This window comes from Streptomyces sp. A0642 (assembly GCF_004795105.1).
Lineage (GTDB): Bacteria > Actinomycetota > Actinomycetes > Streptomycetales > Streptomycetaceae > Streptomyces.
In genome coordinates, this window is sequence record NZ_SSBL01000021.1 from 54867 (window position 1) to 112537 (window position 57671).

At 72.2% G+C, this 57671-nt stretch carries 44 protein-coding genes, 2 tRNA genes and 2 pseudogenes (1 of these 48 only partly in view); 12 read left to right on the forward strand and 36 right to left on the reverse strand.

Going from position 1 to position 57671, the window contains the following annotated elements:
• Positions 1–733, reverse strand: the 5' portion of a protein-coding gene (locus tag E6R60_RS27930; protein ID WP_136329453.1) for a catalase. 722 nt of this gene lie to the left of the window's left edge; only the first 733 of its 1455 coding nucleotides appear in the window; the start codon lies at positions 731–733; the stop codon falls past the left edge of the window.
• A 175-nt stretch (positions 734–908) separates the two neighbouring features.
• Between E6R60_RS27930 and E6R60_RS27935 the strand changes: the two genes are divergently transcribed.
• The gene (locus E6R60_RS27935) at positions 909–1328 is read left to right on the forward strand and encodes a Fur family transcriptional regulator (protein ID WP_136329454.1); all 420 of its coding nucleotides are present in this window, start codon (positions 909–911) and stop codon (positions 1326–1328) included.
• Positions 1329–1502: 174 nt separating this feature from the next.
• On the opposite strand, the gene E6R60_RS27940 is transcribed toward E6R60_RS27935, so the two are convergent.
• From E6R60_RS27940 to E6R60_RS27955, 4 genes are all read right to left on the reverse strand, one after another.
• Positions 1503–1576: transfer RNA gene (locus tag E6R60_RS27940), tRNA-Met, on the reverse strand.
• Positions 1577–1699: 123 nt separating this feature from the next.
• Positions 1700–3757, reverse strand: coding sequence for a tetratricopeptide repeat protein (locus E6R60_RS27945; RefSeq protein ID WP_206309536.1), 2058 nt, complete (start codon positions 3755–3757; stop codon positions 1700–1702).
• Between the two features lie 213 nt (positions 3758–3970).
• A tRNA-Met gene (locus tag E6R60_RS27950) sits at positions 3971–4044 on the reverse strand.
• 52 nt (positions 4045–4096) lie between these two features.
• On the reverse strand, positions 4097–7030 hold the full coding sequence (locus tag E6R60_RS27955; RefSeq protein WP_240802705.1) for a UPF0182 family protein: 2934 nt from the start codon (positions 7028–7030) through the stop codon (positions 4097–4099).
• Between the two features lie 127 nt (positions 7031–7157).
• On the opposite strand from E6R60_RS27955, the gene E6R60_RS27960 reads away from it, so the two are divergent.
• On the forward strand, positions 7158–7727 hold the full coding sequence (locus E6R60_RS27960; protein ID WP_240802703.1) for a PPA1309 family protein: 570 nt from the start codon (positions 7158–7160) through the stop codon (positions 7725–7727).
• Positions 7728–7756: 29 nt separating this feature from the next.
• Here the strand turns inward: E6R60_RS27960 and E6R60_RS27965 are convergent, their stop codons facing one another.
• The 4 genes from E6R60_RS27965 to E6R60_RS27980 all read right to left on the reverse strand — a co-directional run bounded on the left by E6R60_RS27965 (position 7757) and on the right by E6R60_RS27980 (position 11110).
• A complete protein-coding gene (locus tag E6R60_RS27965; RefSeq protein ID WP_136329456.1) occupies positions 7757–8845 on the reverse strand; it encodes a PDZ domain-containing protein in 1089 nt (362 codons plus the stop codon).
• Between the two features lie 145 nt (positions 8846–8990).
• Positions 8991–9179, reverse strand: a complete 189-nt coding sequence (locus E6R60_RS27970) for a hypothetical protein (RefSeq protein ID WP_136329457.1) — start codon at positions 9177–9179, stop codon at positions 8991–8993.
• Between the two features lie 128 nt (positions 9180–9307).
• The gene (locus tag E6R60_RS27975) at positions 9308–9769 is read right to left on the reverse strand and encodes a molybdenum cofactor biosynthesis protein MoaE (RefSeq protein WP_136329458.1); all 462 of its coding nucleotides are present in this window, start codon (positions 9767–9769) and stop codon (positions 9308–9310) included.
• A 174-nt stretch (positions 9770–9943) separates the two neighbouring features.
• Complete coding sequence (locus E6R60_RS27980) at positions 9944–11110, reverse strand: SDR family oxidoreductase (RefSeq protein ID WP_136329459.1); 1167 nt, start codon at positions 11108–11110, stop codon at positions 9944–9946.
• Positions 11111–11300: 190 nt separating this feature from the next.
• Between E6R60_RS27980 and E6R60_RS27985 the strand changes: the two genes are divergently transcribed.
• Positions 11301–12755 carry a zinc-dependent metalloprotease gene (locus E6R60_RS27985; RefSeq protein ID WP_136329460.1) on the forward strand — a complete coding sequence of 485 codons (1455 nt, stop codon included), beginning with the start codon at positions 11301–11303 and terminating at the stop codon, positions 12753–12755.
• A complete protein-coding gene (locus tag E6R60_RS27990; protein WP_136329461.1) occupies positions 12752–13300 on the forward strand; it encodes an NUDIX hydrolase in 549 nt (182 codons plus the stop codon). The genes E6R60_RS27985 and E6R60_RS27990 overlap by 4 nt, the downstream gene beginning before the upstream one ends.
• Positions 13301–13400: 100 nt before the next feature.
• Here the strand turns inward: E6R60_RS27990 and E6R60_RS27995 are convergent, their stop codons facing one another.
• From E6R60_RS27995 to E6R60_RS28010, 4 genes are all read right to left on the reverse strand, one after another.
• Positions 13401–14156 carry an AIM24 family protein gene (locus tag E6R60_RS27995; RefSeq protein ID WP_136329462.1) on the reverse strand — a complete coding sequence of 252 codons (756 nt, stop codon included), beginning with the start codon at positions 14154–14156 and terminating at the stop codon, positions 13401–13403.
• A gap of 18 nt (positions 14157–14174) precedes the next feature.
• Entirely contained in the window at positions 14175–14855 is a 681-nt protein-coding gene (locus tag E6R60_RS28000; protein WP_136329463.1) for an AIM24 family protein, read from the reverse strand.
• Between the two features lie 11 nt (positions 14856–14866).
• Positions 14867–16468: a TerD family protein gene (locus tag E6R60_RS28005; protein WP_136329464.1), complete on the reverse strand. Its 1602-nt coding sequence runs from the start codon at positions 16466–16468 to the stop codon at positions 14867–14869.
• 107 nt (positions 16469–16575) lie between these two features.
• Positions 16576–17199: a M48 family metallopeptidase gene (locus E6R60_RS28010; RefSeq protein WP_136329465.1), complete on the reverse strand. Its 624-nt coding sequence runs from the start codon at positions 17197–17199 to the stop codon at positions 16576–16578.
• A 187-nt stretch (positions 17200–17386) separates the two neighbouring features.
• On the opposite strand from E6R60_RS28010, the gene E6R60_RS28015 reads away from it, so the two are divergent.
• Together E6R60_RS28015 and E6R60_RS28020 are read left to right on the forward strand one after the other, a co-directional pair.
• Positions 17387–18532 carry a ThiF family adenylyltransferase gene (locus E6R60_RS28015; RefSeq protein WP_136329466.1) on the forward strand — a complete coding sequence of 382 codons (1146 nt, stop codon included), beginning with the start codon at positions 17387–17389 and terminating at the stop codon, positions 18530–18532.
• Between the two features lie 41 nt (positions 18533–18573).
• A complete protein-coding gene (locus tag E6R60_RS28020) occupies positions 18574–20091 on the forward strand; it encodes an AarF/ABC1/UbiB kinase family protein (RefSeq protein ID WP_136329467.1) in 1518 nt (505 codons plus the stop codon).
• A 167-nt stretch (positions 20092–20258) separates the two neighbouring features.
• Here E6R60_RS28020 and E6R60_RS28025 read toward each other — a convergent pair whose 3' ends face one another.
• The 4 genes from E6R60_RS28025 to E6R60_RS28040 form a co-directional block, all read right to left on the reverse strand.
• Positions 20259–20582: a hypothetical protein gene (locus tag E6R60_RS28025; protein WP_136329520.1), complete on the reverse strand. Its 324-nt coding sequence runs from the start codon at positions 20580–20582 to the stop codon at positions 20259–20261.
• A gap of 32 nt (positions 20583–20614) precedes the next feature.
• Complete coding sequence (locus tag E6R60_RS28030) at positions 20615–20983, reverse strand: WhiB family transcriptional regulator (RefSeq protein ID WP_136329468.1); 369 nt, start codon at positions 20981–20983, stop codon at positions 20615–20617.
• A gap of 172 nt (positions 20984–21155) precedes the next feature.
• Entirely contained in the window at positions 21156–21485 is a 330-nt protein-coding gene (locus E6R60_RS28035; RefSeq protein WP_136329469.1) for a hypothetical protein, read from the reverse strand.
• A 164-nt stretch (positions 21486–21649) separates the two neighbouring features.
• Complete coding sequence (locus tag E6R60_RS28040) at positions 21650–23842, reverse strand: ATP-dependent DNA helicase UvrD2 (protein ID WP_136329470.1); 2193 nt, start codon at positions 23840–23842, stop codon at positions 21650–21652.
• A gap of 289 nt (positions 23843–24131) precedes the next feature.
• Here E6R60_RS28040 and E6R60_RS28045 point away from each other — a divergent pair, with 289 nt between their 5' ends.
• Positions 24132–24389, forward strand: a complete 258-nt coding sequence (locus E6R60_RS28045; RefSeq protein ID WP_136329471.1) for a mycoredoxin — start codon at positions 24132–24134, stop codon at positions 24387–24389.
• A gap of 301 nt (positions 24390–24690) precedes the next feature.
• On the opposite strand, the gene nudC is transcribed toward E6R60_RS28045, so the two are convergent.
• The 3 genes from nudC to E6R60_RS28060 are packed head-to-tail and all read right to left on the reverse strand — an operon-like array spanning position 24691 to position 30591.
• On the reverse strand, positions 24691–25635 hold the full coding sequence (gene nudC / locus E6R60_RS28050) for an NAD(+) diphosphatase (protein ID WP_136329472.1): 945 nt from the start codon (positions 25633–25635) through the stop codon (positions 24691–24693).
• A gap of 44 nt (positions 25636–25679) precedes the next feature.
• Positions 25680–27074 (reverse strand): dipeptidase, encoded by a 1395-nt coding sequence (locus tag E6R60_RS28055; RefSeq protein WP_136329473.1) that lies wholly within the window; start codon positions 27072–27074, stop codon positions 25680–25682.
• A gap of 10 nt (positions 27075–27084) precedes the next feature.
• Positions 27085–30591, reverse strand: a complete 3507-nt coding sequence (locus E6R60_RS28060) for an ATP-dependent DNA helicase (RefSeq protein WP_136329474.1) — start codon at positions 30589–30591, stop codon at positions 27085–27087.
• 274 nt (positions 30592–30865) lie between these two features.
• On the opposite strand from E6R60_RS28060, the gene E6R60_RS28065 reads away from it, so the two are divergent.
• Positions 30866–31771, forward strand: a complete 906-nt coding sequence (locus tag E6R60_RS28065; RefSeq protein ID WP_136329475.1) for an SAM-dependent methyltransferase — start codon at positions 30866–30868, stop codon at positions 31769–31771.
• Between the two features lie 22 nt (positions 31772–31793).
• Here the strand turns inward: E6R60_RS28065 and E6R60_RS28070 are convergent, their stop codons facing one another.
• Together E6R60_RS28070 and E6R60_RS28075 are read right to left on the reverse strand one after the other, a co-directional pair.
• Positions 31794–35129: an ATP-dependent DNA helicase gene (locus E6R60_RS28070; protein ID WP_136329476.1), complete on the reverse strand. Its 3336-nt coding sequence runs from the start codon at positions 35127–35129 to the stop codon at positions 31794–31796.
• Positions 35130–35451: 322 nt separating this feature from the next.
• Positions 35452–35853: an MGMT family protein gene (locus tag E6R60_RS28075; protein ID WP_276614053.1), complete on the reverse strand. Its 402-nt coding sequence runs from the start codon at positions 35851–35853 to the stop codon at positions 35452–35454.
• A gap of 221 nt (positions 35854–36074) precedes the next feature.
• Between E6R60_RS28075 and E6R60_RS28080 the strand changes: the two genes are divergently transcribed.
• From E6R60_RS28080 to E6R60_RS28090, 3 genes are all read left to right on the forward strand, one after another.
• A complete protein-coding gene (locus E6R60_RS28080; protein WP_136329478.1) occupies positions 36075–38807 on the forward strand; it encodes a lysylphosphatidylglycerol synthase domain-containing protein in 2733 nt (910 codons plus the stop codon).
• A 245-nt stretch (positions 38808–39052) separates the two neighbouring features.
• The gene (locus tag E6R60_RS28085) at positions 39053–40672 is read left to right on the forward strand and encodes an alpha/beta hydrolase (RefSeq protein ID WP_136329479.1); all 1620 of its coding nucleotides are present in this window, start codon (positions 39053–39055) and stop codon (positions 40670–40672) included.
• A gap of 69 nt (positions 40673–40741) precedes the next feature.
• Complete coding sequence (locus E6R60_RS28090; RefSeq protein ID WP_136329480.1) at positions 40742–42328, forward strand: alpha/beta hydrolase; 1587 nt, start codon at positions 40742–40744, stop codon at positions 42326–42328.
• Between the two features lie 70 nt (positions 42329–42398).
• Here E6R60_RS28090 and moeZ read toward each other — a convergent pair whose 3' ends face one another.
• The 14 genes and pseudogenes from moeZ to E6R60_RS28145 form a co-directional block, all read right to left on the reverse strand.
• Positions 42399–43577, reverse strand: a complete 1179-nt coding sequence (moeZ, locus tag E6R60_RS28095; RefSeq protein ID WP_136329481.1) for an adenylyltransferase/sulfurtransferase MoeZ — start codon at positions 43575–43577, stop codon at positions 42399–42401.
• Between the two features lie 85 nt (positions 43578–43662).
• Positions 43663–44505, reverse strand: coding sequence for a spherulation-specific family 4 protein (locus E6R60_RS28100; RefSeq protein WP_136329482.1), 843 nt, complete (start codon positions 44503–44505; stop codon positions 43663–43665).
• Positions 44493–45458, reverse strand: coding sequence for an NAD-dependent epimerase/dehydratase family protein (locus tag E6R60_RS28105; RefSeq protein WP_136329483.1), 966 nt, complete (start codon positions 45456–45458; stop codon positions 44493–44495). The genes E6R60_RS28100 and E6R60_RS28105 overlap by 13 nt, the downstream gene beginning before the upstream one ends.
• Positions 45459–45601: 143 nt before the next feature.
• Complete coding sequence (locus E6R60_RS28110; protein ID WP_240802704.1) at positions 45602–46981, reverse strand: hypothetical protein; 1380 nt, start codon at positions 46979–46981, stop codon at positions 45602–45604.
• Positions 46982–47122: 141 nt separating this feature from the next.
• Positions 47123–48940: a glycosyltransferase gene (locus E6R60_RS28115; RefSeq protein WP_136329522.1), complete on the reverse strand. Its 1818-nt coding sequence runs from the start codon at positions 48938–48940 to the stop codon at positions 47123–47125.
• A gap of 190 nt (positions 48941–49130) precedes the next feature.
• A complete protein-coding gene (locus E6R60_RS37555; protein ID WP_240802707.1) occupies positions 49131–49895 on the reverse strand; it encodes an ATP-binding cassette domain-containing protein in 765 nt (254 codons plus the stop codon).
• A 1-nt stretch (position 49896) separates the two neighbouring features.
• A pseudogene (locus E6R60_RS37560) lies at positions 49897–49983 on the reverse strand (hypothetical protein); the annotation flags it as partial.
• A gap of 11 nt (positions 49984–49994) precedes the next feature.
• Positions 49995–50714, reverse strand: a pseudogene (locus E6R60_RS37565) (ABC transporter ATP-binding protein); the annotation flags it as partial.
• The gene (locus E6R60_RS28125; protein WP_136329485.1) at positions 50711–51700 is read right to left on the reverse strand and encodes an ABC transporter permease; all 990 of its coding nucleotides are present in this window, start codon (positions 51698–51700) and stop codon (positions 50711–50713) included. The gene E6R60_RS28125 and the pseudogene E6R60_RS37565, both read right to left, overlap by 4 nt.
• On the reverse strand, positions 51697–52680 hold the full coding sequence (locus tag E6R60_RS28130) for an ABC transporter permease (protein WP_136329486.1): 984 nt from the start codon (positions 52678–52680) through the stop codon (positions 51697–51699). The genes E6R60_RS28125 and E6R60_RS28130 overlap by 4 nt, the downstream gene beginning before the upstream one ends.
• A 2-nt stretch (positions 52681–52682) precedes the next feature.
• Entirely contained in the window at positions 52683–54410 is a 1728-nt protein-coding gene (locus tag E6R60_RS28135) for an ABC transporter substrate-binding protein (RefSeq protein WP_136329487.1), read from the reverse strand.
• Between the two features lie 228 nt (positions 54411–54638).
• Positions 54639–54734, reverse strand: coding sequence for an Ms4533A family Cys-rich leader peptide (locus E6R60_RS37980; protein ID WP_346766091.1), 96 nt, complete (start codon positions 54732–54734; stop codon positions 54639–54641).
• Positions 54735–54890: 156 nt separating this feature from the next.
• The gene (locus tag E6R60_RS28140) at positions 54891–56309 is read right to left on the reverse strand and encodes a DUF3152 domain-containing protein (protein ID WP_136329488.1); all 1419 of its coding nucleotides are present in this window, start codon (positions 56307–56309) and stop codon (positions 54891–54893) included.
• The gene (locus tag E6R60_RS28145) at positions 56294–57259 is read right to left on the reverse strand and encodes an alpha/beta fold hydrolase (protein WP_136329489.1); all 966 of its coding nucleotides are present in this window, start codon (positions 57257–57259) and stop codon (positions 56294–56296) included. Before E6R60_RS28145 ends, E6R60_RS28140 begins: the two co-directional genes overlap by 16 nt.
• A 110-nt stretch (positions 57260–57369) precedes the next feature.
• On the opposite strand from E6R60_RS28145, the gene E6R60_RS28150 reads away from it, so the two are divergent.
• Positions 57370–57585, forward strand: a complete 216-nt coding sequence (locus E6R60_RS28150; protein ID WP_136329490.1) for a hypothetical protein — start codon at positions 57370–57372, stop codon at positions 57583–57585.
• The last annotated feature ends 86 nt before the right edge of the window (positions 57586–57671 follow it).

The window sequence follows — 57671 nt, forward strand, 5'->3', positions numbered from 1 at the left end:
GCAGATCGCGCTGGTGACTGTCCGGGTCCTCACCGGCGAGCTTGTTGGCCTCGGCCTGGGTGAGGTTCTTGATGCCCTGGTCGGTCTTGAAGTGGTACTTGACCCAGAAGACCTCGCCGGCCTCGTTGTTCCACTGGTAGGTGTGCGAGCCGAACCCGTCCATGTGGCGCAGCGTGGCGGGGATTCCCCGGTCGCCGAAGAGCCAGGTCACCTGGTGGGTGGACTCGGGCGACAGCCCCCAGAAGTCCCAGACGTTGTCCGCCTCCTGCGAGCCGGTGTACGGGTCGCGCTTCTGCGTGTGGATGAAGTCGGGGAACTTGATGGCGTCCCTGATGAAGAACACCGGGGTGTTGTTGCCGACGAGGTCGTAGTTGCCGTCCTCGGTGTAGAACTTCAGCGCGAAGCCTCGCGGGTCACGCACCGCGTCGGCGGAGCCGAGGTTGCCCGCGACCGTGGAGAAACGCAGGAAGGTCTCGGTCTGCTTGCCGACCTCGGAGAGGAACCTCGCCCGCGTCCACTGCGATACGTCACGGGTCAGCGTGAAAGTGCCGTAGGCGCCGGCGCCGCGGGCGTGCACGACGCGCTCCGGAATGCGCTCGCGATTGAAGTGCGCGAGCTTCTCCAGCAGCGACTGGTCCTGCACCAGGACGGGACCGCCGACGCCCGCGGTCTGGCTGTTCTGGTTGTCGGCAACCGGTGCGCCGGCCTCCGTCGTGAGCGGTCCCTGTGTCACGTGCGCCTCCTGCGTCGTTCCTGCGTATACGCCACGCCCGTGGCGCCGCGGCGAGCACAGCCTGTCCCTGGCCTATGTCGTGACCTGATCCTACAATGGACTAAGTCCAAGTCAAGCTGCCATCCAAAGCCACACTCGTTCAGGACCTGTCCCCTGCCGCTGCTAGGCTTGAGCCATGAGTGACCTGTTGGAACGACTCCGAGGACGCGGCTGGCGCATGACTGCGCAGCGGCGCGTCGTGGCCGAGGTCCTCGACGGAGACCACGTCCACCTGACGGCCGACGAGGTCCACGCCCGGGCCGTGGCGAAGCTGCCAGAGATCTCCCGGGCGACCGTCTACAACACACTGGGCGAGATGGTGACCCTCGGTGAGGTCATCGAGGTGTCCACCGACCGCCGGGCCAAGCGCTACGACCCGAACGCACACCGCCCCCACCACCACCTGGTATGCGCGAAGTGCGGCGCCATCCGTGACGTGCACCCGGCGGGCGACCCGCTGGCCGACCTGCCGGCGGGCGAGCGCTTCGGTTTCATGATCTCCGGCGTCGAGATGACGTACCGCGGCATCTGCCCGAACTGCTCCGCGAGCGCCTGAGCGGCCTCGGCGACTGCCCGACGGGCACCGTTCGGGCGGCTCTGCCCTCCGCCCTCACCGGCCTTCCGGTGGGGGCGTTCTGCTGGGCTACGACTCAGGAGGAGGACGCGTCAGAGGGGGCACAGCATGCACAGAGGGCCGAATCCTTGAAAGGATCCGGCCCTCTGTCTTCAGTAGCGGGGACAGGATTTGAACCTGCGACCTCTGGGTTATGAGCCCAGCGAGCTACCGAGCTGCTCCACCCCGCGTCGTTGTGATCCCCACAGTACGTCACGCCCTGGACCAGCGCAAATCCCTTCCCACGGGCCCGCCGACCGCCGGGCCGGGCGGCCCCGGAGCGGTCGCCGCCGGGCCCCGCAGGCGTAGCTCCGCTACGCGGTCAGCTCCTGATGCAGCGCCTCGCGCAGCCGCCCCGCCCGCTCCGCGACCTCCGCCGGGCCCAGCTCGACGGCCCGCGCGCACCACCGCTGCCCCTCGGTGAGCTCCCCGCGACGGGCGGCCAGCAGGGCCAGGCGCAGCGCGGCCCGCCCGTGCCCGTCGTTCGCGGCGCGGCTCCACCAGAGCGCGGCCTCGCGCTCGCTGCCCTCGCGGGCGAGCAGCAGCCCGAGGTTGAACGCCCCGTTGCGGCTGCCCGCCTCGGCGGCCTCCCGGTACCAACGGCCGGCGCTCTCCACGTCACCACGGGCCGCGGCGAGCATGCCGACGCGGACCTGGGCGCGGCGGTGCCCCTGCTCGGCGGCGCGCTCGTACCACTCCTCGCACTCGGTCTTGTCCGGCATGGGCTCACCCAGGGCGGGAGGTCCGGGCGGCGGCTGCCGGGCATCCAGCAGCCCCGCCAGCCGGAAGGCCGCCTCCGCGCTGCCGCCGCCCGCCGCGCAGCGCAGATGCCGCTCGGCCTCGCGCTCCTCGCCGTGGTGCAGGAGCGCCATGCCGACCTGGAGCGCGGCCTCGGTGTGCCCGGCCGCCGCCGCACGCTCGTACCAGAGCAGGGCCGTACGGTCCTCGTCCCGGCCTGCGTGCAGGATGCCGAGGTTGAAGGCGGCGTCGACGCTGCCGGCCTCGGCCGCCTTGGAGAACCAGGGTTCCGCACCGGTCGCGTCGCCCGCCTGGAGCAGGAGCACCGCCAGCGCGTTGGCCGCCTCGCGGTGTCCCGCGTAGGCGGCGCGCCGGTACCACTGCTCGGCCTGGGGCGTGCGGTCCTGGGCGGCGCAGAGCAGCCCGAGGTTGTACGCGCCGTTCACATCGCCCGCGTCCATCGCCGCGCGGTACCAGCGCTCCGCGGTCTGCTGCTCGCCCCGGGCGGCGTGCAGCGCGCCGAGGGCGTTGGCGGCGTTTCCGTCTCCGTCCTGGGCGGCCCGCAGCCACCACACGGCAGCGCTCTCCTGATCGCCCGCGTCGCGCAGCAGGAAGCCGAGCGCGCAGGCGGCCCGCGCCTCGCCCGCCTTGGCGGAGATGAGGTACCAGCGGCCGGCCTCCTTGAGCTCGCCGCGCTGCTCGAGGATCGCGCCGAGGTGCAGGGCGGCTCGCCGGTGACCGCGGGCGGCGGACTGCCGGTACCACTGCTCGGCCTCGCCCATGCGGCCCACGTCGGGGCCCGCGACCGGGCCGTCGTCCTTGCGCAGGGCCTCCCCGTGCGGTCCGGCGGCCGCCTCGGACTCGGGTCCCGTGCGCCGCCCCAGGCCGGGACGGCCGAACGCGTCGTGGGCGTCGTCCGCGGCGTTGCGCTCCAGCAGGCGCGCCAGCCGGTACGCCGCCTCGCGGTGCCCCTGCTCGGCCGCGGCGCGCAGCCAGCGCTCGGCGCCCACGTCGCTGCGGTGTTCCAGCAGATCGGCCAGGGCGTACGCGCCCAGCGCATGCCCCTGTTCGGCGGACTGGCGCAGCCAGTACTCGGCCCCGGGCTCGTCGCCGCGCTCGCGGTAGTGGCGTCCGAGGGAGTGCGCGGCCGCGGCGGACCCGGCGACGGCGGCGATCCGCCACCAGCCGGCCGCCTCGTCCGCGTAGCCGCGCTGGTGCAGGAGGACGCCCAGGTTGTTGGCCGCCGCGCGGTCGCCGTCGGCGGTGGCCGCGCGCAGGTAGCGCTCGGCGCCGCTCAGGTCGCCCCGGCGCAGCAGGAGCGCGCCGAGCATGCTCATCGACGCCGTGTCTCCGGCGTCGGCGGCACGGCGGTGGCGTGCCTCGCTCTCGGCGTTGTCCGCACTCGCAGCGGTCTCCGCGCTCTCGGCGTTCTCCACGCCGTCGGCGGTCTCGGCGGTCTCTGCACTCTCGACGGTCGCGGCACACCCCGCAGTCTCGGCGGTCTCGATGTGGTCGTTGTACTGCGCGGCGGCAGCAGCAAATGCCACATCCGCCACTTTTTCCGCCGGATGGACGCGCTGCTGCACAAACCGCCCTGTCTCCAACAGAGTTGCCCTGTCCCCCATAAATACCATCGTCGCACCACCCGCAACCCGCGTACACCTGGTATATCGCGGCCAGTGAGGTCACTTCAGCGTTTTGTCGACATGCCCACAGAGAGACAAGTCAAACACGCTCCTGCCCAACTCGCGGCCCACGAACCGCACTTCACGCAGACTGCACAAAAACGTCGCCGTGACATGGCGAAGGCCCGGATCCTCTGGAGGATCCGGGCCTTCGCTTTTCAGTAGCGGGGACAGGATTTGAACCTGCGACCTCTGGGTTATGAGCCCAGCGAGCTACCGAGCTGCTCCACCCCGCGTCGTTGTGTTCAAACCGTATCACGACGCGGGGGTGAAGCTTTACCGGGTTACTCAGCCGCCGCTGTCGGCACTCGCCGACGCCGCCGGCTTCTTCTTCTCACCCGTCGCGCTCGGACTCCCGGACTTGGGCTGGGCGGCCGCTGCCCGCTCCAGCGCGTCCTGCAAGTCGTCCTGAGCCTTGCCGTAAGCGGTCCAGTCCTGTTCCTTCAGGGCCGTCTCACCTGCCGTGTAGGCCTTCTGCGCATCGGCGATCGCCTTCTTCAGCGCGGCGTCACCGGTGGCCGGCGGTTCCGTGGTGTCACCCGGTGGCCGCGTCGTGTCGGCCGGTGGCTCGGTCGTATCGGAGCCGTCCACCCCGAAGACCGCGTTGAGCGCCTCCCCGAGACTGTTCTCGAAGACGATCTTCGATCCGTACGAAGCGGCGACCTTGCGCAGCAGGGGGTAGTTCTGCGTGCCACCGCGCGTGTACACCGGCTCGATGTAGAGGAACCCGCCTTCGAGCGGCACCGTGAGCAGGTTGCCGTACTCGATGTCGGAGTCGGTGCCCTTGAGGTTCCTCACGAACTCGGCGACGTCGTCGTTGCCGTTGAGCTCACTCTGGACCTGGCCGGGACCCTTCACCGTGGTGGTGACTCTCAGCAGTCTTATCGTGCCGTAGTCCTTGCTGGCCGCATCGGCGTCCACCGCCATGAACGCCCCGAGGTCGGGCCGCCCCTTGGGGGTGAAGGTCGTCGTCAGCGAGAACTTCTGAGCCGTCTGGTCCGGCATCTTTATGCTCAGGTAGTACGGCGGGACGGCGCCGGACTCCTTGTTGGTCGGATCGTCCGGGACCTGCCACGCGTCACTGCCGCTGTAGAACTGCGCGGGGCTGGTGACGTGGTAGCGGGTGAGCAGCTCGCGCTGCACCTTGAACAGGTCCTGCGGGTAGCGCAGGTGGTCCATGAGGTCCTGCGGGATGTCCGCCTTGGACTTCACGGTGCCGGGGAACGCCTTGCGCCAGGTCTTGAGGACCGGGTCCTCGGTGTCCCACTCGTACAGCGTGACCTTGCCGTCGTAGGCGTCGACGGTGGCCTTCACCGAGTTGCGGATGTAGTTGACCTGGTTCTGCTGGGCGACGACCGCGCGCTGGTTGGTGGTCAGCGAGTCGGCCGTGGTGTCACCGAGCGTCGTGCGCGAGGCGTACGGGTAGCCGTTGGTCGTGGTGTACGCGTCGACGACCCACTGGATGCGGTGGTTCACCACGGCCGGGTAGGCGTCGCCGTCGATGGTCAGCCACGGGGCGACCGCCTCGACGCGCTCCTTCGGCGTGCGGTTGTACAGGATCCGCGAACCGTCGCCGATGGCCCCCGAGTACAGGATCTGCGGCTCGCTGAACGCCACCGCGTAGGCGGCGCGGTTGAAGGCGTTGGAGAGGCTGACCCCGCTCTTGCCCCGGTAGCTGGTGGTCTTCTCGCCGTCCTCCTCGTAGTCGAGCTCCTTCTGGGGCCCGCCGACGATGGAGTACTGCTCGGTCTTCTCGCCGTAGTAGATCTCCTGCTTGTACTGGCCCAGCTCGCCGGTGGTCGGCAGGCCGGACTCGGTGAAGTCGGGAGATCCCTTCGGGTTCTTTCCGGTGGTGGTGCCCCGGGCCGCGATCGCGCCGTAGCCGTGGGTGTAGGTGAAGTGGTCGTTGATCCAGTTGCGCTTGGGGATGCCCTGGAGGTTGAGCTCGCGCAGACCGATGACCGTGTCCTGCTCCTTGCCGGCCGCGTCCTCGTAGCGGTCGACGTCCAGCGTCTTGGGGAACTGGTAGTAGTTCCTCTTCTGCTGGAGCTGCTGGAAGGCCGGGGAGACGACGTTGGGGTCCATCACCCGGTAACTGGCCGCGGCGTCCGCGCTCGCGCGGAGCTTCGCTTCGTCGTCCGTGGTGGACTTGCCCGCGTAGTCGGTGACCTGTGCGTCATCGATGTCGTAGGCGTCCCGCGTGGCCTTGATGTTCTTCTGGATGAACGGGGCTTCCTTGGCCTGCTCGTTCGGCTGGACCTGGAACTTCTGCACGATCGCCGGGTAGAGCCCGCCGATCAGGATCGCGGACAGGACCATCAGTCCGAACCCGATCACCGGGAGCTGCCAGGTGCGGCGCCAGAGCGTCGCGAAGAACAGCACGGCGCAGATCGCGGCGATGCAGAAGAGGATGGTCTTCGCCGGCAGGTAGGCGTTGGCGTCGACGTACCGCAGGCCGGTCCAGTTGTCGGTGGCCTTGAAGTCACTCGACTTCACGGCCAGTCCGTAGCGGTCCAGCCAGTACGCCACGGCCTTCAGCGCGACGAAGATGCCGAGCAGCACGGAGAGGTGTCCGGTGGCCGCACCCGTCGCCCGCGCGCCGGGGCTGGTGATGCGCAGCCCGCCGTACAGGTAGTGGGTCAGCGCGGCGGCGATCAGCGCGAGCACCGTCGCCGCGAAGCCGAAGCCCAGCAGGAAGCGGTACCACGGCAGGTCGAAGGCGTAGAAGGACACGTCCAGGTGGAACTGGGGGTCCTTCTGGCCGAACGAGACTCCGTTCACATACATCAGCCAGGTACGCCACTGGCCGGAAGCGGATGCTCCGGCGATCAGACCGACGAGCGCGGTGATCGCGAGCAGCACCCACTTCTTGTACGGGGCGAGACTCATCCGGTAGCGGTCCAGGCTCTGCTGCTCCAGCGACATCGCGCTCAGCGGCGGCCGGAGCCGGTGCGCGAGCCAGATGTTCACACCGATGGCGACGGCCATCAGCAGTCCGAAGACGAGGAACAGTCCGATCTTGGTCCACAGGGTGGTGGTGAAGACGGATGAATACGCGACCGACCTGTACCAGAGCCAGTCCGTCCAGAACCCCGCGAACATGACGAACGCCATGGCGAGGATCGCCAGGACGCCCAGTGTCATGAGCAGGGTTCGGGCGCGCCGGGACGGGCGGCCGACTCTGATCCGTGGCCCTGTCGGGCCTCCGCCGCGGTCCGGCATCTGGAAAGCCAACGTGCGCACCTCGAAGTTCGCGGTCGTGTGGAGCGGGCCCAGCGATCGTAGAGCCCACCTATGCAACTTACTGAGGCTTTACCTAGTTCCCGTTCCCGGGGCGGAAGGAGGCAGGATGTCGTCCATGCCCAACGTTTCCCCCTCAGGCCCCCCGATGGCCGCGAGCCCCCTCACCGTCGCCGTGCTCGAGATCGACGAGTACATCTCCGGCCTCGGCTGGGACCAGCCCGCCCGGCTCTTCGCCCTGGTCGACACCGCGCGGCTGCGGGTCCAGGAGCCCGGACTCGCCGCTCAGCTCGGCCTCGACGACGACGGCTCGAAGGCCGCCGCACTCACCCCTATCGAGCAGGAGGAGCTTCCCGCAGGTACCGCACTGGACGAGTTCCTCGCCACGATCGCCTGGCCCGACGCGGTCGTCGGCTGCGCCATGACCGTCGAGCGGCTCATGCTGCCGCCGTCCGCCGAGGCCTCCGTACCGGAAGGTCTCGATGACGCCCAGCTGACCAAGTGGGTCGCCGGACACCCCGACCGGCAGGAGGTGCGGATGACCGTGGCGGTCCTGCGGGACGGCGCCCGCGAGTCGGCCGTACGCCTGCGGGAGAAGGACTCGCCGAACGAGGTGCTGACCGGCGCCGGCCTGGTGCCGGGGCTGGCCGAGGCACTGGCCGCGACCTTCGAGTCCTGACCCCGCCGTCCCGCCCCTGGGGGACGCGGTCAGCCTGCCGAGCAGCTCGGCAGCGCGGCCGCGTCCCCGGTGCGGATCCTGTCCAGAGACTTCTTGGCGTCGTCGATCGTCTTGACCCGCACCAGCGTGAGCCCGTCCGGGGTGTCGGAAGCGGCCGCCTTGCAGTTCTCGTCGGGGGTCAGGAAGTAGCGTGCGCCGGCGTTGCGCGCGCCGACCAGCTTCATGTTGATCCCGCCGATCGGTCCGACCTTGCCCTTGTCGTCGATCGTCCCGGTGCCGGCGATGAACTTGCCGCCCGTCAGCTGCCCCGGTGTCAGTTTGTCGACGATCCCGAGGGAGAACATCAGGCCGGCGCTCGGGCCGCCCACGTCGGCGAGCTTGATGTCGATCTCGAACGGGAAGGTGTGGTCCGTCCCCGCCTGGATGCCGACGATCGCCCGGTTCTCCTTGGGGGCCTTCTCCGTGGCGATGGTGATCTTCTCGGCGCCCTCGGGCTCCTTGCCCGCCTTCTCGGCCGCTGCCGCGGTCTTGGCGGGGATGATCGTGAAGGTGACGTCCTGGCCCGGCTTGTGCCGGGTGACGAGCTTCGCCACGTCCTCGGGCTGCTTGACCGCGGTGCCGTCGACGGCCTTGATCACGTCGCCCGCGTGCAGCTTGCCCTGGGAGGGGCTGTCCTTGAGGACCGTGGAGACCACGACCCGCGAGGAGACCGGGATGCCCAGCTCGGTGAGGGCCGCGACCTTGGCGCTCTCCTGGGACTGGCTGAATTCCTCGGCGTTCTCCTGCGTCGACTGTTCCTCGGTCTTGCCGTCCGGGTACAGCGTGTCGTGCGGCACGACGACGCTGTCGTGGCCCAGCCAGCCGTAGACGGCCTCGACGAGGTTCATGTGGTAGTCGGCGCCGGTGACCCGGACCGTCGTCATGTTGAGATTGCCGGACGTCTCGTACGTCTTGTGCCCGGTGATCTGCAGGACGGGCGCGCCGTCGACCTTGCCGAGGGTGTTCACCGTCGGCCCGGGGGACATCTCCGAGTACGGCACTTTGATCAGCACGCCTGCGCAGAGCAGCGCGATCAGAATCAGGGTGGAGGCGAGCATCGTCGCGGTGCGGCGTGGCATGGAACGACAGTACGGGAAGGGCCTGTCCGTGCACGGTCGGGGCCGGTCCGTACGAGCGCCGTGGCCTGGCGTGGCGAGGACGCCGGGCGGCGGTTCCGCCGGCTGCCGGGCGGAGTGTTGGCGAGTGCGTACGAGCGGTGGGGCGTCAGACGTTCGATATCTGCTCGACCGGTTCGGAAACGGAGTGCGACCGCTCCATCGCTTCCCGGAACCGGGCGTAGCCGGCGAGTTCCGTGACATCGCCGGTCGTACGATTACGGGCAGCCCAGCTCCCCCATATCGCAGCACCGAGCGCAGCGAAAAGCGGAATCAACAACCAGGCGAGTGCTGCCATGACGACCTCCCTGCCCCATGAGCGACCGCAACCGAATGATCAGCAGATTAACCATCTGCTGAACCAACGCTCATGGCAGGGGTGCGGTTACGCAAATCGGGGTGGATGCCCGCCCGTACGGTTTGCGTTCAGCAGGCGCCGACCCATTCCTCCGTGCCGTCGGAGAAGCGCTGGTGCTTCCAGATCGGAACCTCGTGCTTCAGGTCGTCGATGAGCTTGCGGCAGGCCTCGAAGGCCTCCGCGCGGTGCGGGCAGGAGACCGCCACGACCACCGCCAGATCCCCCACCTCCAGTTCACCCACCCGGTGGACGGCGGCCAGGGCCCGGACCGGGAACCCGGCCACCACCTTCTCCGCCACCCGGCGCATCTCGTCCTGCGCCGAGGGGTGGCAGGAATAGCCCAGCGCCCCGACGTCCTGACCGCTGTCGTGGTTGCGCACGGTGCCGACGAAGAGCGCGGTGCCGCCCGCCGCCGCGTCGCCGACGGCGCGGAAGACCTCGTCGACGGACAGCGGTGTGTCGCGGATCTCCAGCAGCCGGATGGGGTCCTGTGCCGCCTGCTCGCCGGGGTGGTCATACGTGGGTGCCATGCCCACCATCGTGCCGTACCGCAGCTCCCTCGCGGAATGCGGCTTTCACCCGGCGGGCCGCGCGCCGCCTTGGAGCCTCCTACAGCCGCCGGCCCGAGCGCCGGGCACCCCGGCCCTTCCCCGCCCCGGGCGCCCCTGGAACCGGCCGGACACCCCGGAACCGGCCGCGCACCGCTAGAAGCGGCGGCGGGCCTTGCGTGCACGGCGTACCAGGGCCGCGGTGCCGAGCAGCGCCACGGTCGCGCCGGCGGCTCCCGCCGCGGTCGCGTCCTTGCGGCCGAGCCTGCGCCCGGCGACCGTGTGCCGACCCTCGACCTCCTCGAGCAGTGCGGCGAGCACCTCCTCGTTCGTCCACCTCGGGCGCCAGCCCGCGTCGTGCAGCCGGCTCACACTGACCACCCAGGGATGCATCGTGTACGCCAGGTCGCCGGCCGGGGAGGGGGTCAGGCCGATCCGGTGCAGCCGGGCGGCGGCGCCGAGCGCGACCGCCGAGGGAAGCTCCATGCGGCGGACGCCGCTCAGCTCCTCGACCTCCGCCTGTTCGAGCCAGCCGTCGCAGCCGACCGCGAACTCGCCGTCGATCTTCTCCAGCGCGGCGTACTCCAGCGCCGTGACCAGGTCGTCGACGTGGCAGAACTGCCAGGTGGGACGCGACCCGGCGACGACCAGGAGGCGCGGCGACTCGAAGTAGCGGGTCAGCGCCGTGTCCGTACCGCCCACGAGCACGGCGGGACGGACCACGGTCACCTGGAGTCCGGGGTGGGCGCGCGGCGCGCGGCGGCCGAGCCGTTCGATCTCCAGCAGGTCGCCCACGCCGGTCGCCTCGGCCGTGGCGCGCAGCTCGGCGTCCTCGGCGAGCGGGACGTCGTTGTCGGGCAGCGCGCCGTAGACCATCGCCGAGGTGCACAGCACGACCCGGTGGACCCCGACGGCCGCGGCCGCGGTCAGCACGGTCTGGGTGCCGCGCACGTTGTAGGCGGAGCGGGCCGCGGGATCGGTCTCCAGGTCGAGATCGAGCGCCAGGTGGACCACCACGTCGGCGCCGCGCAGCTTCTCCGCGATGGCGGGGTCACGCACGTCGAGGATGTGCCACGTCGCGTCGGAGACCTCCCCGCGGCGCTCGTCGATGGCGATGACCTGCTTGATCTCCTCGGAGGCCGCCAGGCGTGCGGTGAGCAGCTCACCGACACCCGTCGCGGCTCCGGTGACGGCCACGACGGGGCCGCGGTTTCCGAGGCGGCTGCGGACGGGCTTGTTTTCGGGCTCGTTCTCGGGCTCGTTCTCGGAGGAAAGGGCGGCCAGGTTTCGCGCTGCGCGAACCTGAGGATCTGGGGAACTCACCGGGCGTCTCCAGCGGTTGTCTTCAGTACGTACCCGAATGACGCGTACGTACCAGGTGGCGTCCATCCTGCCGCAGGCCGGGAGCAGGCGGAGCACTGAGGCCCCGAGCGGACTTGGTGTCTACGCTGGATGGTGATGTCGGGCAGTCGCCGTCGGTTCGAGCCGGCGGCCCTACGAGCCGAGGAAACCCGTGAGTGACACCCCATTCGGATTCGGCCTTCCGCCGGAGGAGCCGGACGACGGCGACAAGGGCAAGAAGAACGACCCCACCGGAGGTGGGCAGGGTTCGGGCGGTCCGGCGAACCCCTTCGGCTTCGGCCCGGGCGCGGGCGGTGACAACCCCTTCGCCGCCATGTTCGGTTCGATGAATCCGAACGACCTGGGCGCCGCCTTCCAGCAGCTCGGCCAGATGCTGAGCTACGAGGGCGGTCCCGTGAACTGGGACATGGCCAAGCAGATCGCCCGCCAGACGGTCTCGCAGGGCAACGCGGACGGCACGAAGGACGCGAGCGTCGGCCCGTCGGAGCGTGCCGCGGTCGACGAGTCGCTGCGGCTGGCGGACCTCTGGCTGGACGGCGTGACGTCGCTGCCTTCCGGTTCCGTCTCGACCGTGGCGTGGAGCCGGGCCGAGTGGGTCGAGGCCTCCCTCCCCGCCTGGCAGAAGCTGGTCGACCCGGTGGCCGAGCGTGTCGGCCTCGCCATGGGTGAGGTGCTGCCCGAGGAGATGCAGGCGATGGCGGGCCCGCTGATCGGCATGATGCGGTCGATGGGCGGCGCGATGTTCGGTCAGCAGATCGGGCAGGCCGTCGGCGTGCTCGCCGGAGAGGTGGTCGGTTCCACCGACATCGGGCTGCCGCTCGGCCCGGCCGGGAAGGCCGCTCTCCTTCCGCTGAACGTCGAGCGGTTCGGCAAGGACCTGAGCGTGCCGCAGGACGAGGTGCGGCTGTACCTGGCTCTGCGCGAATCCGCCCACCAGCGGCTCTTCGCCCATGTGCCGTGGCTGCGCTCGCACCTGTTCGGTGCGGTCGAGGGCTACGCACGCGGCATCAAGGTCGACACCAGCAAGCTGGAGGACGTGGTCGGCCAGTTCGACCCCTCGCAGCCCGAGCAGCTGCAGGACGCCCTTCAGCAGGGCATGTTCCAGCCGGAGGAGACCCCGGAGCAGAAGGCCGCCCTCGCCCGCCTGGAGACGGCGCTCGCGCTCGTCGAGGGCTGGGTGGACGCCGTGGTCCACGAGGCCGCGAAGTCCCGGCTGACCTCCGCCGACGCGCTGCGCGAGACGATGCGCAGGCGCCGCGCCTCCGGCGGGCCCGCCGAGCAGACCTTCGCCACGCTGATCGGTCTCCAGCTGCGTCCGCGCCGGCTCCGCGACGCTTCGCGCCTGTGGGCGTCGCTCACGGACGCCCGGGGCCTCGAAGGGCGCGACGCGCTGTGGGAGCACCCCGACATGCTGCCCACCGCCCACGACCTGGACGACCCGGACGGTTTCGTCCACCACGAGCAGCTGGACTTCTCCGAGCTGGACAAGATGCTCGGTGAGGCGGCGAACGGGCCGCGGAAGCCCGCGGCCGGGTCTGCGGACGACGCCGCCGCGGGTGACGACGACTCCGGTGACGACGACGGCAAGGACGACACCGCCAAGTGAGCCTGCACGATGACGCCGTCCTCGTACTGAAGGGCTATGACACCGGGGCGGACGCCGCCCAGGAGGAGCTCCGCCAGACGTACCTGCACCATCTGGCGCGGTATCCCGACGGCATGTGGAAGACCTGCGGGGCCGGGCACCTGACGGCCAGCGCCCTGGTCGTCGACCCGGAGCGCGGAAGGGTCCTGCTCACCCTGCACCGGAAGCTGCGCATGTGGCTCCAGATGGGCGGGCACTGCGAGCCGGGGGACGCCACCCTGGCCGCCGCCGCGCTGCGCGAGGCGACGGAGGAGTCCGGCATCGCCGGCCTGGCCCTGCTGGGGGGCGGCCCGGTGGTCCTCGACCGCCATCCGATCCCGGCACCGTGCCACTGGCACCTGGACGTCCAGTACGCCGCGGTGGCGCCGCCGGGCGCGGCGGAGCGGATCAGCGACGAGTCACTGGATCTGCGCTGGTTCGCGTACGACGAGGTCGCCGGGGTCGCCGACGCCTCTGTGGTCCGTCTGCTGGAACGGACGCGCGACGTGCTGGACGGCGGCCGGTAGCACCGCACGGGTGAGGGGCGGTCTCCATGGAGACCGCCCCTCACCCTCTACGACATCGCACCCTTCACCGCCCTCGTGCACCAGGGCGCGGGTGTGCCGCTCAGTTCCAGGCGTTGTTCTGGTTCTGCGCGTGGGCCCCCTGCTGGCCCACGCCGAACTGGGCCCCCAGGCCCTGGCCGATCTGGGCGTTCTGCGGCGGCAGCACCTCGCTGGGCTGCACCAGGGCGAAGCCCTGGCCGAGGAAGCTCAGCTCCCAGCCCTCGCCCGTGTTGCCGCGCCGGCGGAAGACACCCGAGGAGTGCGTCTGGGCCTGCATCTGCACGCGCAGGGAGCTGGACCAGGCCACGATGGCGTCGGCGTCGGCGTTGACGTACTTGTCGGGCGTGACCTGCATCATCAGCGGCTGGCCGGAGGTCATCAGCGCGACCTTGCCGGTGCCGGAGATGTTGAGCTGGTACTTCCCCGTGCCCGAGATGCCGTACTGGCTGTCGACCGCGATGACCTCGGTGTGGAGGGACGAGTCGAGCGCCAGGACGTAGGAGCTGTCCACCGTCAGACCGTCGCGGTCGACATCCACCACGTGGACGTACTGCGCGAGGTTGGCGAGGAAGACGGTGCCCTGCCCGGAGCAGCGCATCAGGTCGAGGCCCTCACCGGTGGTGGCGCGGGCGCGGCGCTGCCCGTGCGACTGGTACTCGCCGTCGAACTCCATCAGGCCCTGGTACGCGACCATGGCCCCCTTGCGGGCGAGGACGTCGTCGTGGCCGGTCAGCGAGACCCGCAGCATCTGCGGGTTCTGGACCGTGTACCGCTCCTGGGACTGCTGTTCCGTGTGGCTGAAAAGCGGACTCTGCATGGTGATTCTCCCTCCCCGTCAGTTCCGGACCCGGAGGCGGTCAGTACTGTCCTCGCTCGGCTGGACGACGACGATCCCCTGGCCGGAGAAGGCCATCTGGAACGCCTCGCCGCTGCCCCGCCCGATGAGCGAGGAGGCCTTGAAGCTGCGCTTGCCCTTCACCTTGAGGTTCGGGGACCACGCCACGAGGGCGTCCGGATCGACGTACGTCTCGTCCTCGCCCCGTCCGCAGTCCACGACGATGGGCGTGCCGCGCGAGGTGATCGCGACCCAGCCGGTGCCGGAGATGCAGACGTTCCACAGGCCCTGGCCGGCGAACTTGGCCAGCCCCTTGACCCTTTCGACGCCCCAGTTGAGGTGACCGTCGAAGGCGAGGACGTTGGTGCCGTTGACCGAGAGGGAGTCGTTGTTGAGATTGATGACGACCACGTCGGCGCCGTAGTCGGCGAGGTAGAGCAGCCCGTCGCCGGCGCACTTCATCAGGGGGGCGCCCTCGCCGGTGATCCACTGCGACGCGATCTGACGGACGGCCGGCGGGTTGGGCTCGTACTGGATGAAGCCCTCGTACGCCACCATGGAGCCGGTGCGTGCGTACAGGTCCTGGCCGGTCGCCATGGCGACCTTCAGCATCGAATGGCCGTGGTTCTCCATCCGGGCCGTGACGGGGGTCGGGGCGTAGCCCGCGAGTTGCTGGTTCATGACGGGCTCCCTCAGACCTCGTAGGGCTGGACGACGATGAAGTTTCCGGGGGCGCCCCGGAACTGGAGGTTCACGGTCTCCCCGCTGTGCCCGGGGTACGCGTTGCGGCGCAGCCGGACCTGGCTGGAGACGATCACCTGGGACGCGGACGACCACGCCACGACGGCGTTGCAGTCGGCGAAGGTGGTCGGGGTGACCGGCAGGACGACGGGGACGCCGTGGGTCTTGACGACGACGGTGCCGGTGCCCTGGAACTGCATGGTGAACAGGGCGCCGCCGGGAATCCCGTGGCCCTCGATCCTGCGGACCTCGTACTGCAGTGACTCGTCGAAGGCGAGGACGTTCTCCGCCGAGACGCAGATGCCGTCGCCCTGGAGCTCGACGGCGTGCAGATGGGAGCCGTCCTCGGCGAGGAAGACCTGCCCCCGGCCGGTACAGCGCATCAGCTGCATCTCCTGACCGGTGGCGTTACCGACCATCCGGCCCGCGAAGCCCGCGCCCTTGTAGCCGAAGTCGACCTTGCCCTGGTACATCACCATGCTGCCCTGCCGGGCCAGCACTCCGCTTCCGCCCATGGTGAGGTCGACGCGCATGAGCTGCCGGTTCTGCGGGGTCCAGCGCTGACCGGTGGCGGTCTCCTTGTACGGCTGGAGTGCGGCCTGCAGACCGGGGCCGGCCTGCGGGACGCCTTGGGGCACGCCCTGCGGGACACCCGGCGGCTGCTGTCCGTACGGCGCCGGAGCGGGCTGCCCGTACGGCGCGGGGGCCGGCTGGCCGAAGGACCCGGGCGCCTGGGCGGGGACCTGTCCGAACTGCGGCTGCTGGGGCGGCTGTCCGTACGGGGCGGGTCCGGGCGGCGGCGGCACGCTGCCGCCCTGCGGGGCCAGCGGCGCCGCTATCGTCGGCGCCGCGTGCATCTGCTGGTGCGGCGTGGGTGCCTGGGCGGCCGGGGCGCCGAACGACGGCGCGGGCTGCGGGGCCTGCGGTGCGGCCGGGGCACCGAACGACGGCGCGGGCTGCGGGGCCTGGGCGGGCGGGGCGAAGGACGGGGCCGGGGACTGCGGCTGGGGAGCGGCGGGGGCCTCCTCGGCGACCTCGCCGCCGAAGTTCTTCAGCAGCGCGTCGAGACCGCCGTCGAAGCCCTGGCCGACGGCGGCGAACCGCCAGACGTCCTTCAGGTAGAAGTCGCCCAGCATCACCGCGCGCTCGGTGGTGAACTCCGAGCCCGTGAAGGCGTACCTGACGACTTCCTCGCCGCCCGCGACGATCCGGATGTACCCGGGACCGACCTGCGACATCTGTCCGGCGCCGTCCAGCGTCGCGGTGAACGACAGCTTGTGGATGTTCGCCGGAACGCGGTCCAGCGTGACGCGGAACGACTCCGTGTCACCGGCCTGCGCGCCGAGGAGCTGAATGGACTCCTCGGGCGATTTCGGCTGATTGAAGAAGATGAAATAACGGTCGTCGGAGAGCTGCTCATTGGCATCGAGACCGAAGCAGCTGATGTCAAAAGTCAGGCCCGGGCCGGCGATCTGCACACCTACGTACAGGTCCGTCCCCGGCGTGAGATCGCTGATCTTGGCCTTGTGGCCGCGTTGGAATTCCCTGGCCATGCGTAACGACCGTCCCCCATCCGGAAGCTGAATGCGTCGCGCCAGGCTAACCGCAAAGTCCGGCATTGGACCAAGCCGGTACAGACCCGGTACAAAATCCCCGAACGTCACTCGCCGCGCGCGGCGGGCAGGTGCGGCAGCCGGTCGGCCGCCACCACCCCTTCGAGATATCCCCGGGCCCGCTCGGTACGGGGGTAGGCGTCGAGCAGCCTCCAGAACCGCGGTCCGTGTCCGGGCACCAGGAGATGGGCCAGCTCATGGACGAGCACGTAGTCGACGACGTACTCAGGCATGCCCTGGAGACGGTGCGAGAGCCGGATGCTGCCCTCGGCCGGGGTGCACGACCCCCAGCGGGTGTTCTGATTGGTCACCCACCGGACCGAGAGGGGCCTGGCCCTGCCCTCGAGATACTGGGCCGACAGCCGCTCCGCCCGCTCCGCGAGCTCGCTGTCGCCCAGGATCCGCTTGCTCTCCTGGGCGGCGAGCTTGTCGAGCATCACACCCACCCAGCGCTGCTCCTCGGCCTCGGACATCCGGGCGGGGATCAGCACGATCGTACGGTCGCCCTCCCGGTAGGCCGAGACCGTTCTGCTGCGGCGGGCGCTCCTGCGGACCTCGACCGCGCTCGTCACCGGGACACGGGGCGGATGGTCGGGCGCACTGCGCCGGTGGGTTCCGGCACCGTGCGCGGAGGTCTCCCCGGCGAAGCCGGGTGACGGGTCGGCGGGCACGCCACGACGTTACCCGCTGTCAGTGGGGGAAGTCCCGCCTCCGAGGCGGTTCACACATGATCCACCCCCAGGCGTGCACCATTTGAACGACTAATACCCCCCGCCTGTGGATAACTTTTCGCACGGTTCGGCACCGCACCTCATTCTGGCAATGGATCTCATGCAGCCATACAGACCGGGGGAAGCCGTGCATCCGATGTTGAAGCCCGCACTGCGCCGCGCATGGCGCGGCAGCGGCACCGTGCAATTCGGCGTGACGCCCGCACATGCGGTCAAGGTCGGCCCGATGGATATCGCGACGGGCTGTTTCCTCGAACTGCTCGACGGAACGCGCGGGATGCCCCTCCTGCGCGATGAAGCCCGCGCACTGGACCTGAATGATCATCAGGTGGACACGCTCGTGGCGCGGTTGATGGACGCGGGACTCATCGACGACGTACGGGCGGGCGGACCGGAAGCCGATGCGCTACGCACCCGGGTGGAGACGCTGGAGCGTCAGCGGCCCGATCTGGCGTCACTCTCCGTCGTGCATCCCGAACCCGGCGGGGGAATGCGACGGCTGGCGGCCCGCCGCTCCATGCGTGTCCAGGTGCGGGGAGCCGGCCGGGTCGGGGCATCCATCGCGGCGGTGCTCTCCGGGTCCGGCGTGGGCAGGGTCGAGGTACTGGACGGCGGATGCGCCGAGCCGTGCGACGTCGCGCCCGGGGGCCTGCCGGCTTCGGCGGTGGGCGAGCGCCGGGACTCGGCGGCGCGCCAGCTGGTCCGCCGCTCCTCCCCCGGTTCCGCGCCTCGGACCGTGCACCCGGCGGCAGGCTGCGCCAACGGTGAGCCCGGCCTGTCCCTGATCGTCGTCGCCCCACGCGACGGTCTGTCCGTGTACGTGCCCGATCCGCGCACCGCCGAGCCGTGGATCGCCTCGGGCACACCCCATCTGTACGCCGGAGTCATCGAGGCCACCGGGGTCGTCGGACCACTGGTGCTGCCGGGAGGCACGGGCTGTGCGGGCTGCGTCGATCTGAACCGGCGGGACCGCGATCCGCAGTGGCCGCGGATGCTTGCCCAGTGGCAGTCCGGGCGGCGCACCGCCGTGCAGGCGTGTGACCTGGGACTCGCGACGGCGGTGGCGGGGCTTGCGGCGTCCCATGCGCTGGCCTTCCTCGACGGCGAACTGCCGGCCAGTACCGGGGCCCGCTGGGAGGCGGCACTGCCGCTGTTGGACTGGCGGTCGGAGCCGATCCGGGCGCACGTCGACTGTTCCTGTGGAGCGGGTGGGCACACTGAGGGGGTGCGCACCTCCGGGGCCGGCACGGCGCACGACACAATGGCCGGGTAACCGCCGCACGCAGCGCGGCAGTCTGGGATTTGGAGGGGCAAATGTCTGATCTTCCCCGGAAGGCGGTCACCCGAACCGCCAAGCTGGCCGCGCTGCCTTTGGGGTTCGCGGGCCGCGCCACGTGGGGGCTGGGCAAGCGCATCGGCGGGAAGTCCGCGGAACTGGTGGCCCGTGAGGTCCAGCAGCGCACCGCCGATCAGCTCTTCAAGGTGCTGGGCGAACTGAAGGGCGGGGCCATGAAGCTCGGACAGGCCCTGTCCGTCTTCGAGTCCGCCCTGCCGGAAGAGATCGCGGGCCCGTACCGCGCGGCCCTGACGAAACTGCAGGAGGCCGCCCCTCCCCTGCCGAGCGCCACGGTGCACGCGGTGCTGGCGGAGCGGCTCGGCGAGGACTGGCGGGACCTGTTCACCGAATTCGACGACAAGCCGTCGGCCGCCGCGTCGATCGGGCAGGTGCACCGGGCGGTGTGGCACGACGGCCGGGATGTCGCCGTGAAGGTGCAGTACCCCGGCGCGGGTGAGGCACTGCTCTCGGATCTGACCCAGCTCAGCCGGTTCGCCCGGCTGCTCGGCCCGCTGATCCCCGGCATGGACATCAAGCCGCTCATCACGGAGCTGCGCGACCGGGTGTCGGAGGAACTGGACTACGAACAGGAGGCGCGGTCGCAGCGGGAGCACGCCGAGGAGTTCGCGGACGACCCGGATGTCGTGGTTCCAGGGGTGGTCCACCAGGCCGATCAGGTGCTGGTCACCGAATGGATCGACGGGGTTCCGCTGGCCGATGTGATCGCCGACGGAACCCCCGAGCAGCGGGACCGGGCCGGGCAGTTGCTTGCCCGGTTCCTGTTCTCCGGCCCGGCGCGCACCGGGCTGCTGCACGCGGACCCGCACCCGGGCAACTTCCGGCTGCTGCCCGCGGACCCGCCCTTCGCGGCGGACGGCGAGGCCGGTCAGGGCGACGGCGTGAGTGCCGGTGCGGCTCAGTGGCGCCTGGGGGTACTGGACTTCGGGACGGTGGACCGGCTGCCGGGAGGGCTGCCGCAGCCCATCGGGGACTCCTTGCGGCTGACGCTCCAGGGTGACGCGGAGTCCGTGTACGAACTGCTGCGTGCGGAGGGGTTCGTCAAGGACTCGATCGACCTCGCACCGGACGCGGTGCTCGACTATCTCCTTCCGATCATCGAACCGGCCCAGGTGGAGGAGTTCACCTTCAGCCGGACCTGGATGCGCAATCAGGCCGCGCGCATAGCGGATCCGCGCTCTCCCGCGCATCAGCTGGGCAAACAGCTGAATCTGCCGCCCTCCTACCTGCTGATACACCGGGTGACGCTGAGCACGATCGGGGTGCTGTGCCAGCTCGGCGCCACGGTCCGGCTGCGTGAGGAACTGGAGTCCTGGGTGCCGGGGTTCCTTCCCGCGGACGAGGGGGAGCAGGCACCACCCGGCGAGGAGACAACGGCCGAGGACGGGCCGGCGGTCCGCGAAGGAGCGGTGCACGAAGGAGCGGCGGAGGAAGAGGCGTTGGGCGGCGCGGCGACACCTGAGGACATCGTGACGTAGCCGCTGCCCCGCCCGGCGGCGCCCCGGGTTCGCGCCACCGGACACGACCGCGGGGCCGGTCCATCGGACCGGCCCCGCGGTAGGGGTTCTGCTGTGGGGAGTGCTTGCCGGGGAGCAGAGAGCGGCTGCCCCTCGGCGGTTACTGCCGTCGTGCGGCCCTGCTGGGATCAGTGCATGACCGCCATGGCGAGCGCACGGCGGGCGCGCATCGAGGCGCGCTCGGCCCTGCGCTGCATCCGCCGCGCGGTGATCAGGCGCACGGCCTGACGGTCCGCGTCGGCTTCCCGCAGGCGGTCGTGCATATGCGCACGGGCCAGGGCTTCTGGGATGAGTTGCATTTCACGGGTCCTGTTCTGACGCGAGTCGTTCGCGCCGCTGATGGTGACGTCCGGTGTCGCGGAGCCGACGGGCTCCCTCGTGGGGATGGACATGGGTGCCTGGTTTCGTGGGTCGTGGGTCAGGGGACGGTCGATGGTTCCGAGGCGATTCATGGGCTTGGGGGCGTTGACTCCCAGGTCGGCGGTCACGCCGCGACCGGGTTCTTGCGCGGACGGCCACGCGGCCGCTTGCGGGCGACGACGACGCCCTGGATGAAGAGCTCGCCACCCCAGACGCCCCAGGGCTCGCGGCGCTCCTTGGCGCCGGCGAGACAGGCCTCGACGAGCGGGCAGGTGCGGCAGAGGGACTTGGCGTACTCGACGTCGGCCGGCGACTCGGCGAAGAAGACCTCGGGGTCGTAGGAACGGCAGGGGACGGGCACGCCGAGGTTCTCGATGGCGTCGTCGAGCGCGGTGAGCGCGGTGAGGGGGATCAAGGTGGAGTCCTCCGTGAGGCCGGGCGGGGAGATCGTGTCGGAAGGCGGTACGGACGGGGCGTGCGTTTCGAGTTGCACGGTGGTGGTGTCCTCGTCTGGTCGTTTCCGGCCTGTTGGCCGGGGGGCGGCTGGTACCAGGTCCTGCTTGTCCGAGGCTCCTTCGCGCTGTCTCATCCGTTTGGACAAAACAAAAGGGCCGCGGATCCCGAGTGGGGTTCCGCGGCCCTGAAGGCGCCGGCCTGATCATCGATCAGGCTGGATCACTCCAGGGTTCAGGCCCACGGAAGGCCCACATCGTGTGGTGGTGCGTCGTCTGCTTCTTGGCTTCCGCTCCCGCACCGGCGGCCGCAAAGGCATAGGCCTGGGCCTGTCCCTTCGCTACTGCTGCTGCCGGTGCCTGGGTCGGTCGCTCATTGCGCTCCCGCACGGGCAGGCTGGCCAGGGACAGCGGGCTGACGGCGGAGATGCCGGACATACCGGTGCCACGAAGCGAGGAAGCCGAAGAGCGGGTGAGGCCGAGCGAGCAGGCGGAGACGACCGAAAGATCGGTCATTTTGTCGGTCTTGATGATGCTGATCACTTCAATCGCCTCCTCTCGGCGTCTCTGGGGACCGGCGGGCCGGTCCTGCGTATTCGGATAAGTACAGCACAGGGTCAGGGCTTCAGAGAAGTCGCTGTTCCCGTGGTTAAGAACCTATGGTGATGACTGGGGCGGGCGCAAACTATTTTCCCGACGAGTTTTTCTCACATCTCCTCGTCGGCCGCCGGGACCTCCTCAGACCCGTCCCCACCTGCGCAGATGTCCAGGACGGAAGCGCCGAACCGGCCCAGTTTCCGTGCGCCGACCCCTGAGATACAGGCCAGTTCGCCCTCGGTGGCCGGCACCGCCTCGGCGATGGCCATCAGCGTCTTGTCGGTGAACACGCAGTACGCGGGCTGGCCGATGTCCTGCGCGCGGGCCGCACGCCAGTCGCGCAGCCGCTCGTACAGCGCCTCGTCCATGTCGGACGGACAGTCGTCGCAGCGCATCAGCTTCATCTCGCCGGCGTCGGTCAGGGTCTTGCCGCAGACCCGGCACAGGGCCGGCCCCCGCCGCTTGCGCCTGGCCGCGGCGGCCGGGCGCTCGATCCCGCCGCTGCCGCCTGCCGTCGCCCGCCCGCCGAGCGGCGTCGAGCCCGGGCGCAGCCCGTTCAGGAACCGGCTCGGCCGACGGCCCGCCCGGCCGCCGGGTGAGCGCGCCAGCGACCACGACAGCGAGAGGTGGAAGCGGGCCCGGGTGACCCCGACGTAGAGGAGCCGGCGCTCCTCCTCGATCTGCTCGTCCGTCTTGGCGTAGGTGATCGGCATCATTCCCTCGGTCAGCCCGACCAGGAACACGGCGTCCCACTCCAGGCCCTTCGCCGAGTGCAGTGAGGCCAGCGTGACGCCCTGGACCGTGGGGGCGTGCTGGGCGGCGGCCCGCTCGTCCAGTTCGGCGACCAGGTCGGAGAGGGTGGCGCCCGGCCTGGCCCGTTCGAAGTCCTCGGCCAGCCGGACGATGGCGGCCAGGGACTCCCAGCGGTCGCGCACCGCCCCTGATCCGGCGGGCGGCTCGCTGCTCCAGCCCTTGGTGGAGAGCACGGCCCGCACCTCGGAGGGGAGGCCCTCCGCATCGTCCAGCAGGGAGTCGTTGCCCCCCGCCCGGGCCGCCCCGCGCAGGGCCACGCCCGCTTCCCGCACCTCGGGGCGGTCGAAGAACCGCTCGGCGCCCCTGAGCTGGTAGGGCACGCCCGCGTCCGCGAGGGCCTGCTCGTAGACCTCGGACTGGGAGTTGACCCGGTAGAGCACGGCGATCTCGCCGGCCGGCACGCCCTCGGCGATCAGATCCCGGATCCGCCGGGCGGTGCCTTCGGCCTCCGCGGGCTCGTCCGCGTACTCCAGGTAGGAGGGGTCGGGGCCGGACTCGCGCTGCGAGACCAGCTCGAGCCGGTGCTCGGCGGCCCGGCCGCGGGCCTGGGAGAGCAGGCCGTTGGCCAGATGGACGACCTGGGGCGTGGAGCGGTAGTCCCGGACGAGCTTGACCACGGTGGCCCGGGGGTGACGGGTGCGGAAGTTGAGCAGGTGGTCGGGGGTGGCTCCGGTGAAGGAGTAGATCGTCTGGCTGGCGTCGCCGACGACGCAGAGGTTGTCCCGGTCACCGAGCCAGAGGTCGAGGAGCCTTTGCTGGAGCGGGCTGACGTCCTGGTACTCGTCGACCACGAAGTGCTGGTACTGGCGGCGGACGTGGTCGGCGATGTCATGGCGGTCCTGCAGGATGCCGACGGTGAGGAGCAGCACGTCCTCGAAGTCGATCACCGTGCGGTCGCGCTTCAGCTGCTCGTACATCGCGTAGATCTGGGAGATCTCCGCCGGGTCGCGCGGGGCGTCCCGCTGGGACTTGGCGACCACGGCCGGATAGTCGGCGGGCACGGTCTGGGTGACCTTGGCCCACTCGATCTCGCTCGTGACGTCGCGCAGCTCGTTGCGGTCCAGCCGGACGCGGCAGCGGGCCGCCGCCTCGGCGACCAGCTGGACCTTGCGCTCCAGCAGCCGGGGCAGATCGCCACCGACTGCTTTCGGCCAGAAGTACTGGAGCTGACGCAGCGCCGCGGAGTGGAAGGTCCGCGCCTGCACCCCGCCCGCGCCGAGCTGGCGCAGGCGTCCGCGCATCTCGCCGGCGGCACGGTTGGTGAACGTGACGGCAAGCACACTCGACGGCTGGAGTATCCCCGCGCGCACCCCGTAGGCGATGCGGTGCGTGATGGCCCGCGTCTTGCCCGTACCGGCTCCGGCCAGCACGCATACCGGGCCCTGCAGGGCCATGGCGACCTCGCGCTGCTCGGGGTCGAGCCCGTCGAGGACGGCGTCGGCGGAGTCGGGGACCTGGGGGAAGAGGGTGGAATGCGTTGCTGATGTCACCCCGCCATGCTGCCAGGTCGAAAGGGGCGGCCGCGGAAGTTGTCCACAGGGGAGTCACGACTGTCGTACTAATACGGGGGTGGCCGGTCCGCAGCGGTACAGGGGCGGCCCACCCGGAACGGGAGTGGTCCGGGAATGGTGGCCAGGTCACGTACGTTCCCCTTCCGTGCGGCGACGCACGGCCCGGCCTCTCCGCGGGATCTCGGTCCGGCGGAGGAGTGTGACGGACGAGACCGCGACGGGACGTGACGGGACTGCCGTGACCGATGAGACAGAGGAGCGCGAAGACATGCCGGGCACTGTGACGATGTACAGCACCACGTGGTGCGGCTACTGCCGTCGGCTCAAGGGCCAGATGGACCGCGAGGGCATCGCGTACACCGAGATCAACATCGAGCAGGACCCGGAGTCGGCGGCGTTCGTCGAGAAGGCGAATGGCGGGAACCAGACGGTCCCGACCGTTCTGGTGGCCCCCTCCGGCGGTGGTGAGGACGTCGTCATGACGAACCCGAGCCTGGCTCAGGTGAAGCAGGCACTCTCCGCCTGACGGCCCCGCGCCGAACGCCCCCTCCGGTGGAGACCACCGGAGGGGGCGTTGCCGTGTGCGCGCGGGCTTGCGCCGGCGGGTGTTCGCACTCCGGTCGCCAGTCGGCACGAACCGATCATGGCCGCACGGTCTCACCGCGAGGAGGGTCCGGGCGAGCGCCGGGTCGAACCGTGGGCGGCCGGGTCAGCCCGTGGCCGGCCGGGGCAAACCGTGGGCGACCGCCGGGCCAGCCCGTGGCCGGCCGGGTCAAACGGCGGACGCCCCGGGGCAGCCCGTGGCCGCCCGGGTCGGGCCGCCCGGGTCAGGCCGCCCGGACCGGCTTCGGGAGCGGCTTCCCGTACCAGATCTCGATCAGGCGGGCCGCGATCGAGATGCCGAACGGCGGCAGGATCTCGCCCGACTCGAAGGCGGCCGTCAGCTCCTCGCGGGAGAACCAGCGGGCCTCCTCGATCTCCTCGCCGTCGACGTTGATGTCGAACGTCGTGGCCCGTGCCATGAAACCGAGCATCAGGCTGGAGGGGAACGGCCAGGGCTGGCTGGCGATGTACTCGACCTCGCCGACCGTGATGCCCGCCTCCTCGAAGACCTCGCGGGCCACGGACTGCTCGATCGACTCGCCCGGCTCGACGAAACCGGCCAGCGTGGAGAAGCGGCCCTCGGGCCAGTGGACCTGCCGGCCCAGCAGGGCGCGGTCCTGGTCGTCGGTGACGAGCATGATGACCGCGGGGTCGGTGCGCGGGTAGTGCTCGGCACCGCAGGCCTGGCAGCGGCGGATGTGGCCGGCCGCCGCGATGACCGTGCGTTCGCCGCAGCGGGAGCAGAAGCGGTGCAGCCGCTGCCAGTTCTCCAGCGCCACCGCGTGCACCATCAGACCGGCGTCGCGGGCGCCGAGGAGCAGGCCCGCCTCGCGCAGCCCCGCCGGCCGGGCCGACTGGTCCATGCGGCCGGGCAGCGAGTCCTTCTGGAGCGCGAAGTAGCTGACGCCGTCCTCGTCGGTACCGAGGAAGTAGCGGTGGGTCTCGGTGACCGGAGCCTCGAAGGCGGGGGTCATCACGAGTTCGGTGCCGTCGGCCGTGTCGTCGATCAGCACCTGCCCGCCGGAGACGACGAAGACCCGCGTCGTCGGGTGGCTCCACGCAGCGGCCAGCCAGGCCTCGTCGAGGCGGTGGTGCGCCGCGCGGTCGATGCCGCTCGGCGCCGTCAGACCGATGGGCCGGTCCGTGGTGGCATTGTCGAAGGTGCTCACAGGTGCTTCCTACTCCCCCGGGATGGATCGGGTGTTCAGAGGATTCAGCGGAGTGCGGCGGCCAGCTCGCCCCAGAGGTGGGCGGTGGTCTCGACGCCCTTCAGCAGCAGGTCGAGTTCGACCTTCTCGTTGGGGGCGTGCCAGCCGTCGGACGGTACGGAGATGCCCAGGAAGAGGACGGGTGCGCCGAGCACGTCCTGCAGGTCGGCGGCGGGTCCCGAGCCTCCTTCGCGGGTGAAGAGGATCTTCTGGCCGAACGCCCGCCCCATCGCGCGGGCGACGGCCTGCAGCGCGGGGTGGTCCAGGGGCGTCAGACAGGGGCGGGTCGCCGGGAGGAAGGTGATCCTGTGACGGATTCCGGCCGGGATGCGGTCCTCGGCCCAGGCCAGGACGGCCTTCCGGACGTGGTCCGGGTCCTGCCCCGCGACCAGGCGGAAGCTGATCTTCGCCAGGGCGGAGGCCGGGATGATCGTCTTGCTTCCGGCGCCGTGGTAGCCGCCGCCGATGCCGTTGACCTCGGCGGTGGGACGGGCCCAGATCCGCTCCAGCGTGGAGTATCCGGCCTCGCCCGAGGCGGCGCCCGACCTGGCGGTGCGCAGCCAGGTGGCCTCGTCGAAGGGCAGCTCGGCGAAGAGGGCGCGTTCGGTGTCCGTGAGCTCGGCCACGCCGTCGTAGAAGCCGGGGACGGCGACCCGGCCGTCGGAGTCGTGGAGCGCCGCGACGAGGCGGGCGATCTCCGTCGCGGGGTTGGGGACGGCGCCGCCGAACGATCCGGAGTGGATGTCCTGCTCCGGTCCGTGCAGCTCGATCTCGCACTCGGCGAGGCCGCGCATGCCGGTGCAGACGGTCGGGGTCGTCTCGTCCCACATGCCGGTGTCGGAGACGATCACGGCGTCCGCGGTGAGGCGGCCGGCCCGCTGCTCGACCAGCGCGCGGAAGTGCGGGGAGCCCGACTCCTCCTCGCCCTCGACGAGGAGTTTGAGGTGGACTGCGGGGGCGGTGCGGCCGGTGGTGGCGAGGTGCGCCCGGACGCCGAGGGTGTGGAAGAACACCTGCCCCTTGTCGTCGGCCGCGCCGCGCCCGTACATCCTGCCGTCCCGGATCACCGGTTCGAAGGGGTCGGTGTCCCAGCCGTCCTCACGGGCGGCGGGCTGCACGTCGTGGTGCCCGTACACGAGGACCGTGGGGGCGTCCGGGTCGTCGGAGGGCCACTCGGCGAAGACGGCGGGCGCGCCGTCCGTCTCCCAGATCTCCGAGACCGGGAACCCGGTCTCCTTCAGCTTGGCGGACAGCCACGCGGCGCTGCGCCGTACGTCCTCGTCGTGCTCCGGCTGGGCGGATACGGAGGGGATGCGCAGCCACTCGGCGAGGTCGTCGAGGAAGGCCGCGCGGTGCTGCTCGGTGTACGTACGGACGGCACTGTCCGGGGTGTCGCTCATGACCTTCAGCTTATCCGCCCACGGGAGGTGGCTCGTCCAGGAGGATGCGCTCCAGTTCCCGACGGCCGGGGAGGCTGGTGGGGCGGACGCTCTCGCCGCTGCGTACGAACAGGAACGTCGCCGTGACGTCGGTGAGCGGCAGCCCGTGCAGCTCGGCCCAGGCGAGGCGGTAGACGGCGAGCTGGAGGGGGTCGGCGGTGTGGGTGCGGCTGGTCTTCCAGTCGACGATCTCGTACGTGTTCCCCGTGCGGTACACCGCGTCGATGCGGCCCCGGATCACCCGGCCGGCGAGGGTGATCTGGAAGGGCGTCTCGACGCGGTACGGGGTGCGGCGGGCGTACGGGGTGCGCTCGAAGGCCTCCTTGAGCTCGGCGAGATCGCGCTCGTCGGCGATGTCGGCGTCGCTCTCGTCGCCGCCGGGCAACTCGTCGGGGCCGAGCATGGGGAGCGGCAGCTCCTCGAAGCGGGACTCGACCCAGGCGTGGAAGCGGGTGCCCCGGCGGGCGGCGGGCTGCGGGGGGCGGGGCATGGGGCGGGCCAGTTCCTGGGCGAAGCCGTCGGGGTCGTCGGCGAGGCGCAGCAGCTGGGTGGCGGAGAGCGAGGCGGGCACGAGCACCTCACGCACGGTGGCGCGGGCGCGGCGCAGCTCCCCGGCGAGGGCGTCGAGGTCGCGGTCCCAGGACGCGAGGGTCCGGGACTCCTCGGGGGTGAGGCGCGCGGGGAGCTGCTCGGGGGTACGGGCGGCGGGGACGTGAGGGGCGGCGGGCGCCACCGGGTCGTCGGGGAGCCCTCGCGGCCCGTCCGCCGGGAAGGGGGCCTCGCCCGGGAGGGGGTCGTCGTCGGGGAACGGTTCGTCGTCCAGGAAGGGGTCGTCCTCGGGGAACGGTTCCTCGTCCGGGAACGGCTCGCCCTCGGGAAACAGCTCGTCACCGGTGTGGACGGCGTCCGAGGAGGGCCCCGGCTCCGCCGTCGCGTTCCCGCCCGGCCCCGGGCCCGCCAGGGCCAGCGCCTCCAGATGGGCCATCACCGTGTCCGCGGCGGCCCGGCGGCGGGCCAGCGCGGCGGTGTCCAGCGGCAGCGGCCAGGCGTGGTCGGCCGTGGCCTCGCCGAGGGCCGGGTTCTCCTCGTCCTGTGCCGGCTCGTCCGCCCACGCCTCGATCTCGCCGTGCCCGGCCGCGCAGTGCTCGTACAACGCCTCCAGGAAGGCGGAGGGGCCGCGCGGCTTCTTCTGGCTCGGTCCCCACCAGTGGCCGGAGCCGAGGAGGAGGGTGCGGGGCCGGGTGAAGGTGACATAGCCGAGGCGGAGTTCCTCGGTGTGCTGGTGCTCGGTCAGCTCCTCCTTGAAGCCCTTGAGGCCCTTGGCGTCGAAGGCGTGGAGGACGGGCAGGGTGGCGGCGTCGCCGCGCAGGGCGTGCGGGAGGACCTGGGACTGCGAGGTCCAGGCCTCGCGTGAGCGGCCGCTGGGGAACTGACCGGCCACCAGGCCGGGCACGGCGACGACGTCCCACTCCAGGCCCTTGGACTTGTGGGCGGTGAGGACCTTGACGGTGTTCTCGCCGCCGGGCAGCGCGTTGTCCAGGCCCTTCTCGTACTGCGCGGCGGTGCGCAGGAAGCCGAGGAAGGCGAGCAGCGTCGCCTCCGGGTCGACGGCGGCGAACCGGGCGGCGACGTCGAGGAAGTTGGCGAGGGTCTCGCGGCGGCGGGCCGCCAGGGCCTGGGGGGAGGCGGACAGCTCGACCTCCAGGCCGGTGGTGGCGAGCACCCGGTGCAGGACGTCCATCAGCGGGTCGGAGAGCGAGCGGCGCAGGTCGCGCAGTTCCGTGGCGAGGCGGGCGAACCGGATGCGGGCCTCGGCGGAGAACGGCAGCCGGTCGTCCTGTTCGCCGCCGGAGTCCAGGAAGGTGTCCAGGGCGTCGGCCAGCGAGATCACCTCGGCCGGGTCGACGCCCTCGACGGCCTCGGCGAGGCGGCGGTCGGGGTCGAAGTCGTCGTCGTCCCCGTGGGCGGCGCGGTGGACCAGGAGGCGGGCGCGGCGGCCGAGCAGGGCGAGGTCGCGGGGGCCGATCCGCCAGCGGGGGCCGGTGAGCAGCCGGACCAGGGAGGCGTTGGCCCCGGGGTCCTGGAGGACCTCGCAGACGGCCACGAGGTCGGCGACCTCGGGGAGGTGGAGCAGCCCGGAGAGGCCGACGACCTCGACCGGGATGTCCCGGGCGACAAGCGCGGCCTGGATCCCGGGGAAGTCGCCCGCGGTGCGGCACAGGACGGCGATCTCGCCGGGGGCCTTGCCGGTGCGCACGAGGTGGGCGATCGAGTCGGCGAGCCAGTCGAGCTCCTCGGCGTGGGTGCGCAGCAAGGCGCAGCGGACGAGGCCGTCGCGCTCGGCGCCGGGGGCGGGGCGCAGGGCCTCGACGCCCTCGTGCATGGCGCGCAGGGGGGTGGCGAGCCCGTTGGCGAGGTGGAGGAGGCGGCCGCCGCTGCGGCGGTTCTCGCTGAGGGAGTAGCGGGCGGCCGGGGTGCCGTCGGCGTGCGGGAAGTGGCTGGGGAAGTCGTCGAGGTTGGCCACGGACGCGCCGCGCCAGCCGTAGATGGCCTGGCAGGGGTCGCCCACCGCGGTGACGGCGTGTCCGGACGCGGTGCCGTCGGGGCCGCTGCCGAAGAGGGCGGAGAGCAGGAGGCGCTGGGCGACGGAGGTGTCCTGGTACTCGTCGAGCAGAACGACCCGGTACTCGTCGCGCAGGATGGCGCCGACCTCGGGGCGGGTGAGGGCGAGCCGGGCGGAGAGGGCGATCTGGTCGCCGAAGTCGAGGAGGTCGCGGCTGCGCTTCGCCTCCCGGTAGCGCCGGGTCAGTGAGAGCAGTTCGCGGCGGGCCTCGGCGGCCTCGGGGATCTTGCGCAGTTCCGCGTTGCTGAGCTTCGCGCTCTCCAGGGTGCGGAGCAGCTCGGTGTCGTACTCCGCGAGCTGTTCGGGCCGTACGAGGTGTTCGGCGAGCTCGGCGTCCAGCGCCAGGAGATCGCTGACCAGGGTGGGGAACGACCTGGTCAGGGCCGGGTAGGGGCCGGGCGCCTCGCGCAGCACGCGGGCGGCGAGCTGGTAGCGGGTGGCGTCGGCGAGGAGGCGGGTGGCGGGTTCGAGTCCTATCCGCAGGCCGTGGTCGGCCAGGAGCCGGCCGGCGAAGGCGTGGTACGTGGAGATGCCGGGTTCGCCCGGGGGGTTGTCCGGGTCGATGACGTCCGGGTCGGTGACCCCGGCGGCGATCAGGGCCTTGCGGACGCGCTCGGCGAGCTCTCCGGCCGCCTTGTTGGTGAAGGTGAGGCCGAGGACCTGCTCGGGGGCGACCTGGCCGGTGCCGACCAGCCACACCACGCGCGCCGCCATCACCGTGGTCTTCCCCGACCCGGCCCCGGCGACGATCACCTGCGGGGCGGGCGGCGCGACGATGCACGCCGTCTGCTCCGGGGTGAAGGGGATCCCGAGGAGCTCCTTGAGCTGCTCGGGATCGGTGAGGCGTGAGGACACTCCACAGAGGCTAACCGGAGAGACCGACAACCCACGAAGCCGTGGGGAGGGGCCGTCCGGGATGTGACGGGGTCCACGCCGGACCGCCGGCCGCCCGCCCGTCCCCGCGCCTTTTCCCGCCTGCGCGTCCCCCTTCCCCGCCGTCGTCAAGGAGTCCGGGAAGTGCCTCCCGGGGCCCCGTCCCCGGTCTAGGTTGTAGACGATCGCTTCCGATCACGGCCTGATCACCATCGAGCGCCTCTGAACGCATCAGCATCCTTATAAGGACGGACCCATGAGCGCCGACGCCCCCGCCCCTGACGCCGAAGAGCTCAGGAAGCGCATCGACACGACGAAGGCGCACCCGGCGCGGGTCTACGACGTCTTCCTCGGCGGCAAGGACAACTACCCGGCCGACCGCGAGGCCGCGGCCATGGCCCTGGCCGCCAACCCCCGCGGGTACCTCACCGTGCGGCACAACCGCGACTTCGTGCGGCGGGCGGTCACGCTCGCGGCGAAGGACGGCATCCGGCAGTTCCTCGACATCGGCACCGGTCTGCCGACGCAGCAGAACGTGCACCAGATCGCCCAGGCCGTCGCGCCCGAGGCGCGCGTGGTGTACGTCGACAACGACCCGGTCGTCCTCGTCCACGCCCAGGCCCTGCTCACCAGCGGACCCCGGGGCCGCACCGACTACATCGAGGCGGACCTCCGCGACCCCGCCAAGATCCTCGAAGCCGCCCGCCGCACTCTCGACCTCGACCGGCCCGTGGCCCTCGTCCTCGCCGCCGTGCTCCACTTCATCGAGGACGACGAGGCGTACCCGGTCGTCGAGCAGCTTCTCGACGCGCTGGCGCCCGGCAGCTGCCTCGTACTGAGCAACGTCAGCTCGGACCTCAATCCCGAACAGGTCGGCCGGATCACGAAGTCCTTCCAGGAGCGCGGTTTCGCCATGGTCCGCCGCTCCCGCGCGCAGGTCGGGCGTTTCGTGACGGACAACGGTCTGGAGTTGCTCGACCCCGGCGTCGTCCCGGTGCACCGCTGGCGGCCCGAGCCGGTCGTCGATCTGCCCGAGGCCGCGGACCCGGATCCGGAGTTCGTGGCGGGGCTGGACGAGCTGGACCGTACGCGTTACCAGCGGATCGACGATGTCACCGACGCGGACGTCAGCGTGTACGGGGTGATGGCCCGCAAGCGCTGAAAGACCCGGAGGCCGTCCCCGCTCACTCCAGGACGTGGCGCCCCTCCGGCTGCGCGCTGCACGACGCCCTGAAGGCGCAGTGGGTGCAGTGCTGGCCGGTCGACGGGGTGAACCGTTCGTCCAGGACCCGCCCGGCGGCGGTCGCCAGCAGATCGGAGACCCACTCGGTCTCCGGCGGCTGCTGGGCCTGGACCTTGGGCACGGTGTCACCGCCCTCCTTCTTGGGGGCGGGCTGGCGCAGCTGTACGAGTTCGGCGCCGCCGGATTCCGGACGCGTGCCGTCGAAGACCTCGTCGACCGCGCCCGACCGGACCGCCAGCTGGTACACGGCGAGCTGGGGGTGGCGGGCGACCTCGTCCTTCGTCGGGGACTGCTTGCCCGTCTTGAAGTCGACGACGTAGGCCCGGCCCTCGGCGTCGCGTTCGACGCGGTCCATCGAGCCGCGGATGCGCACCTCGTACTCCCCCGCTTCCAGCGTCACGTCGAAATCGTGCTCGCTGGCGACCGGGGTGCGGCCGGTGCGGTCCATGACGTGCCAGCGCAGGAAGCGCTCGAGGGCGACGCGGGCCTGCTCCTTCTCCTGCTGCGACTTCCAGGGCGCGTCGAAGACCAGCCCGTCCCAGACCGAGTCGAGCCGCTCCATGAGGACGGCCAGATCGGCGGGAGTCCGGCCGGAGGCCACCTCGTCGGCCAGGACGTGGACGACGTTGCCGAAGCCCTGGGCCGCGGTCGCGGGGGCGTCGGCCTTCACCTCGCGGCCCAGGAACCACTGGAGCGCGCACGTGTTGGCGAGCTGGTCGAGCGCGCTGCCGGACAGGGCGACGGGCTGGTCCCGGTCGCGCAGCGGGACGGCCGAGCGGGTCGGTTCGTACAGGCCCCACCACCGGTAGGGGTGGGCCGACGGTACGAGCGGCTGGCCCTCGTCGTCGCTGAGGGCCGCGAGGCGGGCGAGGCGGTGGGCGGCCTCCTCGCGCAGCGCGTCGGAGGCGGCGGGGTCGACGGTGGTGGCGCGCAGCTCGGCGACGAGGGCGGCGACGGCCAGGGGCCGGCGCGGCCGTCCGGTGACGTCACGGGGTTCGACACCGAGTTCGGTGAGGAAGCGGGACGGCTGGTCGCCGTCGTCGGCGGGGGCCTTGACCGCGGTCACGATCAGACGCTCGCGGGCGCGGGTGGCCGCCACGTAGAAGAGCCGGCGCTCCTCGGCCAGGAGGGCGCCCGGGGTGAGGGGTTCGGCGAGTCCGTCACGGCCGATCCGGTCCGCTTCGAGCAGCGAGCCCCGGCGGCGCAGGTCGGGCCAGAGGCCCTCCTGCACTCCGGCGACGACGACCAGGCGCCACTCCAGGCCCTTGGAGCGGTGCGCGGTCATCAGCCGTACGGCATCGGGCCGCACGGAACGGCGGGAGAGCGTGTCCGCCGCGATGTCCTGGGCGTCGACCTCCTCCAGGAAGTTGAGCGCGCCACGGCCGCCCGTGCGCTCCTCCGCGCGGGCCGCGGTGTCGAAGAGGGCGCAGACGGCGTCGAGGTCGCGGTCGGCGTTGCGCCCGCCCGCGCCCCCGCGCAGCGCGGCGCGCTCCAGCCGGGCCGGCCAGGGCGTGCCCGACCACAGCGCCCACAGCGCCTCCTCGGCGGTGCCGCCGCCTTCGAGGAGTTCGCGCGCCGTGCGCAGCAGCGCCCCGAGGCGCTGGGCGCCGCGGGCGTACGCCGGATCGTGCGCCACGAGCCGTTCCGGTTCGGCGAGCGCGCGGGCGAGCAGTTCGCCGGAGGGCGCGGGCACGCGGTTGCCGGCGGCGCGCTCCTCGTCGCGCAGGGCCCGGCCGAGCCGGCGCAGGTCCGCGGCGTCCATGGAGCCGAGGGGGGAGGCGAGGAGGGTGAGCGCCGTCTCGGTGTCGAGCCAGGAGGCAGGCGCGGCGCCCTCCTCCGCGTCCGCCCCCCGGCGGAGCGCCGCCGTGGCCACCGTGCGCAGGGCCGTCAGCAGCGGGGCCACCGCCGGTTCGTGGCGCAGCGGCAGGTCGTCGCCGTCGACCTCCAGCGGAACGCCCGCCGAGGTCAGGGCCCGGCGCACGGCGGGGATGGTGCGCCCGCCGGCCCGGACCAGGACCGCCATCTCGTGCCACGGCACCCCGTCCTCCAGGTGTGCCCGGCGCAGCAGGTCGGCGATGTTGTCGAGCTCGGTGGACGCGGTCGGGTAGGTGTACGTCTCGACGCTGCCGCCCTCGCGGACCGCGCCGAGCTCCCGGTGGGCGCGCACCTTGGCCGACGGCAGCCGGGTGAGCGGCATCCGGCGGGTGAGGAGCCGGGTGGCGGCGAGCAGCCGGTCGCCCGAGCGGCGGGAGGTGGTGAGGACGCCGACGGGGGCCGGGCCGCCGTCCGCGCGCCGGAACAGTTCGGGAAAGTCGAGGATGCCGTTCACATCGGCGCCGCGGAAGGCGTAGATCGACTGGTCCGGGTCGCCGAACGCGATCAGGTTCCGGCCTCCGCCGCCGCCCGGCGCGCTCCCCCGGTTGCCCGCGAGCGCGTGCAGCAGCCGTACCTGCGCCGGGTCGGTGTCCTGGTACTCGTCGACGAACACGGTGTCGTAGCTGCCGGCCAGCAGCGCCGACACCTCGGGGCGCTCGGCGAGCAGCACGGCGCGGTGGACCAGCTCCGCGTAGTCCAGCACGCCCTGGGCGTCCAGCACGTCCAGGTACTCGGCGAGGAACGCGGCGGCCGCACCCCAGTCGGGCCGGCCGGTGCGCCGGGCGAAGTCGGCCAGGGCGTCCGGGCCGAGGCCCAGCTCACGGCTGCGGGCGAGGACGGCCCGCACCTCGTCGGCGAAGCCGCGCGTGGTCAGACAGGCCCGCAGCTCGTCGGGCCACCGGATGTGGGCGTGCCCCTCCTTCTCCAGGTCGAGCTGGCCCGCCAGCAGATCGCGGACGGTGACGTCCTGCTCGGGTCCGGAGAGCAGCCGCAGCGGGTCCGCGAAGAGGTCGGCGTCCTGATGGGCGCGCACCAGGGCGTAACAGAAGGAGTGGAACGTGGTGGCCTGCGGTCCGCGGGCCGACCCGAGCCGGGCGGCCATCCGGTCGCGCAGCTCGACGGCGGCCTTGCGGCTGAAGGTGAGGACCAGGATGCGGGCCGGGTCGGCGCCCCGGGCGACCCGGGCGGCGACCGCTTCGACGAGCGTGGTGGTCTTGCCGGTCCCGGGCCCCGCGAGGACCAGCAGCGGGCCGCCGGGGTGGTCAACCACCGCCCGCTGCGCCGCGTCCAGGAGAGGGGGGTCCACGGAGCCCGGCAGGGTGCGCACCAGCCGGTACGCGCCCGTGGTCCCCCGCCGTGCCTGACGGTGCGGACTGTTCCGGGTGGTGGAGGAGGAGCTCACGTTGGGGTCGCCGGTCCTGGTGGGTGTGCTGGAGGTGCGGAGGGTGGGGCGGCGGCGCGTGCCGCGAACCGACGACGGTACTCCGGTGCGCCGCGGGCGCGGGAGCGTGCCGCGAACTGACGACGCTACTCCGGTGAGGCCGCCGGCCGGAGCGGGACGGCTGCGTCGATCGTCACGTTCCACCGTTCCACCGGGCGGAACGTACAGAGCGGACGAAAAGGGCGTAAGGGTTCGAAACGGCGGGGTGCGGCTTCCGCTCCCCGTCGCCCGTACGTCGTACGGGCCCGGCTCCGCCCGATGCGCCGCCGGATGGCCGAAGCTGTCAGGTGTGAGCTCCCCCGCCGTCGTCGCCCTCCGGGCCCGGCCCGCCCGCCGGCCCGACGGGCCGGCCGTCCCACCGCGCACGTCGCATGTCCAGACGCGGAACATGCCCCTCCGCGGACCGCGGTGCCTCGCGCAGCGGGGTGCTCTCCGCCCGGTAGTGATCCAGCGCACGCAGTTCGTGGCCGGGCAGCAGCGCGCCGTCGGCCCGCACCACGCGCCACCACGGCACCGCTCCCCCGTACAACGCCATGACCCGGCCGACCTGACGCGGTCCGCCCTCCCCCAGCCACTCCGCGATGTCGCCGTAGGTCATGACGCGGCCGGGCGGGATCAGTTCGGCGACGTCGAGCACGCGCTCCGCGTACTCCGGCAACGCGTCGCTCGTCGGGTGTTCGCTCATCCGGCCCATCCTGCCGTACGCCACCGACAGTGCGGCCCCTTGCGTGCACGGCCGCACACGGAGTGTGCGCACGCGGGGATTGGGGCGTATCTTGCCCATCGCGCGCCCCCGCATCGCACCCTGATGCCCCCCTCCGCGCTCCGGCCGTGCCACCATCATCCGGGCGGTGACCGGTGATACGAGAACACGAAGACCAATCAGAGGCGACGAAGGAGCAGGGCGTGCAGCCACCGAAGGCGGCCGACGCCTCTGATGACGAGCCGCGCCCCGAGGGGGGCGGACAGGAGCCCGGCGCCGGCCCGCGCACACCCCCGGACCACCCGGCCGGCTCCACCCTCTCGACCTCCGAGGCGGCGCCGTCCGAGCGCGTCTCGGGGGACGAGCCCCTGCTCCCCGCCCGGGTGCACCGCCCCTCCGACCTGATGCGGCTGCTCATCGGCGTCCTGGCGGTCGTCGTGCTGTTCGCCGTCGCCGCCTTCGCCCACGGCACCACGGCCGGCCTCGAACAGGACATCAACAAGGGCACCGGACAGGCGCCCGATCTGCTCATCAAGATCGCCGGCCTCGTCTCCAGCATCGCCGTGCTGCTCGTCCCGGTGGCCTTCGCCATCGAGCGGCTGATCAAACGCGACGGGCTGCGGATCGCGGACGGCGTACTGGCCGCCGTGCTCGCGCACGGGGTGACGCTCGCCACGGATCTGTGGGTGTCGAACTCCGCGCCCGGCACCATTCAGGACGCCCTGACCCAGCCGCAGCCCGGTCAGGCCCTCACCGACCCCGTACACGGCTACCTCGCTCCGGTGATCGCCTACATGACGGCGGTCGGCATGGCGAGACGGCCGCGCTGGCGGGTCGTGCTGTGGGTGGTGCTGCTGCTCGACGCCTTCACCATGCTGGTGGGCGGGTACACGACCCCGCTCTCGATCATCCTCACGGTACTGATCGGCTGGACGGTCGCGTACGGCACGCTGTACGCGGTCGGCTCGCCGAACGTCCGGCCGACCGGCCAGCACCTGATGGCCGGTCTGCGGCACGTCGGCTTCCGGCCGGTCACCGCCATGCGGGCCGATGACGCGCCCGACGCGGGTGGCGACCAGAACGACCGCGGGCGCCGGTACGTGGTCTCCCTGGAGGACGGGCCGCCACTCGACGTGACGGTCGTGGACCGCGAACAGCAGGCGCAGGGCTTCTTCTACCGGGTGTGGCGCAGGCTCACCCTGCGCGGCATCACCCAGCGGCGCTCCATCCAGTCGCTGCGCCAGGCCCTGGAGCAGGAGGCGCTGCTCGCGTACGCGGCCATCGCCGCCGGCGCCAACGCCCCCAAGCTGATCGCCACCTCCGAGCTCGGTCCGGACGCCGTGATGCTGGTGTACGAGCACATCGGCGGGCGCTCCCTGGACGCGGTGGAGGACTCCGAGATCACCGACGACCTGGTGCGCGGCGCCTGGCGTCAGGTGCGGGCGCTCCAGTCGCGGCGGATCGCGCACCGCAGGCTCACCGGTGACGCCATCCTGGTGGATCGTTCCGGCAAGGTGTTCGTCACGGATCTGCGCGGTGGCGAGATCGCGGCCGGGGACCTGGTCCTGCGCATGGACATCGCCCAGCTGCTCACCACCACGGGCCTGCGGGTGGGCCCCGAGCGGGCCGTGGCGGCCGCGCTGGCGGTGCTGGGGCCCGACGCCGTCGCGGACTGCCTGCCCCTGCTCCAGCCGATCGCGCTCAGCCGCTCCACCCGCGCCCAGCTGCGCAGGCTCGCCCGCGAACGGTCGCAGCGCGAGCGCGAGGCCGTGCTGGACGCGTCGGACGCGGCGAAGCGGGCCCGGGCCCAGGAGGCGGAGCGGGCCCACGACGCGGGGCGCAAGAGCGCCCGCAAGTCGCAGCGCACCGAGAAGCAGGCCGAGAAGCGGGCCCTGGACGATGCCCTCGACGAGGCCCGCGAGGAGGATCTGCTCTCCCGGATCCGCCAGGAGGTGCTGCTCATCCGGCCCCAGGCCCCGGTCGAGCCCGTCCGCCTGGAGCGCATCAAGCCGCGCACCCTGTTCAGCTTCATCGCCGGCGCCATCGCCGCGTACTTCCTGATCTCGCAGGTGACCGAGGCCGACTTCGGTGCGGTCGTCGAGGAGGCGGAGTGGGGCTGGGTCGCCGCCGCGCTCGGCTTCTCGGCGCTCAGCTACATCGCCGCGGCCATGAGCCTGCTGGGCTTCGTGCCCGAACGGGTGCCGTTCGGCAAGACGGTGCTGGCCCAGGTCGCCGGCTCGTTCGTGAAGATCGTCGCTCCGGCCGCGGTGGGCGGGGTGGCGCTGAACACCCGGTTCCTCCAGCGGGCCGGCGTGCGTCCGGGGCTCGCCGTCGCGAGTGTCGGGGCCTCGCAGCTGTTCGGCCTCGGCTGCCACATCCTGCTGCTGGCGGCGTTCGGCTATCTGACCGGTACGGAGAAGACGCCGTCCTCGCTCACCCCGTCCAGGACGGTGATCGCCGGGCTGCTGACGGTCGCCGTGCTGGTGCTGGTGGTGACGGCCATCCCGTTCCTGCGCAAGTTCGTGGTGACCCGGGTGCGGTCGCTGTTCGCCGGAGTCGTACCCCGCATGCTCGACGTCGTGCAGCGGCCGCAGAAGCTGTTCACCGGCATCGGCGGGATGCTGCTGCTGACCGGCCTGTTCGTGATGTGCCTGGACGCGTCGGTCCGGGCGTTCAGCGGTCCGGACACGCCCCACCTCAGCTACGCGAGCATCGCGGTGGTCTTCCTCGCGGGCAACGCGCTGGGCTCGGCGGCGCCGACGCCCGGCGGCATGGGCGCCGTCGAGGGCGCGCTGACCCTCGGCCTGATCGCGGTCGGCCTGCCCAAGGAGGTCGCGGCGCCGGCGGTGCTGCTGTACCGGCTGCTGACGCTGTGGCTGCCGGTGCTGCCCGGCTGGCTCTGCTTCAACCATCTGACGCGCAAGGGCGAACTCTGAGGGCTGTCCCGCCCTTTCTGGTGGATCGGCGCGCGGCGTCCGGTGCGGTGCATGGCAAGGCGGAGAGGCGCCCGCATACGGGGTGCATTCGGGCGTTCCGACCACGCGGCGAGGTGCCGTAGCCGCCGTCGCGCGCCCGCCAGGAATTGCGGGGCAGCCCTGAGGAGCCCTCGCTCCGCGAGCCTGTCCACCCGCTTGGACCGGCGCCCCGTGCAGCCCCCGGCACACCCCCGCACGATGGAGCGATGAGGACCTCCCCCGCCCCGACCTCGCCTGCCCTGCGCGCCGCGGCCCTCGCCGCCACCGTGACCGTGCTGTTTCCCCTCGCCGGCTGCTCGGACGGGGGTGACGCGGAGTCGGCCGGCAGCTCGCAGGGCACTCCGCGGGCGGCCGAGGCCGCCGCGGCCACCACCCCCGCCGGCCTCACCTCCCAGCAGCTGAAGTGGTCGCCGTGCCCGGCGCCTTCCCAGGCGCAGGGCGGCGGGGCCTCGCCGACCCCGCTGCCCGGCGGGGCCGTCTGGGAGTGCTCGTTCATGGAGGTCCCGCGCGACTACGCGAAGCCCGGGGGCGACACCATCGAGCTGGCGCTCATCCGCGCGAAGGCCATGGACCGGAAGAAGCGGATCGGCTCGCTCATCTTCAACTTCGGCGGCCCCGGCGCCTCCGGTGTCGCCACCCTGCCCGCGTTCGGCACGGACTACGACAAGCTCCGCACGCGCTACGACCTGGTGAGCTTCGACCCGCGCGGAGTCGGCCGCAGCGCCGGCGTGGAATGCGAGGACGACGCGCAGCTGGACGCACGGTACGAGGAGGACGGCACGCCCGACGACGCGGCGGAGGAGAAGCGGTTCACCGAGGACACGAAGACCTATGTGGCCGCCTGCGAGAAGAACTCCGGCAAGGACCTCCCGTACGTGGGGACGACGAACGCGGCCCGGGACATGGACCTGATGCGCCAGGCCCTGGGCGACGACAAGCTGCACTACTTCGGGATCTCGTACGGGACCGAACTGGGCGGCGTCTACGCGCACTTGTTCCCCGCGCACGTCGGAAGGGCGGTCCTGGACGCGGTGGTCGACCCGACGGAGGACGCGGAGCAGTCCTCGCTCGGGCAGGCCAAGGGCTTCCAGCTCGCGCTGGACGACTTCGCCAAGGACTGCGTGGACCGGGGCGACGCCTGCAAGCTGCCCGGTTCCACCGCGAAGGAGATCGAGCAGGGGGTGTCCGGGCTCCTGGAGCAGCTGGAGAAGAAGCCCGTGCCGGGCATCGGTTCCCGGAAGCTCACGCAGACGCAGGCCACCACCGGCATCGCGGCGGCGCTCTACTCCAAGGAGACCTGGCCCCTGCTCGAGCAGGGCCTGGACGAGGCGGACGGCGGCGACGGCGCCCTGCTCCTCGCACTCGCCGACTCCCTCAACGGCCGCTCCGAAGACGGCCATTACGACAACTCCGCCGCGGCCAACACCGCCATCAACTGCGCGGACTCCGAGGAGCGGTTCACCCTCGACGAGACCAAGGCGAAGCTGCCCGCCTTCCGCGACGCCTCACCGGTCTTCGGCGACTACCTCGGCTGGGGCCTGATGGCGTGCACGGACTGGCCGGTGGCGGGCGCCTGGAACACCCCGGACGTGAGCGCGAAGGGCGCGGCCCCCGTCCTGGTCATCGGCAACACGGGCGACCCGGCGACTCCGTACGCGGGCGCGAAGGCGATGGCCGAGGAACTGGGCGAGGGCGTGGGCGTGGAGATGACGTACAGGGGCGAGGGCCATGGCGCGTACAACAGCGGCAACTCCTGTGTGCAGAAGGCGGTGGGCGGCTACCTGCTGGAGGGCAGGGTCCCGGCGGACGGAACCGTCTGCGGTTAGCCCTCACCGGCGCCCGCCTACCATGGGCGCACTGCCGGACGGGCAGGCACGACGGGGAGGGACGTACACGTGGGCGCTTACGTACGGGCCGGGGCGCTGGCCGCTGCCGCACTGCTGCTGACAGGGGCGCTCGCCGGCTGCGAGGACGGCGCGGACGACAAGCCGGGGAGGGCGGGCGGGCCGCTGGACGGCACGACGGCTTCGTCCGCCGAGCCGTCGTCCGCCGCCCCCTCGGCCGACGCGGGCCCCAAGCCCCCGCCCACGGCCCTCACTTCGCAGCGGCTGGACTGGAAGCGCTGCAAGGCCCCCGAGGGCGAAACCGCTCCGGGGCCGGCCTGGCGATGCGCGACGGTCAGGGTCCCGCTGGACTACGCGAAGCCGGAGAACGACACCATCGGGATCGCGCTGATCCGCAAGGAGGCCCGGGACAAGGGCCGGCGGCTCGGCTCGATGCTGTTCAACTTCGGCGGGCCGGGCGGCTCGGGCGTCTCCATACTGCCGCGCGCCGCCGCTTCGTACGGGACGCTCAACTCCCGCTACGACCTGGTGGGTTTCGATCCGCGCGGGGTGGAGCGGAGCGCCGGGGTGCGGTGCCGCACGGACAAGGAGCAGGACACCGCCAACCGGGACGTCGACATGACGCCGGACACGGCGGCGGAGGAGGAGGCGTTCATGAAGGACGGCGCCGGCTTCGGCGCCGGCTGCGAGCGCCGCTCGGGCAAGGTCCTGCCTCACGTCGGCACGACGAACGCCGCCCGGGACATGGACCTGATCCGCGAGGTCCTCGGCGACCGGAAGCTGACGTACTTCGGCATGTCGTACGGCACCGAGCTGGGCGGCACCTACGCGCACCTCTTCCCGGCGAAGGTCGGCCGCACCGTGTTCGACGCCGTCGTCGACCCGACCGCGGACTCCACGGGTCACGCGCGCAACCAGACGACCGGCTTCCAGCGGGCACTGGAGAACTACCTCAAGGACCGCGGCCAGGACCCCGGGAAGGGCACGCGGCGCATCGCCGCCCTGCTGAAGCGGATCGACGCCAGGCCGCTGCCGACCGGTACGGGACGCAAGCTCAACGAGTCGCTGGCGATCACCGGAATCGTGCTGCCGCTGTACTCCAAGGACAACTGGCCGGTGCTCACGCAGGCCCTGGACGAGGCGGAGAACGGAAACGGCGCCACGCTGCTGCAGCTCGCCGACTCGTACAACGGGCGTGACGGGAAGGGCCACTACGACACCCAGAACCACTCCCAGCGGGCGATTTCCTGCGCGGACAGCAAGGCCAGGCCGACGGCGGCCGAGGCGCGCGCGTTGCTGCCCGAGTTCACCGGGATCTCCCCTGTGTTCGGCCCGTTCCTGGCCTGGGACACCGCGGGCTGGTGTTCCCACTGGCCGGTGGCCGGCGAGCACGACACCCCGGAGGCGAGCGCACCCGGCGCCGGACCCGTCCTGGTCGTGGGGACGACCGGCGACCCGGCGACGCCGTACGAGGGTGCGCGGAAGATGGCGGACGAGCTGGGCGAGGGCGTCGGCGTCCTGCTCACCAACAAGGGCGAGGGGCACGGCGCCTATGGGGTGAGCAGCTGTGTGACGTCGACCGTGAACGCGTACTTCCTGGACGGGAAGGTGCCGGCGGACGGCAAGACCTGCTCGTAGCGCGGCCGCACCGCACGCCGAAGGGGCCGGCCCGCATCATGCGGGCCGGCCCCTTCGAAACATACGGCGTTCAGTACACCGGCTTCTCGGGCTCGATCGTGTTGACCCAGCCGATCACGCCGCCGCCCACGTGCACCGCGTCGGCGAAGCCCGCCGACTTGAGGACCGCGAGGACCTCGGCGCTGCGGACACCGGTCTTGCAGTGCAGCACGATGCGCTTGTCCTGCGGGAGGTCCTGGAGGGCGTTGCCCATCAGGAACTCGTTCTTCGGGATCAGCTTCGCGCCGGGGATCGAGACGATCTCGTACTCGTTCGGCTCGCGGACGTCGATGATCTCGATCTTCTCGTCCGCGTCGATCCACTCCTTGAGCTGCTTGGGAGTGATCGTGGAGCCGAGCGCCGCCTCCTGGGCCTCCTCGGACACGACGCCGCAGAAGGCCTCGTAGTCGATGAGCTCGGTGACGGTCGGGTTCTCGCCGCAGACCGCGCAGTCGGGGTCCTTGCGGACCTTGACCTGGCGGTACTGCATCTCCAGCGCGTCGTAGATCATCAGCCGGCCGACGAGCGGGTCACCGATGCCGGCGAGCAGCTTGATGGCCTCGTTGACCTGGATGGAGCCGATGGACGCGCAGAGCACGCCCAGGACACCGCCCTCGGCGCAGGAGGGAACCATGCCGGGGGGCGGCGGCTCCGGGTAGAGGCAGCGGTAGCAGGGACCGTGCTCGGACCAGAAGACGGACGCCTGGCCGTCGAACCGGTAGATCGAGCCCCAGACGTAGGGCTTGTTCAGGAGCACCGCGGCGTCGTTGACGAGATAGCGGGTGGCGAAGTTGTCCGTGCCGTCCACGATCAGGTCGTACTGGGCGAAGATCTCCATCACGTTCTCGGCTTCGAGCCGTTCCTCGTGAAGGATCACGTTGACCAGGGGGTTGATGCCCAGCACCGAGTCCTTGGCGGACTGGGCCTTGGACCGGCCGATGTCGGCCTGGCTGTGGATGATCTGGCGCTGCAGGTTCGACTCGTCGACCTCGTCGAACTCCACGATGCCGAGCGTTCCGACACCGGCGGCGGCCAGGTACATCAGAGCCGGGGAGCCGAGACCGCCGGCGCCCACACAGAGCACCTTCGCGTTCTTCAGCCGCTTCTGTCCGTCCATCCCGACATCCGGGATGATCAGGTGGCGGGAGTACCTGCGGACCTCGTCGACGGTGAGCTCAGCAGCTGGCTCGACCAGGGGTGGCAGCGACACAGGAACCTCAACAATGCAGGTGGTCGGTTTCTACGTACTTCGGCTACGTACGGTTGTTCTTGCCGTAACACTGCCACGCCCCCTCTCATTCCGAGATAGCCGGTCCGATCCGCGAGACGATTTCGTCCCAGTACCTGGGCAGTGTCGCAAATGGATCGCTTTGCCCGCGTCCGCTGACGGGATCGGCCTCGCCGGTGCGGTCCGTGAAGAAGATCGTCCCCGCTCCCTGCCAGCGGGCGATCCGCATCGCCTCCTCCAGGTGCGTGCGCGGGACACCGTGGACGAAGTGGGCGAAACGGCCGGGCGGATAGGCGGCGGTCCATTCCGCGACCTGCGACCAGCGGTAGTCGGTCCACGCCCCGCGAAAGGTGACGAGCTGGTCGGCGGCCTCCGCGTAGCCCGGGTACGGGTGCGTGTCGTGGCCGAGCACGAGGTAGCCACCGCGCCGCCCGCGGCCGCTGTCCGCCAGGAGGGCGGTCAGGGCACCGGTGAGGCGGCGGACGGCGGGGAGGTCCGGGCGGCCGGCCGGGCAGCGGTCGAGGTAGAAGCCGTCGACGCGGTACCAGTCCCGGTAGGACCGCGCGTCGGCGATGAGCTCGCCGAAGGGCCGTTGCCCGTGGGCCAGGTCGAGCCGGCCGAGCAGCCGGCCGCCCGAGGCCCGCACGGAGTCGAGCGGCTCCTCGCCGTGCACGGCCCGTTCGCGGGCGTTGCGGAGCCGGCCCGCGGCTTCCAGGCAGTGCGGGTCGGGGCGGGTGCCGGGGCCGTTGTCGATGTCCAGGACGGCCCAGTGCAGCGGGGTACCGGGACGGCTGAGTTCGGCCCATTCGGCGGGGGCGAGCAGCGGGTGGGCGCAGCCGGGGACGCCGAAGCCGAGCTGCCCGGCGCCGCTGGTCCGGCGGGCCGTGCCGGTGCTGGTCAGATACGGCACGCCGCCTCCATCCAGATGTCGGCGAGGGACTCCTCCAGATTGATCCGGGGGCGCCAGCCGAGCCGGTCCCTGGCGGTGCGGACGTCGGCCTGCTGCCAGGCTCCGCAGCCGTCGGGGTAGGGGGACGGAGTGACGGACAGGTGTTCCATGACCGATTCCGCGGAGGTGCGCGGGGCGCCGATGGGCAGGCGGGCGGGGGGCGTGTCCAGCTCGTGGAGAGCGCCGGCGTATCCGGCGACCTTGGCGAGTACGGCCGCGGCGTCGCGCAGGCGCACGGCCCGGCCGGTGCCGATGTTGACGACGCCCTGCGCGGCGGAGAGCGAGGCGGCGTGCACGGCGCGCGCGACATCGCGCACGTCGACGAAGTCCCGCTGGACGCCGAGACCGCTGAGCTTCAGTTCGCCGTCGCCGGACTGCATGGCGCGGCGCATCGCCTCGGCGAGCCGGCCGAGCGGGGATCCGGCCGGGGTGCCCGGGCCGACCGGCGAGAAGACCCGCAGCACCACGGCGTCGAGGCCGGAGCCGAGGACGAGTTCGGTGGCGGCGAGTTTGCTGACCCCGTACGGGCCGCCGGGGCGCGGGATGGCGTCCTCGGCCGTGGAGGATCCGGGCTGCGAGGGCCCGTACTCCGAGGAACAGCCGACCTGGACCAGCCGGGCGGTGCAGCCGCTGCGCCGCATCGCCTCGCAGACGGTGGCGACGGCGACGGTGTTGTGCCGGGTCAGGTCGCGGGCCCCGCCCCGGGTGGCGCCGGCGCAGTTGACGACGACTCCGGGGTGGACGGCGTCCAGGAAGCGGGTGAGCGCTCCGGGGCTGCCGCCGGCGAGGTCGAACCGCACGTCGGCGTCGTCGCCGCGGCCGAGCGCCGTGAGGTGGACGGCCGGGTCGGCGAGCAGCCGGTCGGCCACGAACCGGCCGAGGAAGCCGTTGGCTCCGAGCAGCAGCACCCTCATCGCGCGCCCCCTCGGTGCCGACGGCGGGTTGCCGGTGCGGGGGATCGGTGGGTCATGTCCGGTGTCTCCTTGGGGCGGTTGGGTTCGGTACGGGAAGGGGCCCGCGGCGTCGGCTCCGCAGGGGTGTGTGGCGTGGGCGCCGGTCAGACGGCGGTGTGGGCGGACGCCCGGGAGAGGGCGACGGTGGCGGTGGCCAGCAGCCCCAGCGCGGCGGCGCCGCAGGCGAGGGCGGGTACGGCCCCGGTGCCGCCGGCGGCGACGAGCGCCTCGACGGGCCGGGCGAGGGGGTGGAGGCCGGGCAGCCGGCCGGCCAGGAGGAGGGCGGGGGTGGCGGCTTCGACGGCGCAGGCGGCGGCGAGGCCGGTGGCGGCCGGTTCGGGGAAGCCGTGGACGGTGAGGAGCCGGGCCAGCAGGAGGAGCACGCCGAGCGCCGCCGCCCCGGCGTGGGCGCCGCCCGGGCCGATCCCGAGGCGGGCCAGGTACAGCAGCCCGCCGAGGACGCAGAGGAAGGAGGCGACGGCGGCGAACAGCAGGGGGCGCACGCCCGCGGCGAACTCCTCCAGTGCGCGGCTGCCGTGGAGTCTGCGGTGCGCGTGTACGGCGAAGAGGTGGGCGCACCAGGCCGCGGGGGCGACCGCGACGGCGAGCCCGAGGAGCGGCGCCGGCGTGATGTCCCAGGGCCCTTCGGGGCCGCCGCTGAGGACCTGGTCAAGCAGGGCGTCGCCGTACAGGACGTAGCCGAGCAGCCAGCACACGGACAGTCCGGCGGCGCCCGGCGAACGCCCTTCGGCGCGGAGCGGCCCGGTGCGCAGGGCCAGGGCGAGCCCGATGAGCGCGAGGAGCCCGCCCCCGGTGCCGACGGCGAGCCGCGACCCGCCGTCGAGGAGTCCCTCGGCGAGCCGCAGCGCGATGAGGGTCGCGAGGCAGGCGGCGCCCGGCAGCAGGGCCCGGAGCGACCACGCGGCGCGTGTCCCGATGTCGCGCGCCGGGGTGCACACCGCCCCCACGGGCTCCCCCGGGACGCCCGGCACCCGTGCGAACAGTTCCTCGGCGAGCGAGAACACGTCCCGGTGCCGGTAGCGGGCGGCGGTGCGGTCGGTGACCCCGTGGGCCTCCAGCCCGGCGGCGATCTCCAGGGGGTCGACGGCGCGCTCGCAGAGCTCGCGGTGCCGGTACATGAGGGAGGTCACCGGGTCGGCGGGCCCGCGCCGCCCGGTGGCGAGCTTGCGCGCCGGGGCGGTGTGGGCGATCTCGGGGGCCCGTTGCGCGGAGCCGCCGGACGGCGGCGGGCCCTCGGCCACGGCCGGCGCGGGGGCCTCGGCCCTGGTCGGGGCGGGGGCGCCGGGAGGCGCCGGGTCCACGGCGGACGCCGGATCCCCGGCGGTCACCGACGCGGGACCGCCCGGACGCGCCGGAGCCTCGGCGGTGGTCGGCGCGGGGCTCGCGGCCGTGGTCGGCGCGGGACCGCCCGCGGATGCCACCGCCCCGGCGGTGGTCAGCGTGTCATCGGATTCCGGGCTCATCGTCGTTCCTCCGTGCTCTTCGCCGCATGCGCCGGTTCCACGGGAGCGCTCGGCACGCCAGGGGCGCCGATCCCCCCGGGTGCACCCGGTGCACCGGACGGACCCGGCCGGTCGGGGCGGCGCGGCGCGGCCGCCTTCCGGTCAGACATCGCCGTCCCCCGCGCCCCGCGCTCCCGCGCCGACCCGCACGGCCCAGCTGGGTGTCCGCGCGGCCGGCCGCGGACCGGGCCTGTCGCCCGGCTCCGGCCACAGGCCGAGCACGTGGGCCTCGGGCGGAGTGGCGAAGGGGCGAGGCCCGGCGTCGGCGTCCCGCGCCGGCTGCCGGCGCACCGGGGCCTGCGCGATCAGCTCCAGGTAAATGCCGCGAAATGCCGCGAGGTTCTGTTCGACGGTGAAGAGTTCGAGTGCGCGGGCACGCGCCGCGGCTCCCAGGCGCGCACGGCGCTCCGGGTCACGCAACAGCGCCAGGCAGGCGTCCGCGAGCGCCCGTGGGTTGCGCGGCGGCACCACGAGTCCCGTGCCGCCGATGACCTCGACGACCGCGCCGACGTCCGTCGACACCGTCGCCCGGCCGCAGAACATCGCCTCGACCAGGCTGATCGGGAAGCCCTCGACCACGCTGGAGAGCACGACGACCCCACCCGCCGCGTACGCCTGGGCGAGATCGGGGACTTCGGCCCCGCCGATGCCCTCGAAGGAGACGGGGCTGTCACCGATGGCGTGGGCGTCCGCGGCCTCGTCGGGGAACAGCTGGGCGGCGAGCGCCCGGCAGTGGGCGAGATAGGCGGCGCCCTCCGGGCCCTGGGCCGCGGCGCCGATGATCCGCAGCCGCGCGTCGGGCTCGGCCCGGCGCACTTCGGCGAAGGCGTGCAGCAGGGCGATCAGGTCCTTGGCCGGCTCGATCCGGCCGACCCAGACCAGCGTGTCCGGGCCGCCGCCGTCCTCGCTCTCGCCGAGCGCCGTGAAGCGGCCGGACTCCATGCCGGGGTAGACCGTGCGTACCTTGGCGGGTTCGGCGCCGCAGCGCTCCTGCCAGCGCCGGGCGTGGGTGTTGCCGGGGGTGACGAGCGCGGCCTGCCGGTACACCTCGGTGGCGAGCCGCCCGTGGAAGTTCGCGAGCAGCGCGCGTACCGGCGCACTCACCGGCGTACCGCTGCCCGCGAGGTAGTGGGCGCGCAGCTGCACGGCGTGCTCGGTGACGAGCAGCGGCACCCCGAAGAAGCGCTTGGCCAGCAGTCCCGGCAGCGCGGCGGCGCCGCCGGACGCGGCGTGGCAGAGGTCGACGGCGCCGAGGCCCTCCTCGTCGTACCAGTCGAGGGAGAGCGGGCGCAGCACCCGGTCCAGCTCGGCGGCGAAGGCGAGGAGATCGGGGACGGTGGCGGTCTGGACGGTACGGCCGGTGCCGGGCGCACGGCAGGCGGCCTCCAGGATCCGCACCGCCGTCTCGGAACGCAGGGCGGCGGGAAGTCCGCCGTGCTCGCAGGCCAGTTCGGCGAGGCCGTAGAGGCCGTCGGTGAAGCGTGCGTCCTGGAGCCGCCCGTCCATGGGCTGCTGCCCGGCGAACCCCTCGTCCGCACCGCGAAGGCCTCCCTGCTCGCCGCCCGTCGCACCCGCGACGCACACGGAGGTCGCGAGCGCCGTGAAGTGGGTGACGAAGCGCCGCCGTTCACGCCGCCCGTAGGTCCGCGCGCCCCCGCCGGTCAGCAGCCGCGGGAGCAGCCCTCTGGGGGTGTGCAGGCCGAGGGTCTCCTCGTCGGCGGTCCACAGGGGCGCGGTCCGGACCCGGCTGACCTGGGGCGGCAGCTGGACCCAGCCCCGGGCCTCCTGCTCGGCGCTGCGGCTGAGCGCGAAGAGATCGAACTCGTGCTGCGCGAGCCCGCGCACCAGGCGGTCGCACCAGAGTCTGGACTCACCGGACGCATACGGATAACCACCGTCGGTGAGCAGTCCGATCCGCACGAGCACACCCCCGATCTCCCTTGTGAGCGGCCGCCGTTGGATCGGCGACTTGCGGCGGGACGACCGTAAGCGGATTCGCCGGTGGTACGACGGACGGTTGTCCGTCGCACCACCGAAAGGGGTGAACCGCCGTAACTTTCGCGCTCCGGTAGCGTTCGGTCGCGCTATAGAGGCACTCCGTTACGCAGGGTCAGGCCGCGGCCAGCTCCTTGCGGGCCGCGCGGCGCACCGCGGCGAGCGCCGGATCGAGGGCGGGCACGGCCGCCAGCAGCTGCTTCGTGTACGGGTCACGGGGTTCCGCGTACACCTGCTCCACCGGGCCCTCCTCGACGATCCGGCCCCGCCGCATGACGGCGACCCGGTCGCTGACCTGCCGTACGACGGCGAGGTCGTGGGCGATGAAGACCAGGGCGAGCCCCAGTTCCCGCTGCAGCTCCGCCAGCAGGGCGGTCACCTGGGCCTGGGTCGTCACGTCGAGGGCGGAGACGGCCTCGTCGCAGACGATGAGTTCGGGTTCGGCGGCCAGCGCCCGCGCGATGCCCACGCGCTGGCGCTGGCCGCCGCTGAACTCGTGGGGATAGCGGTGGTACTGGTCGGGGTCGAGTCCGACGCGCTCCAGCAGATCCCGTACCCGCGCCCTGATCACCCCTTCGTCGCGCTCCCCGCGCGCCCGCAGCGGGTCGGCGACGGACTCGCCGACGGAGCGGCGCGGGTTGAGCGAGGAGACGGGGTCCTGGAAGACCATCTGCACCCGGGCCGTCCGGCCGATCCGGCCGGACGTGGGTTCCAGCAGGCCGACGAGCATCCGTCCGAGGGTGGTCTTGCCGCTGCCGCTCTCGCCGACGATGCCGAGCGTCTCGCCGCGGCGGACCGTCAGGGAGACGCCGTCGACCGCGGCCAGGGCGGACCCGCCCCGTCCGAAGACGTGGCGCACGTCCTCGACCTCGGCCAGCACCTCACCGTCGTCGGCGCCCCGCTCCGGCGCGCGCGGGGCCGCCTGGGGAGCGATCCGCGGCACCGCCGCCAGCAGGGCCTTCGTGTACGGCTCGCGGGGCGCGCCGAGCACGTCGGCCACCGGGCCGCGTTCCACGGCGAGGCCCGCGCGCATGACGAGCACGTCGTCCACCGACTCGGCCGCCACACCCACGTCATGGGTGACGAGGAGCAGTCCCATCCCCGTCTCGCGGCGCAGGTCGTGCAGCAGGTCGAGGATCTGGGCCTGGACGGTGACGTCGAGCGCGGTCGTCGGCTCGTCGGCGATCAGCAGCTGGGGCTCACACGCCAACGCCATCGCGATCAGCGCACGCTGGCGCATTCCGCCGGAGAACTCGTGCGGCCGGGAGCGTGAGCGGCGTACCGCGTCCGGAATCCCGACCCGGTCCAGCACCTGGACGGCCCGGGCCCGCGCCGCCCGCCGGGAGACCCGGTGGTGGACGCGGTACACCTGGGCGATCTGGTCGCCGACCGCGTAGTACGGGTCGAGCGAGGACAGCGGGTCCTGGAAGACCATGGCGGCCTTCGCCCCGCGCAGCCCGCGCAGTTCGGCGTCACCGGCGGCCTGGACGTCCACGCCCGCGACCCGGACCGAGCCGCCGACCTTCGCACCGGTCCCCCGGTGCAGGCCGAGCAGGGCGTACGCCGATGCGCTCTTGCCGGAGCCGGACTCGCCGACGACGCCGAGCGCGCCGCCCGCCTCCAGTGAGAAGGACAGGCCGCGCACGGCCTGTACGTCGCCGAACGAGATCGAGAGATCGGTGACCTCGACGAGACTCATGACAGCACCACCCGTCGGTCGGCCATCGCCTGGAGGATGTCCGCGACGGCATTGGCGAGGACGACGAACGTTCCGGTGACGAGCACCAGCCCGACGACGACCGGGAGGTCCACCTGCTTGACGGCCTCGACCAGTTCGCGGCCGACGCCGGGGATCCCGAAGAGCGACTCGGTGAGCACGGCACCGCCGAACATCGAGCCGACGTCGAGTGCGCCCAGCGCGATCACGGGGGCCAGCGCCCCGCGCAGCGCGTGCCGTCCGACGATCGTCCGCTCGCTGACCCCGTACGCCCTGAAGGTGCGCACATGGTCCTCGGCCAGCGTCTCCAGCATCGAGGCCCGGGTCATCCGGGCGTACGGGGCGGCGGTGATGAGCGCGAGCGAGATCCAGGGCAGCAGCAGGTTCCAGGCCCACTGCTCCGGGTTTTCGGTGAAGGGGACGTAGTCCGGGAAAGGCAGGATCTGGAGCGCCGTGACGCAGATGATGATCAGCAGCAGGCCGATCACGAAGACGGGCGTGGCCATGCCGGCCAGGGTGATCCCGGTGAGGATGCGTTCGGTGACGCGGCCGCGCCGCCACACGGAGAGCAGTCCGGTACCGACACCGAGCAGCATCCACAGCACGAACGCGCCGACGGCGAGCGAGGCGGTGGCGGGCAGCTTGGCGAGGATCAGCTGGGTGACCTGCTGACCGCTCTGGTACGAGAGTCCCAGGCACGGGGCCTGGCAGTGCACCACACCGGTTCCGGTCGAGTAGTCGCGGCCCGCGACCAGGCTCTGGAGGAAGTGCGCGTACTGCACGTACACCGGGTCGCCGAGGCGCAGTTGCTCGCTGACCTGAGCGACCTGCGCGGGCGAGCAGCGCGGTCCGCAGGCGATCTGCGCGACGTCGCCCGGGGCGACGTAGAAGGCGGCGTAGACGACGACGCTGAGGGCGAGGAGGACCAGGAGCGCCCCGCCGAGGCGGCGCAGCAGGAATCCGCTCATGCTCCGGCCTCCTTCTTGCGTCCGGTGCCGATCCGCAGCCGGGAGGCGGCGCGCGGGTCGAGCGCGGTGCGCACGCCCTCGCCGAGGACGGTGAGCGCCAGCACCGTGACGAAGAGCAGCAGGGCTGGGATCAGCAGGTAGGTGGGCGCGGCCTGGTACCAGGTGTCGGCGTCGCTGAGCATCTGTCCCCAGGAGGGTGTGGGCGGCTTGATGCCGACGCCGAGGAAGGACAGGGCCGCCTCGACGACGATGTTGGCGGGGAAGAGCAGGACGGCGTAGGTGATGACGGGCGCGGCCAGCGAGGGCAGCAGTTCGCGGCGGGCGATCTGCCAGGGGCCCCAGCCGCTGAGCCGGGCGGCCGCGACGTGGTCGCGCGACTTCAGGGAGAGGGTCTGGGCGCGCACGATCTTCGAGATGCCGGACCAGCCGACCAGGCCGACGATCACGGAGATCAGTACCGGGCGGGGGAAGCCCGCCGGGACGACGGCGAGCGCGCCGAGCGCGGTCACCATGACCGGCAGGGCGACCACGACGTCGGTGACCCGGCTCAGCGCCTGGTCGACGAAGCGGTTGCCGAGTCCGGCCGAGAGGCCGATGAGGACGCCGACGGCCACCTGGAGCAGGGTCGCGCCGAGGGCGACGCCGAGCGAGACCCGGGCGCCGTAGGCGACCCGGGCGAAGAGGTCGCGTCCGGTGAGCGGTTCGACGCCGAGCCAGTGTTCGGCGCTGATACCGCCGAAGGAACCGATCGGGACCCCGCCGGTGGCGGAGTCGACGAGACCGGGGTGGTACGTGGTGGGGTTCTGGCCCTCGATGCCGGCGAGCAGGGGGGCGGCGAGCGCGAGGAGGACCAGCAGGGCGACGACGGCCGCCGCCACGAGGGCGGCGCGGCGGCCGCGCAGCCGCCGCCAGAACGGATGGGCCCCGGGGGCGGGGGCCGTGACGGCCCCCGCCTCCTTGACCAGCAGTGCTTCGGCCATGGCTACTTGACCGCGGCCTGCGAGATGTCGAGCACGCCGGTCCAGTCGCTGATCACGATGTTCTTGACCGACTCGCCGTACAGGCGCTTGTAGACCGGGTGGAACAGCGGCACGGTCAGCGCCTGCTCACCGACCTTCTTGTCGAGCGCGCCCCAGCGCTTGGCGGCGGCGCTCAGGTCGGTCAGCTTGTTGATCTCGTCGATCTCCTTGTTGACCGCGGGGTCGTTCAGCTGGGCGGTGTTGAAGTTGTACCCGGCCTTGACGATCTGGCGTCCGTCGAAAATGGGGGCGAAGAAGGGACCGCCGGAGGGCCAGTCGGCACCCCAGCCGGTGAGGAAGAAGCCGGGCTCGCTCTTCAGGGTGTGGACGGTCTCCGAGTAGGCGTTGTCCTCCAGGCCCTGGAGCTTGACGGTGATGCCGGCCTTCTTCAGCGCCTCCTGGAGCGCGGTGGCGATCTCCGGGCTGGTCTCGAAGTTCTTGTCGTTGTTGTGCGTGAGGGTGACCGTCAGCCCGTTCGCGTAGCCGGCCTCCTTCAGCAGTTCCCTGGCCTTGGCCGCGTTGCCGCTCTTCCCGGCCGGGAAGGCGTCGTACGGGGTGTAGCCGAAGGAGGGCTGGTTCGGCAGGAAGGTGGTGGCGGCCTCGGCGAGCGAGGAGCCGCCCGCGGCGTTGACCACGGAGGTGCGGTCGACGGCGTACGAGATGGCCTGGCGCACCTTGGGGTTGTCGAACGGCTTCACCTTCGGGTTGAAGGCGATGTAGTTGGTGTAGCCGAAGTGGCCGGTGCCGACGCGGGCGGCGAGCTTCTTGTCGCCGCTGACCTTGGCGAGTTCGGCCGGGCCGAGGTTGGTGTCGGTGGTGACGGCCGCGGCGTCGGCGCCCTGGGAGGCGGACAGCCGCTGGTTGATGACGGCGGAGTCGAGGCCGGAGCGGACGTCGATCCGGTCGGGGTAGGCCTTGCGCTCCTCGTCGGTGGCGGCCGACCAGTGCGTGTTGCGCTCCAGGACCAGCCGCTCGCCGTCGCCCTCGTTCCTGACGACCTTGTACGGGCCCGAGGAGACCGGGTGCTCCTCGTACTTGGTGCCGGTGTCCTTGGCCTTCGGCACCGGGGTGGTCTGCGTCTGGGTGGCCAGGTACGGGAACTCGCCCTCGGGCTTGTTGAGGTGGAAGACGATGGTCTTCGCGTCGGGCGTCTCGATCGAGTCGAGGCCCTTCTTGTCCTTGTACGGGCCCTGGTAGCCGGCCCCGCCGATCAGCCAGTCGCGCAGGTAGGGCGCACCGCCGGAGAGTTCGGCGGCGAAGGAGCGCTCGATGCCGTACTTGATGTCGGCGCTCGTGATCGCGGTGCCGTCCTCGAACTTGAGGCCGTCCTTGAGGGTGTACGTCCAGACGGTGGCGTTCTTGCTGGGCGTGCCCAGGTCGGTCGCCAGGTCGGGGACGACCTTCGCGCCCGCCGCGCCGTCCTCCCGGTTGCGGGTGGTGAGCGTACGGAACACGAGGGAGGGGACGTTGCCGCCGCCGGAGGTGTAGAGCCGCGCGGGGTCGAAGTCCTCCTGCGGTCTGCTGTTGAGGACGGTGAGCGTGCCGCCCTTCTTGGGCGCGCCCGCCGCGCCGGACGTGCCGTCGCCGCCCTTGCTGCTGCCCTCGGGCCCGCAGGCCGCGGCTCCCGCGGCCACGGCGAGCACTGCGGCGGCCGCTGCTACGCGGCGCGATATGACGGACGGATGACGCATCGGAAGATGACCTCTCGGAGAACTGCCTGAATGAGGGAAACAGCGAGTGATTCCGCGGCAGGCGGCGACGAGAGACATGTGCACACGGCCGGTCGGGCCTGGTGAAGGAGACCGGAACACGGGAACTGCCGCGCCTGCGGGCGGAGTACGCCCGGGTGCGGCAGCCGGAAGGAGGGGGCCCGGGCCCTCAGGGCTCGGACGGGTGACCGACGCGCACGCGGGCAGGCGTCAGCAACAGTCGATGTCGGCGACACTGTGCCCGGTCACGCCGATGAGCGCCAGCTCGATGGCTGCGCGATCGGTGGTGAGGGGGCTGTGTGACATGCCGAGAAATATGGATCACGGCTCGCACGATGTCAACGCGATATGAGACAGCCGTCTCGCCATGCGGACACCCCTTCGGTGCACGCGTCCCGCGGACCGGCTCCGACGGGACTGCCGGGGCGGCCCTGCGTCCGGTCCCGCAGTCCCGCCCGGGGCTCAACCCTCCGGATACACCCAGGCGTTGGGGCGGCACTTGATGCCGTCGATGTCGAGCGACTTGGTCTGCTGCTGCATCACCGGGGCGAGGGCGCCCTTCGTGCCGCAGCTCACATGGTTGTGACCCAGCCGGTGGCCGACCTCGTGGTTGATCAGCATCTGCCGGTAGGCGAAGAGCTTGTCCGGACCGAAGGTGGACGAGCCCTGGGCCCAGCGGTAGGCGTTGATCATCACGCGCTCGGTGGCGGCGGAGTCGCAGGAGACGTTGTCCTCCAGCGTGTCCAGCCCCGACTTCTTGCACCACTCGCCCGTGGTTCCCGGGCTGGCCAGCGTGATCACGAAATCGGGCTTCCCGGTGGAAATCCGTTCGAAGGTCATATCGCCGTCGTGGGCCCAGCTCCGGTCGTCATTCAGGGTGGCCTGGACCGCCTGGGCGAACAGCGCGGAGTCGAGCCGGAGCCCGTGCTCGACGTCGATCCGGTAGCGGTACTTGTGCCCCTTGCCCGGAGCCTTCGCCGTCCCGGCGACCGTCTCGAACTTCCCCGACGCGGTGAGTTCCGGCGCGAGCGGATACGCCTTGGCCATTTTCTGCTCGTACGAAAGGGGCTTGACGGCCACCACCTCGGGGGCGGGCGTCCTGCGGACGTCGGAGCGGGAGGCGTCGTTCCGGCCGTCCCGGTCGACGCCCGCGGCCTGCGCGGCACCGGACCGGCCGGCGCTGTCGTGCGCGACCTGGCCGGCCACGATCACCGCGAGCACGGTGGTCACGGCGGCCGCGGCGATGCCGGTGAAGGTGCGGCCCTTGCCGCCCTTGGCCTCACCGGTGGCTTCTTCGGAGGGAGTTGCCGGGCGTTCCCACGCACCCGGCGGGCGCTCGTCCGACTCGGTGGCGGACCGGCCGGGGCCGGCCGGTCCGGAAGGAGCGGTGGCGGGTCCGCGGGGTGCGGACGGAGCGGGCGGCCGGTCGAAGGCCTCCACGAACTCGCGCCGCGGGCCCGGTATCAGCGGCCTGGCAGCGGTCGCCTGCGCGTTGCGCGCCGCCTGCGGACTCCGCCGGACCTGCGGCCCCTGCGGCCGTGCGGGAGCCTGGGACTGGTCGCCGCTGCGGCCCGGTCCGGCGCCCTGCGCCGGGGCCGGCCGGTCGCCGGGCCGTCCGACGGGGCCGGTTCCCCAGCCGCCGCCGGATTCGCGTTGTTCGGGGTGGCCGCCGCGCACCTGGGGCGTGCCCTGGAACGGGGTGTGCCCGTCCGTGCCCGGAGCCGTGTCGCCCGGCCGTCTACGCCGGCCGCTGCCTGCCGCGGGCCGGGCGCCCTCGCGCCCCGCTTCCGCGTTCGCCTCGGAGGGCCCGCTCTCGGGCGCCCCGGGCCCAGGGCCCCTTCGGCTGTGTCGTCCCACGCCCCGGATCAGCTCCCGCCGCATTCGTCCAGCAGTTCCCGGAACGCCTGGGCGACCGCCTCCGGGTACTCCATCATCGCCACGTGCCCGGCGTCGGGCAGTGTCAGCAGTCGCGCATCGCGGAAGGCCGCGGACGCCCTGCGTGCCATCCGGAACGAGACGAGCCGGTCCCGTCCGCCGTACACGAGCTGGGTCGGTGCGAGCACCCGCTCGGCCTGACGCCACAGCCCGTGCTGCCCGCCCAGCGTGTACGCGTCGACGATGCCGCGTGCCGAGCGCGCCATCGCGTCCCAGAAGTACGGCAGCGCCAGCCGCCGCTCCATTTCGGCCACCGCGTCACGGAAGCCGTCCGCGGAGACACGTGCCGGATCGCCGTAACAGAGTGCCATGACTCCGCGGGTGCGTTGTTCCGCGCCCCAGTCCCGGGTCATCCGGGCGAACAGGGACACGATTCCCGGAACGGCGAGCAGCGCGGTCGGCGCGGCCGACAGCTGTACCCGGATCTCGGGGAGCGCGGGCGAGATCAGGGTGAGGGTGCGCACCAGGTCGGGACGGACCGCGGCGACCCGGATCGCCACCGCGCCGCCCAGCGAGTTGCCGATCAGGTGGACGGGACCGCGGCCTCCGGCATCGAGGAAGCGGATGACCGCGCGGGCGTGGCCGGTGACCGAGTAGTTGCCGTCGTCCGGCGGCGGGGAGTCGCCGAATCCGGGCAGGTCGACCGCCTCGCAGTTCACCACGTCCTGGAGCAGCGGCATCAGCGCCGTCCAGTTCTGCGAGGAGCCGCCGAGTCCGTGCACGAAGAGCGCGGGCGGCAGCCCGGCCCGCTCCGGCGGCCTCGAACGGACGGTCAGCGTCAGCCCGGGCAGCGTGACGGAGCGAAGCCTCTCCCCCTCCGCCACTCTGACGGCGCTCACCGTGGGGGCCACCGCTGCGGCGGCGGCGCGGACTCCCGGCAGCTCGGTCGAAGACATGCGGCAATGTTACGAGACGATCACACCCTGGTTCATGTGTTCGCCGTCACAGATCGCATGGCGGCTTCTGGGGGTACCTCCTAGGCTCGGAGGCAAGGAAGGGAGTCCCCATGACGGTCGACCCCAGTGACCCGGAGACCTTCGACGACGTCCAGCCGGACGAACCCGGCCCCGAGGCGCCCGACGCCGACGCCGCCGAACAGCAGGCCGATCTGCGTCCGGAGGACGACGAACCGCTCACGGACGTCCAGCGGGACCGCGCGAACGAGGCGGATGCGGCGGAGCAGGCCCGCGTCGTCCCCCAGGACGAGGACGATTACCGCTGATACGCCCCGCTATGCGGCAGGGGGTGCGGAAACTGTGGCTACCGCGGGCGTCCGGTCCGTGAAATTCTGCGTCCGCGCCGCGCATA

Coding starts and splice junctions, on each gene's coding strand:
- E6R60_RS27935 (WP_136329454.1), top strand. CDS start 909: ATGAGTGACCTGTTGGAACGACTCCGAGGACGCGGCTGGCGCATGACT.
- E6R60_RS27945 (WP_206309536.1), bottom strand. CDS start 3,757: ATGGTATTTATGGGGGACAGGGCAACTCTGTTGGAGACAGGGCGGTTT.
- E6R60_RS27955 (WP_240802705.1), bottom strand. CDS start 7,030: ATGCCGGACCGCGGCGGAGGCCCGACAGGGCCACGGATCAGAGTCGGC.
- E6R60_RS27960 (WP_240802703.1), top strand. CDS start 7,158: ATGTCGTCCATGCCCAACGTTTCCCCCTCAGGCCCCCCGATGGCCGCG.
- E6R60_RS27965 (WP_136329456.1), bottom strand. CDS start 8,845: ATGCCACGCCGCACCGCGACGATGCTCGCCTCCACCCTGATTCTGATC.
- E6R60_RS27970 (WP_136329457.1), bottom strand. CDS start 9,179: ATGGCAGCACTCGCCTGGTTGTTGATTCCGCTTTTCGCTGCGCTCGGT.
- E6R60_RS27975 (WP_136329458.1), bottom strand. CDS start 9,769: ATGGCACCCACGTATGACCACCCCGGCGAGCAGGCGGCACAGGACCCC.
- E6R60_RS27995 (WP_136329462.1), bottom strand. CDS start 14,156: ATGCAGAGTCCGCTTTTCAGCCACACGGAACAGCAGTCCCAGGAGCGG.
- E6R60_RS28000 (WP_136329463.1), bottom strand. CDS start 14,855: ATGAACCAGCAACTCGCGGGCTACGCCCCGACCCCCGTCACGGCCCGG.
- E6R60_RS28005 (WP_136329464.1), bottom strand. CDS start 16,468: ATGGCCAGGGAATTCCAACGCGGCCACAAGGCCAAGATCAGCGATCTC.
- E6R60_RS28020 (WP_136329467.1), top strand. CDS start 18,574: ATGTCTGATCTTCCCCGGAAGGCGGTCACCCGAACCGCCAAGCTGGCC.
- E6R60_RS28025 (WP_136329520.1), bottom strand. CDS start 20,582: ATGAATCGCCTCGGAACCATCGACCGTCCCCTGACCCACGACCCACGA.
- E6R60_RS28045 (WP_136329471.1), top strand. CDS start 24,132: ATGCCGGGCACTGTGACGATGTACAGCACCACGTGGTGCGGCTACTGC.
- E6R60_RS28055 (WP_136329473.1), bottom strand. CDS start 27,074: ATGAGCGACACCCCGGACAGTGCCGTCCGTACGTACACCGAGCAGCAC.
- E6R60_RS28065 (WP_136329475.1), top strand. CDS start 30,866: ATGAGCGCCGACGCCCCCGCCCCTGACGCCGAAGAGCTCAGGAAGCGC.
- E6R60_RS28075 (WP_276614053.1), bottom strand. CDS start 35,853: ATGAGCGAACACCCGACGAGCGACGCGTTGCCGGAGTACGCGGAGCGC.
- E6R60_RS28085 (WP_136329479.1), top strand. CDS start 39,053: ATGAGGACCTCCCCCGCCCCGACCTCGCCTGCCCTGCGCGCCGCGGCC.
- E6R60_RS28105 (WP_136329483.1), bottom strand. CDS start 45,458: ATGAGGGTGCTGCTGCTCGGAGCCAACGGCTTCCTCGGCCGGTTCGTG.
- E6R60_RS28110 (WP_240802704.1), bottom strand. CDS start 46,981: ATGAGCCCGGAATCCGATGACACGCTGACCACCGCCGGGGCGGTGGCA.
- E6R60_RS28125 (WP_136329485.1), bottom strand. CDS start 51,700: ATGAGCGGATTCCTGCTGCGCCGCCTCGGCGGGGCGCTCCTGGTCCTC.
- E6R60_RS28130 (WP_136329486.1), bottom strand. CDS start 52,680: ATGGCCGAAGCACTGCTGGTCAAGGAGGCGGGGGCCGTCACGGCCCCC.
- E6R60_RS28135 (WP_136329487.1), bottom strand. CDS start 54,410: ATGCGTCATCCGTCCGTCATATCGCGCCGCGTAGCAGCGGCCGCCGCA.
- E6R60_RS37980 (WP_346766091.1), bottom strand. CDS start 54,734: ATGTCACACAGCCCCCTCACCACCGATCGCGCAGCCATCGAGCTGGCG.
- E6R60_RS28140 (WP_136329488.1), bottom strand. CDS start 56,309: ATGCGGCGGGAGCTGATCCGGGGCGTGGGACGACACAGCCGAAGGGGC.
- E6R60_RS28145 (WP_136329489.1), bottom strand. CDS start 57,259: ATGTCTTCGACCGAGCTGCCGGGAGTCCGCGCCGCCGCCGCAGCGGTG.
- E6R60_RS28150 (WP_136329490.1), top strand. CDS start 57,370: ATGACGGTCGACCCCAGTGACCCGGAGACCTTCGACGACGTCCAGCCG.